Annotated in this window: 51 protein-coding genes and 2 pseudogenes (2 of these 53 only partly in view); 32 read left to right on the top strand and 21 right to left on the bottom strand. The window is 67.5% G+C overall.

Features of this window, described 5'->3' with window-relative positions; all coding sequences use genetic code 11:
* The 5 genes from ACQZ13_RS17625 to ACQZ13_RS17605 form a co-directional block, all read right to left on the bottom strand.
* A protein-coding gene (locus ACQZ13_RS17625) for a hypothetical protein (protein ID WP_431046664.1) crosses the window boundary here: on the bottom strand, positions 1–1,178 show its 5' portion. Its footprint begins 1,642 nt before the window's first position; 1,178 of the gene's 2,820 nt are visible here — the first part of the coding sequence; the start codon lies at positions 1,176–1,178; its stop codon lies beyond the left edge, outside the window.
* 128 nt (positions 1,179–1,306) lie between these two features.
* Positions 1,307–2,062 (bottom strand): hypothetical protein, encoded by a 756-nt coding sequence (locus ACQZ13_RS17620; RefSeq protein WP_431046663.1) that lies wholly within the window; start codon positions 2,060–2,062, stop codon positions 1,307–1,309.
* An 82-nt stretch (positions 2,063–2,144) separates the two neighbouring features.
* Positions 2,145–5,231, bottom strand: a complete 3,087-nt coding sequence (locus tag ACQZ13_RS17615) for a protein kinase domain-containing protein (protein ID WP_431046661.1) — start codon at positions 5,229–5,231, stop codon at positions 2,145–2,147.
* Positions 5,232–5,307: 76 nt separating this feature from the next.
* The gene (locus tag ACQZ13_RS17610) at positions 5,308–5,862 is read right to left on the bottom strand and encodes an ECF-type sigma factor (RefSeq protein WP_088407414.1); all 555 of its coding nucleotides are present in this window, start codon (positions 5,860–5,862) and stop codon (positions 5,308–5,310) included.
* A 109-nt stretch (positions 5,863–5,971) separates the two neighbouring features.
* On the bottom strand, positions 5,972–6,919 hold the full coding sequence (locus tag ACQZ13_RS17605) for a hypothetical protein (RefSeq protein WP_431046658.1): 948 nt from the start codon (positions 6,917–6,919) through the stop codon (positions 5,972–5,974).
* Positions 6,920–7,134: 215 nt separating this feature from the next.
* Between ACQZ13_RS17605 and ACQZ13_RS17600 the strand changes: the two genes are divergently transcribed.
* Positions 7,135–9,618 carry a hypothetical protein gene (locus tag ACQZ13_RS17600; RefSeq protein ID WP_431046657.1) on the top strand — a complete coding sequence of 828 codons (2,484 nt, stop codon included), beginning with the start codon at positions 7,135–7,137 and terminating at the stop codon, positions 9,616–9,618.
* A 33-nt stretch (positions 9,619–9,651) separates the two neighbouring features.
* On the opposite strand, the gene trhA is transcribed toward ACQZ13_RS17600, so the two are convergent.
* Together trhA and ACQZ13_RS17590 are read right to left on the bottom strand one after the other, a co-directional pair.
* Positions 9,652–10,323, bottom strand: a complete 672-nt coding sequence (trhA, locus tag ACQZ13_RS17595; RefSeq protein WP_431046655.1) for a PAQR family membrane homeostasis protein TrhA — start codon at positions 10,321–10,323, stop codon at positions 9,652–9,654.
* On the bottom strand, positions 10,320–10,655 hold the full coding sequence (locus tag ACQZ13_RS17590; protein WP_431046653.1) for a hypothetical protein: 336 nt from the start codon (positions 10,653–10,655) through the stop codon (positions 10,320–10,322). The genes trhA and ACQZ13_RS17590 overlap by 4 nt, the downstream gene beginning before the upstream one ends.
* Before the next feature lie 139 nt (positions 10,656–10,794).
* Here ACQZ13_RS17590 and ACQZ13_RS17585 point away from each other — a divergent pair, with 139 nt between their 5' ends.
* A complete protein-coding gene (locus ACQZ13_RS17585; protein WP_431046651.1) occupies positions 10,795–11,157 on the top strand; it encodes a 5-carboxymethyl-2-hydroxymuconate Delta-isomerase in 363 nt (120 codons plus the stop codon).
* Positions 11,158–11,172: 15 nt separating this feature from the next.
* Here the strand turns inward: ACQZ13_RS17585 and ACQZ13_RS17580 are convergent, their stop codons facing one another.
* The 5 genes from ACQZ13_RS17580 to ACQZ13_RS17560 form a co-directional block, all read right to left on the bottom strand.
* Positions 11,173–12,354: a serine hydrolase domain-containing protein gene (locus tag ACQZ13_RS17580; protein ID WP_431046649.1), complete on the bottom strand. Its 1,182-nt coding sequence runs from the start codon at positions 12,352–12,354 to the stop codon at positions 11,173–11,175.
* A gap of 75 nt (positions 12,355–12,429) precedes the next feature.
* A complete protein-coding gene (locus tag ACQZ13_RS17575) occupies positions 12,430–12,822 on the bottom strand; it encodes a BLUF domain-containing protein (protein ID WP_431046647.1) in 393 nt (130 codons plus the stop codon).
* 142 nt (positions 12,823–12,964) lie between these two features.
* Complete coding sequence (locus ACQZ13_RS17570; RefSeq protein ID WP_431046645.1) at positions 12,965–13,459, bottom strand: GNAT family N-acetyltransferase; 495 nt, start codon at positions 13,457–13,459, stop codon at positions 12,965–12,967.
* Between the two features lie 66 nt (positions 13,460–13,525).
* On the bottom strand, positions 13,526–13,924 hold the full coding sequence (locus tag ACQZ13_RS17565; RefSeq protein WP_431046643.1) for a RidA family protein: 399 nt from the start codon (positions 13,922–13,924) through the stop codon (positions 13,526–13,528).
* A gap of 139 nt (positions 13,925–14,063) precedes the next feature.
* The gene (locus tag ACQZ13_RS17560; RefSeq protein ID WP_431046641.1) at positions 14,064–15,107 is read right to left on the bottom strand and encodes a S41 family peptidase; all 1,044 of its coding nucleotides are present in this window, start codon (positions 15,105–15,107) and stop codon (positions 14,064–14,066) included.
* Positions 15,108–15,482: 375 nt separating this feature from the next.
* Between ACQZ13_RS17560 and ACQZ13_RS17555 the strand changes: the two genes are divergently transcribed.
* From ACQZ13_RS17555 to ACQZ13_RS17545, 3 genes are read left to right on the top strand one after another with little or no spacing between them, the layout of a single operon-like run.
* Positions 15,483–18,095 (top strand): RHS repeat domain-containing protein, encoded by a 2,613-nt coding sequence (locus ACQZ13_RS17555; RefSeq protein WP_431046639.1) that lies wholly within the window; start codon positions 15,483–15,485, stop codon positions 18,093–18,095.
* Between the two features lie 3 nt (positions 18,096–18,098).
* On the top strand, positions 18,099–20,519 hold the full coding sequence (locus ACQZ13_RS17550; RefSeq protein ID WP_431046637.1) for an RHS repeat domain-containing protein: 2,421 nt from the start codon (positions 18,099–18,101) through the stop codon (positions 20,517–20,519).
* Between the two features lie 19 nt (positions 20,520–20,538).
* Positions 20,539–21,126: a hypothetical protein gene (locus ACQZ13_RS17545; protein ID WP_431046635.1), complete on the top strand. Its 588-nt coding sequence runs from the start codon at positions 20,539–20,541 to the stop codon at positions 21,124–21,126.
* Positions 21,127–21,144: 18 nt separating this feature from the next.
* Here the strand turns inward: ACQZ13_RS17545 and ACQZ13_RS17540 are convergent.
* Positions 21,145–21,402, bottom strand: a pseudogene (locus ACQZ13_RS17540) (hypothetical protein); the annotation flags it as partial.
* 489 nt (positions 21,403–21,891) lie between these two features.
* Between ACQZ13_RS17540 and ACQZ13_RS17535 the strand changes: the two are divergent.
* The 11 genes and pseudogenes from ACQZ13_RS17535 to ACQZ13_RS17485 form a co-directional block, all read left to right on the top strand.
* Positions 21,892–22,212 (top strand): annotated as a pseudogene (locus tag ACQZ13_RS17535) (hypothetical protein); the annotation flags it as partial.
* Positions 22,213–22,245: 33 nt separating this feature from the next.
* A complete protein-coding gene (locus ACQZ13_RS17530; protein ID WP_431053442.1) occupies positions 22,246–22,686 on the top strand; it encodes a hypothetical protein in 441 nt (146 codons plus the stop codon).
* The gene (locus ACQZ13_RS17525) at positions 22,683–23,051 is read left to right on the top strand and encodes a hypothetical protein (protein ID WP_431046633.1); all 369 of its coding nucleotides are present in this window, start codon (positions 22,683–22,685) and stop codon (positions 23,049–23,051) included. Before ACQZ13_RS17530 ends, ACQZ13_RS17525 begins: the two co-directional genes overlap by 4 nt.
* A 460-nt stretch (positions 23,052–23,511) precedes the next feature.
* On the top strand, positions 23,512–24,681 hold the full coding sequence (locus tag ACQZ13_RS17520; protein ID WP_431046631.1) for an RHS repeat domain-containing protein: 1,170 nt from the start codon (positions 23,512–23,514) through the stop codon (positions 24,679–24,681).
* Positions 24,666–25,127: a hypothetical protein gene (locus tag ACQZ13_RS17515; RefSeq protein WP_431046629.1), complete on the top strand. Its 462-nt coding sequence runs from the start codon at positions 24,666–24,668 to the stop codon at positions 25,125–25,127. The genes ACQZ13_RS17520 and ACQZ13_RS17515 overlap by 16 nt, the downstream gene beginning before the upstream one ends.
* 612 nt (positions 25,128–25,739) lie before the next feature.
* Positions 25,740–25,937, top strand: a complete 198-nt coding sequence (locus ACQZ13_RS17510; RefSeq protein WP_431046627.1) for a hypothetical protein — start codon at positions 25,740–25,742, stop codon at positions 25,935–25,937.
* Between the two features lie 92 nt (positions 25,938–26,029).
* Complete coding sequence (locus tag ACQZ13_RS17505) at positions 26,030–26,614, top strand: hypothetical protein (RefSeq protein WP_431046625.1); 585 nt, start codon at positions 26,030–26,032, stop codon at positions 26,612–26,614.
* Between the two features lie 92 nt (positions 26,615–26,706).
* Positions 26,707–27,768 (top strand): class I SAM-dependent methyltransferase, encoded by a 1,062-nt coding sequence (locus ACQZ13_RS17500; protein ID WP_431046623.1) that lies wholly within the window; start codon positions 26,707–26,709, stop codon positions 27,766–27,768.
* A 10-nt stretch (positions 27,769–27,778) separates the two neighbouring features.
* On the top strand, positions 27,779–28,594 hold the full coding sequence (locus tag ACQZ13_RS17495; protein WP_431046621.1) for a DUF1295 domain-containing protein: 816 nt from the start codon (positions 27,779–27,781) through the stop codon (positions 28,592–28,594).
* Positions 28,595–28,665: 71 nt separating this feature from the next.
* Complete coding sequence (locus ACQZ13_RS17490) at positions 28,666–29,304, top strand: DUF6134 family protein (RefSeq protein WP_431046619.1); 639 nt, start codon at positions 28,666–28,668, stop codon at positions 29,302–29,304.
* 94 nt (positions 29,305–29,398) lie between these two features.
* Positions 29,399–29,866, top strand: coding sequence for a DUF2177 family protein (locus ACQZ13_RS17485; RefSeq protein WP_431046617.1), 468 nt, complete (start codon positions 29,399–29,401; stop codon positions 29,864–29,866).
* Here ACQZ13_RS17485 and ACQZ13_RS17480 read toward each other — a convergent pair.
* On the bottom strand, positions 29,829–30,575 hold the full coding sequence (locus tag ACQZ13_RS17480; RefSeq protein WP_431046615.1) for a ChrR family anti-sigma-E factor: 747 nt from the start codon (positions 30,573–30,575) through the stop codon (positions 29,829–29,831). The genes ACQZ13_RS17485 and ACQZ13_RS17480 overlap by 38 nt on opposite strands.
* Positions 30,575–31,168 (bottom strand): sigma-70 family RNA polymerase sigma factor, encoded by a 594-nt coding sequence (locus tag ACQZ13_RS17475; protein WP_431046613.1) that lies wholly within the window; start codon positions 31,166–31,168, stop codon positions 30,575–30,577. The genes ACQZ13_RS17480 and ACQZ13_RS17475 overlap by 1 nt, the downstream gene beginning before the upstream one ends.
* Positions 31,169–31,520: 352 nt before the next feature.
* Between ACQZ13_RS17475 and ACQZ13_RS17470 the strand changes: the two genes are divergently transcribed.
* The 4 genes from ACQZ13_RS17470 (at position 31,521) to ACQZ13_RS17455 (ending at position 35,817) form a co-directional block, all read left to right on the top strand.
* Positions 31,521–32,891, top strand: a complete 1,371-nt coding sequence (locus ACQZ13_RS17470) for an NAD(P)/FAD-dependent oxidoreductase (RefSeq protein WP_431053267.1) — start codon at positions 31,521–31,523, stop codon at positions 32,889–32,891.
* The gene (locus tag ACQZ13_RS17465) at positions 32,888–33,850 is read left to right on the top strand and encodes a DUF1365 domain-containing protein (protein ID WP_431046611.1); all 963 of its coding nucleotides are present in this window, start codon (positions 32,888–32,890) and stop codon (positions 33,848–33,850) included. Before ACQZ13_RS17470 ends, ACQZ13_RS17465 begins: the two co-directional genes overlap by 4 nt.
* 13 nt (positions 33,851–33,863) lie before the next feature.
* Entirely contained in the window at positions 33,864–35,150 is a 1,287-nt protein-coding gene (locus ACQZ13_RS17460; RefSeq protein ID WP_431046609.1) for a class I SAM-dependent methyltransferase, read from the top strand.
* A gap of 124 nt (positions 35,151–35,274) precedes the next feature.
* Positions 35,275–35,817 (top strand): GAF domain-containing protein, encoded by a 543-nt coding sequence (locus ACQZ13_RS17455; protein ID WP_431046607.1) that lies wholly within the window; start codon positions 35,275–35,277, stop codon positions 35,815–35,817.
* 70 nt (positions 35,818–35,887) lie between these two features.
* Here ACQZ13_RS17455 and ACQZ13_RS17450 read toward each other — a convergent pair whose 3' ends face one another.
* The 4 genes from ACQZ13_RS17450 to ACQZ13_RS17435 all read right to left on the bottom strand — a co-directional run bounded on the left by ACQZ13_RS17450 (position 35,888) and on the right by ACQZ13_RS17435 (position 39,064).
* Positions 35,888–36,130, bottom strand: coding sequence for a hypothetical protein (locus ACQZ13_RS17450; RefSeq protein WP_431046606.1), 243 nt, complete (start codon positions 36,128–36,130; stop codon positions 35,888–35,890).
* Between the two features lie 448 nt (positions 36,131–36,578).
* Positions 36,579–37,322 (bottom strand): hypothetical protein, encoded by a 744-nt coding sequence (locus tag ACQZ13_RS17445; RefSeq protein WP_431046604.1) that lies wholly within the window; start codon positions 37,320–37,322, stop codon positions 36,579–36,581.
* Positions 37,323–37,336: 14 nt separating this feature from the next.
* Complete coding sequence (locus ACQZ13_RS17440) at positions 37,337–38,512, bottom strand: hypothetical protein (RefSeq protein WP_431046602.1); 1,176 nt, start codon at positions 38,510–38,512, stop codon at positions 37,337–37,339.
* A 111-nt stretch (positions 38,513–38,623) separates the two neighbouring features.
* Complete coding sequence (locus ACQZ13_RS17435) at positions 38,624–39,064, bottom strand: hypothetical protein (RefSeq protein WP_431053265.1); 441 nt, start codon at positions 39,062–39,064, stop codon at positions 38,624–38,626.
* A gap of 380 nt (positions 39,065–39,444) precedes the next feature.
* Between ACQZ13_RS17435 and ACQZ13_RS17430 the strand changes: the two genes are divergently transcribed.
* Positions 39,445–39,663 carry a hypothetical protein gene (locus tag ACQZ13_RS17430; RefSeq protein WP_331616236.1) on the top strand — a complete coding sequence of 73 codons (219 nt, stop codon included), beginning with the start codon at positions 39,445–39,447 and terminating at the stop codon, positions 39,661–39,663.
* Between the two features lie 3 nt (positions 39,664–39,666).
* Here the strand turns inward: ACQZ13_RS17430 and ACQZ13_RS17425 are convergent, their stop codons facing one another.
* A complete protein-coding gene (locus ACQZ13_RS17425; RefSeq protein WP_431046600.1) occupies positions 39,667–41,361 on the bottom strand; it encodes a vWA domain-containing protein in 1,695 nt (564 codons plus the stop codon).
* 288 nt (positions 41,362–41,649) lie between these two features.
* Between ACQZ13_RS17425 and ACQZ13_RS17420 the strand changes: the two genes are divergently transcribed.
* Positions 41,650–41,814 (top strand): hypothetical protein, encoded by a 165-nt coding sequence (locus ACQZ13_RS17420; protein ID WP_297530647.1) that lies wholly within the window; start codon positions 41,650–41,652, stop codon positions 41,812–41,814.
* A 131-nt stretch (positions 41,815–41,945) separates the two neighbouring features.
* Positions 41,946–43,652 carry an NAD(P)/FAD-dependent oxidoreductase gene (locus tag ACQZ13_RS17415; RefSeq protein WP_431046598.1) on the top strand — a complete coding sequence of 569 codons (1,707 nt, stop codon included), beginning with the start codon at positions 41,946–41,948 and terminating at the stop codon, positions 43,650–43,652.
* A 195-nt stretch (positions 43,653–43,847) separates the two neighbouring features.
* Here the strand turns inward: ACQZ13_RS17415 and ACQZ13_RS17410 are convergent, their stop codons facing one another.
* A complete protein-coding gene (locus ACQZ13_RS17410) occupies positions 43,848–45,023 on the bottom strand; it encodes a lytic polysaccharide monooxygenase (protein WP_431046596.1) in 1,176 nt (391 codons plus the stop codon).
* Positions 45,024–45,250: 227 nt separating this feature from the next.
* Here ACQZ13_RS17410 and ACQZ13_RS17405 point away from each other — a divergent pair, with 227 nt between their 5' ends.
* The 9 genes from ACQZ13_RS17405 to trpB form a co-directional block, all read left to right on the top strand.
* Positions 45,251–46,207, top strand: a complete 957-nt coding sequence (locus ACQZ13_RS17405) for a LysR family transcriptional regulator (protein ID WP_431046594.1) — start codon at positions 45,251–45,253, stop codon at positions 46,205–46,207.
* A 48-nt stretch (positions 46,208–46,255) separates the two neighbouring features.
* A complete protein-coding gene (gene leuC, locus ACQZ13_RS17400; protein ID WP_431046592.1) occupies positions 46,256–47,698 on the top strand; it encodes a 3-isopropylmalate dehydratase large subunit in 1,443 nt (480 codons plus the stop codon).
* A gap of 17 nt (positions 47,699–47,715) precedes the next feature.
* Positions 47,716–48,366, top strand: a complete 651-nt coding sequence (gene leuD, locus ACQZ13_RS17395) for a 3-isopropylmalate dehydratase small subunit (RefSeq protein ID WP_431046590.1) — start codon at positions 47,716–47,718, stop codon at positions 48,364–48,366.
* A gap of 7 nt (positions 48,367–48,373) precedes the next feature.
* The gene (gene leuB, locus ACQZ13_RS17390; protein WP_431046588.1) at positions 48,374–49,507 is read left to right on the top strand and encodes a 3-isopropylmalate dehydrogenase; all 1,134 of its coding nucleotides are present in this window, start codon (positions 48,374–48,376) and stop codon (positions 49,505–49,507) included.
* Positions 49,508–49,639: 132 nt separating this feature from the next.
* Positions 49,640–50,770 carry an aspartate-semialdehyde dehydrogenase gene (gene asd, locus ACQZ13_RS17385; RefSeq protein WP_431046586.1) on the top strand — a complete coding sequence of 377 codons (1,131 nt, stop codon included), beginning with the start codon at positions 49,640–49,642 and terminating at the stop codon, positions 50,768–50,770.
* 392 nt (positions 50,771–51,162) lie between these two features.
* Complete coding sequence (locus ACQZ13_RS17380; RefSeq protein WP_431046584.1) at positions 51,163–53,838, top strand: FimV/HubP family polar landmark protein; 2,676 nt, start codon at positions 51,163–51,165, stop codon at positions 53,836–53,838.
* A 129-nt stretch (positions 53,839–53,967) separates the two neighbouring features.
* A complete protein-coding gene (gene truA / locus ACQZ13_RS17375) occupies positions 53,968–54,750 on the top strand; it encodes a tRNA pseudouridine(38-40) synthase TruA (RefSeq protein ID WP_431046582.1) in 783 nt (260 codons plus the stop codon).
* A 55-nt stretch (positions 54,751–54,805) separates the two neighbouring features.
* Positions 54,806–55,441, top strand: coding sequence for a phosphoribosylanthranilate isomerase (locus tag ACQZ13_RS17370; protein WP_431046580.1), 636 nt, complete (start codon positions 54,806–54,808; stop codon positions 55,439–55,441).
* 88 nt (positions 55,442–55,529) lie between these two features.
* Positions 55,530–56,660 carry the 5' portion of a tryptophan synthase subunit beta gene (gene trpB / locus ACQZ13_RS17365; protein ID WP_431046578.1) on the top strand. 189 nt of this gene lie beyond the right edge of the window, so the window shows 1,131 of its 1,320 coding nt (coding positions 1–1,131); its start codon is at positions 55,530–55,532; its stop codon lies beyond the right edge, outside the window.

Genomic DNA, 56,660 nt, shown 5'->3' with positions numbered 1-56,660 from the left:
GGCGTGGCCTGCGGCACGTGCGGCACGTTGGCCAGCGCCGCGCGCAGGTAGGCCGCGATCTGCTTGCCTTGGGTTTCGCTCAGGCCGTGGAAGCGCGAGCGCTGGACGATCGAGTTGTTGGAGTAGTTGAAGTACTGCAGGTCGCGACCCGTGGCCGCATGGCAGGACGCGCAGGCGGCGCGCATCTTGGTGTTGACCACCGGAGACTTCAGCAGCAGGCCGGAGGCGTTCCAGAGGGCCTTGCCCGCGTCGGCGTCGGCGGTCCAGGTCTTGCCGGCAGTCTTCTCAGCGGAGATGTCGGCCCAGCGGCGCGGGTTGGTCGCGACGTTGCGACCGCTCGCGTCCTGCAGCTGCAGGTCGAGGATGCGGAAGCCGTTGGAGTTGCCGTCGGTGCCGTTGAAGCGGAACTCGATGCGGTTGGTGGCGGGGCTCGCGACCAGGCGCGCCCGCGCGGTGCTGTCGAGCGGCACGCGGAAGCGGATGGTCAGCAGTCCGCCGTTGACGCCGCCGTGCGAGCGCTCGATCTCGTCGAGCTGCACGCCGGTGTCGCTGATGGGGATCCAGGCCGCCGCGCTGCTGTTGTTGGCGTTGGCGGCACCGACCACGCGCAGGCTGCCGGCGATGGCCGTCAGCGGCTTGCTGAGCGCTTCGAACTCGGGCGAGTTGTAGAAGCCGCAGCGGTGGCAACGGATCACCAGTTGCGTCGCGGTCGACAGCGATGCGGCGTCGATCGACAGCTCGGCGCCAACCACCGTCGGCGCATCGGGCGCGCCGGCGCCAAGCACTTCGATGGGCAGCGTGAGCGTCGGAGCCGGATCGGGAGACGGTGCGGGCGCAGGAGACGGCGCGGGGCTAGGCGCGGGAGCAGGGCCCGGTGCTGGCGAAGGTGCCGGGGAGGGCGCGGGCTCCGGTGCGGGGCTGGGAGCCGGCGCTGGTCCAGGAGCAGGCGCCGGTTCGGGAGCGGGTGCGGGAGCCGGCGAAGGCGCGGGCGCTGGAGAAGGCGCAGGCGCGGGTGCAGGCGAGGGCGCCGGCGCAGAACCCAGCGTATCGGTCGGATCCTTCTGCGACCCCGTCGCATCCCCACCGCCGCAGGCGCTCAGCAGCACGCTGAAGGCCAGCGCGATCGTCGTCGACGCGGCCTGGAGCTTGCCGAAGCTCGGGCTGATGGGATCGTGCATGCTCTTCTCTCGCGGATGTCTGTCTGGATTGATTCCATTTTTTTCCGCGCGATGAAGGCGCCTCCGACCGGTAGACGCAAGAGCTGCAAACAACGGTAAGCGTCAAGCGACGCGCTACCTCTCAGGAGTTAGGCGCGAGCGGTCTCGCCTCTGGTGTGGCTGCCTGGTCGGCCTTCTGTGCGGCCTTCTGTGCGGCCTCCTATGCGGCCCTCTGTGCGGCCCGCCGTGACCGATCCGCGCGGCGCATGACCCGCATGCATCGCCCGGCGCGACGGCATCGTGAGCAGGATCGCCGCAATGCCGAGTGCCGCCCCCGCCGGCACGTCCAGCACATGGTGCTGGTACGTCGTCAGCACCGAGACCCCGATCAGCGCGAACCACGCGTGCAGCGCCAGGGCCCACCCGCCGCGTGCCACCGGCGAAAAGCGCGCCCACATCAGCACCAGCACGCCGATGTGCAGCGACGGCGCGCGGTTGTAAGGCATGTCGCAATGGCCGAGCAGGTCGAACATCAGACCGATGACGCCGTCGGTCGGCGGTCGCTCGAAGGTGAAGCGCAGCGGGAAGGCTGCGTAGCAGAGGACCGACACGATCAGCACGAGGAGCAGTCGCAGCACGTGGCGCCGCAGGCGCCCGGCGTCCGCGTCGATGAAGAACGACAGCGCGAAGAAGACGCAGATCGAGAGGTAGGGCACCACCGTCCAGTCCACGAAGGGAATGCCGCGTTCCCACGCGAACACGCCGGCGCCGACATCGGTCCGCAGGCTCGTCATGTGGTTGGAGGCCGTGTAGAGCGCGGCATAGGCCGTCGAGGTCGCCACGGCGCAGGGCAGGGGCCGCCACGCTTCGGGCCACGGGATCGGGAATGGGATCGGGAGGCGCATCGGGATCTCCGCCGCAGGCAACCTCGCCCGCCTATCCCTGATTACGAGATCCCGTCCCCGAAACGGACATCGCCGCGCGAGATCACGGCGCTTGAACTTGTTGGCGTTGCGCGGCGCGAATCGCGCGAACCTGTTCGAGCGAGCGGTCGGCGTCGGCATCGCGGCGCAGCGCGCGCTGCGCCTGCGCCAATGCGTCGAGCGCATCCGCCACGGCGGGGCTCAGCGCAGGGTCGTAGATCGCGCGATGCAATTGCACGGCCTCCTGCAGCACCGGCTCCGCTGTCTCTGCCTTCTGCTGTTGAAGCAAGGCCTGGCCCAGCACCAGCGTGGCGCTGGCCTCATGGTCGCGTTGGTAGTCGGCATTGCGGCCGCTCCGGATCGTCGCAAGCGCTTGCCGGGCCTGCGACTCCGCCACAGCCGCATGGCCGGCGTTGAGTTCGAGCCAGGCGGATTCCGCCTGCTCCGCCACGGGCTCGCTCGCCGCGGGAGCGGGCGGAAGCTTCCTCGTCGCGCGCTGTGTCTGGAAGCCTGCGAGCGCCTCCTTCGCCTGACCGCTCTGCACCTGCCAGCGCCGCAGCGCGAGGCTGTAGAGCCGCCCCGGCGGCTTGCCGGCGGGTGTCGCCTGCCGCTGGCGCTCCAGCAGCGTGTGCGCGTCGGCCAGTCGACCGAGGCTGGTCAGCGCCATCGCGCGGTCCGTGAGGATCTGCTCGTCCATGCCGTCGGGCGGATGGGGCGTCCCCAGCACCGAGACGTCGTCGCCGCTGACGGCCAGCGCGGCCTGCGTCTGGCCGTAGCTGGCGAGCGAGCGCGCCTGCCACATCCGCACCCAGCGGCGCTGCGGAAGGTCGGCCGCGGCGGTCCCGCTCCATCGCCATGCGGGCGCAAGCGCCGCCAGGCCGTCGCGGAAGCGCCCCGCCTGGTTGAGGAAGATCGCGTAGTGCGTCTGCGTCTCCGCCACGCGGACCGCGTTGGCGTTGCGCGCGACCTCCGCCTCCATGCCTTTGCGCAGGCTGGTTTCGGCCTCGGCGTATCGACCCTGCGCGCGTTGCGCATGACCGAGGAATCCGTAGATCAGCGACAGATCGCCCGCGCCCAGCGGCGGGTTCGCTTCGCAGAGCTGCACGGCCTCGGCATACGCGCGCTCTGCGCGCTCGAACGACTTGCTGAACAACGCCGCGTCGCCGAGGATGCGCAGCACCATCAGCAGATCGGCGTTGGCACGAGAGCCTCCATTGACGACGGCGGTGGGGTCGTCGCTGCTGCTGCTGCTGCTGGCGTTGGCGCCGGACTTGCCTTGTCGCGCGATCGCCAGCGCGCGTTTGGCGAAGGCCATCGCCGCTTCCGGCTTGGCGCGCCGGTTCAGCGAGGCCTGTCCGATCTCGACCTGCAGCCGGGTCGGCGAGTCGACGTCCTGCCGCGCGTCGAGGATGGCCGTGGCGTCCTTCAACAGCGTGGCGGCTTCGTCGCGTTTGGTGTCGAGCGCGAGCGCATTGGCCAGCGCGGCCATCGCGAGCACGGTCTCGTCGCTGGTCGGTCCGTGCAGTTCACGTGCCAGGGTCAGGCGCTCGCGCTGCAGGTCGACCTCGCGCGCGTTCAAGCCCAGGTCCTGGTACATCGACGCCAGCACGGTGAGCAGTCTCAGCCGCGCTGCCGGCGCGTCCTTGAGCTCGGCGTTGATGCGCTCGGCGCCGCGATCCAGCAGCTCGCGCGCGGTCGTGTCGCGGGCCTTCGCCGGGTCGGCCTGGTCGGCCGTGTTCGCGCGGAACACGCCTTCGAGGAAACCTTGCACCGCGCGCGCGGTGGCGGCCTCGGCCTGCGCGCGCTGCGTCTGCAACCCCGCTTGATGCGCCTGCCACAACGCCACCGAAGCGCCGACTAGCAGCGCCAGCGCGGCGACGGCGCCCGCCGCCACCGGCAGGCGGTGCCGCCGCACGAGCTTGGCCATGCGATACGCCCATCCATCGGGCCTCGCCTGGACCGGCTCGCCGTCCAGCCAGCGGCGCAGGTCCTGCGCGAAGGCGTCCATCGTCGGATACCGATCGGAGGGCGACTTCTTCAGCGCGTGGTTCAGGATCGCATCCAGGTCGCCGCGCAGTTGCCGGCGCAGCGCGCGGTCCGCGCTGGCACTCGCGACGCCCGCGTTGCCAGCGGCATCCGAGCCTGCCGTTCCTGCCGTGCCCGCGATGCTCCCGATGCTGCTCGCCAACGGAATCTCCGCCGCGGCGATCACCTCTTCGAGCTCGGCCGCGCTGCCCCGCTTGAGGCGGTACGGACGCACGCCGGCGAGCAGCTCGTAAGCCACGACGCCCATGCTGTACACATCGCTGGCCGTGCCCAGCGGATCGCCGCGGATCTGTTCGGGGCTCGCGTAGTCCAGCGTCAGCGCGCGGCCGGAGAACTCGGTCAATGCCGTGCGCATCGTGCTGTCGCCTTCGAGCAGCTTGGCGATGCCGAAGTCCAGCAGCTTCACCTGCGCGTCGCGAGTGACGAGGATGTTGCTCGGCTTGAGGTCGCGATGGACGACCAGCCGGCCGTGCGCATGCCCGACCGCCGCCATCACCTGCAGCAGCAGCGCAACGCGCTCGCGCAGCGGCAACGCGTGGGCGCGGCAGTACGCGTCGATGGTCACGCCGTCGACGTGCTCCATCGCGAGGAAGGGCCGACCCTGCGTGTCGACGCCGGCGTCGTACAGGCGGGCGATGTGCTCGTGCTCGAGCGTGCCGAGGATCTCCCGTTCCCGATCCAGCCGCTCCGCGAGGCTGTCGCCCCACACGATGCGCGGCAGCTTCAGCGCGATGCGCCGGTTCATCAGGCCGTCCGCGCGCTCGGCGAGCCACACCGTGCCCATGCCGCCACGGCCGATCTCGGTGATCAGCCGGTACGCGCCGACGCGGCTGCCCGGGCCCACGCCGTCGAAGGGCCCGGGCTTGCCGCCCAGATCGTCGGAACCGTCCGCCGCGAAGAGCCGCGGCAGCGTGTCGAGGAAGTCGTCGGTCTCCACCTCGGCTTGATGCGCGAGCAGGGTGCGCAGCGTCTCGCGATGCGCGGCGTTCTCGCCGATCAGACCTTCGAGCCAGGCTTCGCGCGCCGGCTTCGACAGATAGAGCGCCTCGTCCAGCAGCGCGCTGATCGCGGGCCAGTCGCCTTCGAATCGGGAGAGGATCGTCATGCCGCCATCCCGTCCGTCGTTCCGCTCGTCATCGCGTCCGTCATCGCACCCGCCATGACGAACCGCGGCGTCATCGTCAGTCGCGCAGCGCGTGCGCGAGCAGCAGCCGGGCCTTGTCCCAGTCCCGGCGCACCGTGCGCGCGGACAGGCCGAGCGCCTCGGCGATCTCCTCGTCTTCGAGGCCGCCGAAGTAGCGCATCTCGACCACGCGGCCCAGCCGCTCGTCGACGCGGCCGAGGTCCTCCAGGGCCGCATGCACCGCCAGGATCTCGTCCGACGCGGCGGGCAGGCCGCCGATCAGCTCGGAGTTCAAGGTGACCTGCTCGGCGTCGCCGCCGCGGCGGTCGGTCTTCGCCTGCCGCGCGGCGTCGACGATGATCGATCGCATCACCGTCGCGGCGTAGGCCAGGAAGTGCGCGCGGTCCGAGGGCGTCAGCGTCTCGCGCTGGAGGAACTTGAGGTAGCACTCGTTGACCAGGGCGGTCGTCGCCATCAGGTCGTTGCCGGATCCGCGCGACAGGCGCCGGTGGGCCACCTGCCGGAGTTCGGGGTAGAGCAGCTCGAAGATCCTGTCGAAGGCCTCGCGGTCGCCGTCGCGCGCCCGTCCGATCAACTGCGTCACTTCCCCCATGCCGTGCTTCCGTCCAAAACGAGGTAGGTGACGGCGATGGTAGCGCGCGCTCCGGGCGGTCCGTGCCGCCGGGCGTCCCCAAGTCCTGATGGGCTTGTGTCATCTCGTGTCACTCCGCCCGGCGCGAGGCGCGGGTGATCGGTGTCATCGAACGCATGGCTCTCAACGAGGGCAAGGAGGGCGAGGAGGGCGAGGAGGGCAAGGAGGGGCCGGGTGACGGCAGCCGCAACCGTACGGTGGACAGCAGGCACGCACAGGCGCAGGCGAGCGACAGCGCGGTGAGGGCGCCCGTGTGGGGCGCGAGCAGGACGAACAGGGTGCCGAAGGCCGCCTTGCCGAAGAGCCCGCCGACGTACCCGCGCAGGAAGTGCGCGGCGGCGTGGTGGCCGCCGTTGGCGTGCTCGGCCATCGCGACCGGGCCGGTGATCAGAGGCAGCGAGGAGAGCAGTCCGGCGGCGAACCCGCCCAGGGCCGGGCCGACCAGCGTGGCGATCATCGTGAGCGCGCCCGCCGTTGCGGCGACGAACCACATCGAGCGCCACATCGCGCAGAGGGGGCGTGATTCGACGCGGGCGACGAGCGGGGCCCCGTCCCTCGCGGCGACCCGTCCACGCGACACGATTTCCGCACCGAGTCGGGGCATCGCCGCGAAGGTGAGGGCGCAACTGCCGAGCGCCAGCATCAGCGCGGCGCTCAGGTCGGCGCTGGCCGCCTTCGCGGGCAGCGCCATGGTCAGCGCGCCGACGAGCCCGCAGGCCAGCGCGACGGCGCCGCCGCCGTATCGGGCGGCGCGCGCGTAGCCCAGCGCGAAGACCGCGAGCATCGCGCAGGCGGCGACGCTGCCGATGGCGGCGCTGATCGCGAAGCTCATGCCTTCGTCGTGCGCCAGCCAGGCCAGCGTCGGCGCCGTGATCGTCGGCAACGCGGCGACAAGACCTGCCACCCGGCGGCCGCCGTGCCGGGCCGCCGCCATCACCAGCAACACGGTGCCTGCGGTCAGCAGGCCCTTGAACAACTCGTCCATCGCGCTCCCCTTGGCGACGGCGGGAGAAATCACGCCGTCCTGCCCAGGTGAACGAGGTGGGCGGCCGGGGACGGACAGCGGGCTCGACCCCCAAGCAAGGGACAAGGAATCAGAGCGCCACGCCTGCCGCGTGTCCGGCGCCCGTCCGGGACTTCGTTCAGTGAGGTAGCAGGCGCTGCGAACGCGTGACGGTGTGAGGTCGCGGCGCTCCTTGTCGCCTTCAGCCCTTTCTTGATTGCGGAGTTGCCATGTTCAGTGTTGACTGGTTCCTGGTGGAACGACGGCTGCATGCCGTCCTCGTCGCCGTGCTGTGCGTCGTCCTGGTCGCGTGCGGGGGCGGCAACGATCCCGTGTCTCCTGACGGCGCAGCGCCGACGGCGCCGCCCGTGGTGACGCCGCCCGTCACACCGCCTGTCGTGACCCCGCCGGTCGTCACGCCGCCCGTGCTCACCGTCACCCAGCAGCCCGCCGACGCCGCGGTGGTCGCGGGCGCGCAGGCGACCTTCGTCGTCGCGGCGACCTGCAGCAGCGGCACGCTCAACATCCAGTGGCAGCGCAACTCGGGCGCCGACGGCGCGTTCGTCGCGATCCCTTCGGCGACGACGCCGAGCCACGTGATCACCAGCGCGATCGGCGACAACGGCGCGAAGTTCCGCGCCGCGCTCGACTGCGGCGGCGAGAGCGCCACCACCAGCACGGCGGCGACGCTGGTCGTGACCAACCCTGCGGCCGGCATCCTGTCGCCGGTGCCGTTGACCGGCCTGCGGCATCAGGCGCCGCTGTCCTTCTCGCGCGGCATCGTCCGGGAGGCCTCGGGGAGCTATGCCTTCGTCACGGGCAATTCGGTGGCGCGCATGTCGGCAGACCTCCTGTCGATCACGCCGATCGCCGGCGACGTCGCCGACTTCACCGGCGCCACGGTCGACGGCGTGGGCGCGGCGGCGCGCTTCAACCTGCCGTACGGCATCACGGCCGCCGCCGACGGCACGCTCTACGTCACCGAGCGCTACGGCTACGTGATCCGCCGCATCGGCACCGACGGCGCCGTGACGACGATCGCGGGTTCGCCGGGCCAGTTCGGCAACGCCGACGGCACGGGCAGCGCGGCGCGCTTCTATCTGCCGAGCGCCATCGCGCTGGGCCCCGACGGCGACCTGTATGTCGCGGACCGGAGCAACCAGGTGATCCGCCGCGTGACGACGGCCGGGGTCGTGACCACCTACGCCGGCACGCCGGGTTCGCCGGGCTACGTCGACGGCGCGGCCGGCTCGGCGAAGTTCAACCATCCTTCGGGGCTCGCGGTCGCCGGCGACGGCACCGTCTACGTGGCCGACTTCGACGGACTCATCCGCCGCATCTCCCGCAACGGCAACGCGGCCGGCAGCGTCGGCACGGTGGCGGGCAGCGGCTCCAGCACGATCACCGCGTCCATGGACGGCTCGGGCCTGGCGGCGACCATCGTCCTGCCGGAGCACATCGCGTTGTCCGGGAGCACGCTCTACATCCGCGACGGCGCGGGTCTGGTGCGCAAGCTCGACACCGCGACCGGGGTTGTCACGACCATGGCGGGCACCGTCGGCATGACGGTCCCCAGGGACGGCCCGCGCGGCGTGGGCTCGATGGAGACGGGCTTCCACAGCGGCGGCCTGGTCCCCATGCCGGACGGCGGGCTGCTGATCACGGAGACCACCTTCTATCTGGGGGCGGTGCGCCGCGTCGATCCGGACGGCCTGATCACCTCGCTGGCCATTGCCAACGTCTTCGGCTTCGACAACAAGTCGCCCGGCACGGGCGTGCTCGCGCAAGTGCCTTTCTCCTCGTTCGCGGATGACGCCACCGACGCCGGGCCCGCCCAATTCACCGGCAACATCTCGGTGGCGGCGTCGCCGGACGGCGGACTGGTCGTGGGGACGCGCAGGGCGGTGCGCCGCATCGCGACCAGCGGCGCCGTGAGCCCCGTCATCGGGCTGATCGGCGCCGGCACCATCGACGGCAAGGGCAGCGCCGCCGACGTGGTCACGGCGGATCAGACGATGGTGGTCGGTCCCGACGGGACGATCTACTTCTCCGACCTCTCGACCGTCCGCACGATCGACTCGACGAACACGGCACGCACGATCGCCGGGACGCCGTCGTTCTACGGCGACCCGTCAGGACAGGGGCAGGGCGCGGTCGACGGTCCCGGCGCCACCGCGAAGTTCACCAACATCACGGGTCTTGCCCGCGCGGCCAACGGCGACCTGTACGCGTCCGATTCGCAGAACTACGCCATCCGCCGGATCGATCCGGCCGGCAACGTCAGCACGTATGCCGGCGTGATGAAGGAGCGGGGGACGGACGACGGCACGCGGGCGACCGCGCGCTTCACGATGCCGCTGGACCTGGCGCTGGCGCCCGACGGCACGATGTGGCTGCTCGACGGCGGCCGCGGCGACACGCCCACGGTGCGCCGAATCGCGCCTGACGGCACCGTCAGCTCGCTGCCGGCGAAAGCGCGGCGGCTGGCGGTCGATCCCGCGGGCAACATCTACGTCATCACGCTGGCCGGCGACCTGGCGAGCCTGGATCCGGCGACCGGCGCGATGACGGTGCTGGTGCAGGCGGGACAGCGGCTCGTCTTCGGCAGCGATCCGCGCATCGGCATCGACGCGAGCTGGGCCTTCGCTGCGGTGGGCGTCAAGCAGCTGGTGTTGATGTCGGATCAGCAACTGATCCGGGCGACGTTGCCGTGAGGGCCGCCGTCGAGGACGCGCGGCACGTTGGCATCAGGAGTACGCGTAGAACAACGCGGCGAAGAAGTGGCAGACGCTGCCGCCCAGCACGAACAGGTGCCAGACGAAGTGGGCGTAGCGCACCTTGTTGTCGAGCAGGAAGACGATGGCGCCCAGCGTGTAGCTGAGGCCGCCGGCGACCAGCAGCGCAAGACCCGGCCCCGGGGTGCGCTCGATCAGCGGTCCGATGGCGAAGACGACGACCCAGCCCATGGCGAGGTAGAGCGCCGTCGACACCAGCGGATGGCGCAGCCGGTTCAGCAGCTTGATCGTGACGCCGAAGGCGGCCGCGGCCCAGACGGCGATGAGCAGCGTCACGCCCGGCCCGGAGTGCAGCACGCCCAGGGTGAAGGGCGTGTAGCTGCCGGCGATGAAGACGTAGATGGCGGCGTGGTCCAGGCGCATCAGCCAGGCCTTCAGGCGGCCGTTGGCCAGCTTGGCGGGCAGGGCGTGGTACAGCGTGGAGATGCCGTACAGCAGGATGCCGGTGGACGCGAAGATGGCGGCGGCCGCGACGTCCGCGGCCTCGCCGTGGTTCATCGCCCGGATCACGAGGATGGGCAGCGCAGCGATGGCCAGCAAGGCGCCCAGCCCGTGGCTGATGGCGTTGGCGATCTCTTCGCCCAGGGTCTGGGGGCGGTCGACGAGGAGGGAACGAGCGGTCATGAGGCAGGTCGTTTGAACGGGCGGACAGTCCAATGATCGCTCATCGGCGCCTGGTCGATGCGGCCGGGTGCATCGGGGCTCCCGCGCGGGCGCGGCGTCACCTGCTCGATCCAGACCGTCTCGGAGGGATGGTGCTCCTCGATCGTGTTGAGCGCATCGTCAAGGCGCCCAGGTTCCGCGATCGAGTAGACAAATCGGGTGACGTTGCGCGGCGCATTAGCCGCGAACTCGGCATGCGTGATGGCGTCGCTGCCGCACCAGATGAAGTCGTCGTCTTTGGCCTGCTCCAGAGCCCGGCTCAGGCCAGCCGCAGTGACCGCGAGGTAGATCATGGGTCGTGATGCTACTGCGCACGGCCATGCACGAACGGATGCTGTGCGCGGATGCTTGATCCAAGGACAGGTCTTGTGAGTGCGGAACGGCGGTTCCTCTCAGGTCGGCCTACCATGGCGAAAATTCTGGAGTTCCGCCTTGCCTCACTTCACCCTGCACCACAGCGCCAACCTGTCCGACCTCGACGTGAATCGCTGCCTCGCCGCGGTGAACGCTGCCCTCGCGGCGTCGGGCCACTTCGAGGAAATCGACATCAAGAGCCGGGCGTTCCAGGCGGAGCAGTTCCTCGTCGGCGTGGAAGCGCGCGGACGCGCGTTCGTGGCCGGCACCTTGTCCGTGCTGACCGGGCGCAGCGATGAAACGCGGCGCGAGATGGGCGCGATCGCCTTGAAGGCGCTGGTGTCCAACATCCCCGCCACGTCGGAACTCCACATCCAGGTGTCCGTCGAGATCGTGGAGATCCAGCGGGAAACCTATGCGAAGGCGGTCATCGCCGGGTGAGCCGGCCGAGCCGCCCTAGGCTCCCGTCAACGCCTGATACGCCTTCCGCTTGAACCTCAAGCCATAAGGGTGCGCGTATCCGAAGTAGCGCTGGGTCAGCAGCACCGCCGCGACGTTCAGGCGCGGATTGATCCACCACAGCGTGCCCGCGAGGCCGCCCCAGCCGACTTCTCCGGCGGCCTCGGGCGGCTCGCCCCGATCGGCGAAGGCGCGCACCGCCGAGCCCAGACCGAACAGCCGCCCCGGCGTCGGGGGCGCGTCATCGAAGCGCACATGCAGCCCCGGTGCGAGCTGGTTGCTGAACATCATCTCGATCGTGGCGGGCTTGAGCAGCGTCGGACCGCCGGGGATCAGGCTCTGGATCAGGCGGATGGAATCGTCGAGCGTGCTCACCAGTCCGCCGCCGCCGGACTCCAGCGGTGCGCGCTGGACATAGGCGCCGGGGTAGGGCTTCTCGTCGACGCGCGGCAGGCCGGGCTTGTCGGGGTCGTTGAAGTCCGTGCCCTCGTAAAGCACCGTCAGCCGGTCGCGCTTCGATGGCGGCACCCAGAAGTCCGTGTCCACCATGCCGAGCGGCTCGAAGATGTGCCGCGCCAGGAACTCGCCGAAGTGCTCGCCGCTCACCACCTCCACCAGTCGTCCCAGCACGTCCATGGACACCGAGTACTCCCACTGCGTTCCGGGATGGAAGATCAGCGGCAGGTCCGCCAACGCCTTCATCATCCCCGCCAGATCGCGACGGTGATCGAGGACGCGGGCTTGGTTGTAGGCGTCGTACATCGGAGAGCCGGGATCGAAGACGCCGTAGGTGAGGCCCGAGGTGTGCGTCAGCAGATGGCGCGCGGTGATCGGCGTCCGTGCGGGCTCGGTGTCCGACAGGTCGCGCGCGCCAGGGCGCAGGACGCGACGGTTGGCGAGCTCGGGAAGATGGCGGTCGACGGGATCGTCCAGACCGAGCCGACCCTGCTCCACGAGCAGCAGGACGGCGCAGGCCGTGATCAGCTTGGTGCTGGAGAACATCCGGAAGATGTGGTCCTCGCGCAGCGCGATGCCGGCCTCGCGGTCGGCGGCGCCGTAGCAGAAACGATCCACGACCGTGCGTCCACGCAGCAGCGCGGTCGCCACGTTGGGCAGGAACTGCTGGTCGACCTCGGCTCGCAAGGAGGCGTGCAGGGCGTCGAAGGGGCTATCCGTCATCTGGTCTTCCCGGCGTTGAAGCGGGGACTGTAAATCCCTGCGGGAAGACGTGTTCTCCGGGCGATTTCAAGTCATTCAGCGAGGATCTTCGGCATGCTGCCGCCGCAGCCGCTCCAGCAGGGCGCTCGCATCGGAGCCGCCCTGCCGGGCTTCGACGGTGAGGCGCGCAGACTCGTCGTCGACGAGGAGCTCCATGCTCCAGCGGTCGAAATGGCGCAGCAGGGTCCGCTCGTCGAGGATGAGCCGGACATCGGCGTGGCGACTGTCGGCTTGAATGCGCTGCAGGGTCGCTTCGACGGCCTCGGAGGTGCCTTCGAGCACTTGCGCGAAGAGCCCAGGCGCGAGGGCCAGGACGCCGGTGACGTCGAGCCGGCGGTTGTTCATCCGCGCCTTGGCGACGATCTGCTTCAGTATCTCGTCGGTCACGCCAGGAGCGATGGTGCTGATGTAGAGGATTCGACGAAGCATGGGACCTGCTGAGACTTGCCTGGGTGATGACCCGTCAGCTTAGAGCCACCAGGCCGCTCACCTCGACCGCGTTTCCGGAACTCGCGGTAAACGGCACGAAGTGTCCAAGGAACCGCCGACTTGAGGGTGGCGCGAGGTCCTCTCAAACCAGCAGCAACCCCAGCACATGCTCGTCGACATAGTGCGCCTGTTCGGCGCGCTTGTAGAAGTCGCGGAGCGTCCCTTCGACGACGAACCCGAGCCGCTTGTAGAACGCCAGCGCCTGGGCGTTGTCGGTCTCGGCGTAGAGCTCGACGCGACGGATGCCGGCGTCGCGGAAGTGGCGCAGGGCGTCGTCGATCATGGCGCGGCCGACGCCCTGGCCGTGGCGGCAGGGATCGACCGCCAGCGTGCCCAGCAGGAGCACGTGGCTCACGCGGCCCGGATACCGCGTCGCACGGTAGAAGCCGGCGATCTCGCCGTCCACTTCCCAGATCCAGAAGGCGCCGCTGCGCACGAGTTCCTCGAAGATCGGCACGAAGGCCGCGAGGTCCATCGGCTCGTAGGTCAGATAGGGATCGACCTTGGGATGCGAGTAGATCGCGAAGACCGGTTCGAGGTCTTCAGCGCGGGCGAGGCGTCTTGCGGGGCTGGTCATCGGGAGATCCACTGGGGGCAGTCGTTGCCCCCCAGTGTCCCTCAGGTCCCTTCAGACAGCCTGAGGTCACCCAGCTTCCGGCAGCTTTGCGATGACCTTGATCTCGAACTGGAAGCCGGAGAGCCACGTGACGCCGATGGCTGTCGCAGTCGGGTAGGGCGCCTCGCCCCAGAACTCGGCGGCGACTTCCCAGGCGCGCTCGAAATGGGTGTGCGGGTCCACCATGAAGACCGTCACGTCGATGACGTCGACGAAGCTGCAGCCGGCCTCGGCGAGGATCGCATTCAGGTTCTTGAAGGCCAGGCGCACCTGGGCGTCGAGCTCCGGCTCGGGCGAGCCGTCGGAGCGGCTGCCGACCTGACCCGACACGAACAGCAGGCCGTTGGAACGAATGGCGGGGGAGTAGCGGTGCAGCGCGTACAGGGCGTGGCGGTCGGGCGGGGAGACGACGTCGCGAGCGGTCATGGGGGACAGTCCTTCCAAGTGATTGCGGATGCAGTCACTGTAGGAATTCGACCGTCGCCGATAAACAGGCGGTTCGCACAATCACTGTTTGGCGAGGCCAAACAGTGGGAGTCCTTCCCGAGGGCCGCCCCGCAGCCGGTCAGGGCTTGGCCGGGGCGTCCAGCGCCGTCAGCGCCCGCTCCAGCCCGCCGCGCTTCTCGGGGTGCTTCTCGGTGAGCAGCAGTTGCTGGAGGATCATCCGCTGCGCAAGCGTCAGCGCCTCGGCCGCGGGCACCGCGTGGTCGGGCGACACGCCCGTGCCTTCCCAGTTGCCGCCGATGACCGGATCCACCGAACGGCCCGTCGGGATGAAGACGCCGAGTTCCGGGCTCAGCCGGAAGAAGTCGCCCGGATGGGCACCGCCGCCGGTGGTCTCGCCGATCAGCGTGGCGCGATGGCGGTTCTTCATGCCCCAGGCGAAGTCCTCGGCGGCGGAGAAGGTCCGGCGCTCGGTCAGTAGGTAGACCGGACGGCGCTGACCGTAGCGCTGGCCCGCCACCTTGGCGGTCGTCCGGTGCGTCTCGATCCGGTTGCCGGCGCGCCAGTGGATGTCGACCAGCGGCGTGGGCTTGTCGAAGAAGTAGCTGGCCAGCAGTTGCACGGTCTCGGGATCGCCGCCGCCGTTGCGGCGCAGGTCGATGATGAGCGCGTCGGTACGAGCCAGCATGGCCATCGCCGCGGCGAGCACCGGGCCGGCCTCGCGCGGCGGCGCGAACTGGCGCAGGTCCAGGTAGCCGATGTTGCCGCGCAGCCGCTCCACGCGCGTGACGCCGTAGTTGGTGTAGCGGAAGCTCTCGGCCATGTCGGCGGCCTCGGCCTTCGCGCCGCCGGGCATCTCGGGCATGGCGTCCACGCGCAGGTGCTTGTCCTGCGTGGCCTCGGCGAGCACGACGGAGAGCTTCTCGGCGAGCTGGCGTGCGTCGGCGTCGTCGGCCGCGGCGGCCTGCAGCTTGGGCTCGATGTCCTTGACGCGGTCGGGGAAGACGTAGCGTTCGCGCAGCTGCCTGGCGAGCTCGCGGGCGACCTGGGTGCGGGCGGCGGGCGCGAGCGGCTCGCCAGCGGGCTCGGCAGGCGCAGGCTGGCACCAGACGGGCACGGTGGCCAGCAGCAGGGTGATCAAGGCGATGGGGGCGAGAGGCTTCATGTCTTGTCGCTTTCGGAGGAGAGATCGGTCGCGGTCCAGGTGGCCGGCTTGCATGGCAATTTATAACCGCTTATGTAGTTCACCGAAAGTCACGGACGGACGCCGCCGGCATGACGCCGTGATGACGTCGCCCCAGCCGCAAGTCCTGACCCCGGGATCGGCGTGCTCAGATCGCACATACCTCTTTGGAGGGGATTGGCCCGGTCGGCCTGGTCCCGACAGAATCCGCAGCGTTCATTCACGGGGAGGACGTCGTCCACGCACAAAGAGGCGGGGCGACGGCGAGGTCGGCGCGATGCGTTCATCGTGCCGGTCGCTGCTGCATGTCGTTTCCTCCCGCTGATGCCATTGCCGGTCCTGACCGGGGAGAAAACCATGAGTCTTTTGCACGTTGCGCGTCATGCGCTGCTCGGCCTGCTGTTGCTGGGCGTGGCTGTCCTCGGCCACGCTTCCGAGAGGCGCGCGCCGGTGAAGTGGAATGACGGCACGGGCGCCAGTTTCAGGGGCGGCAGCACCGTCGGTGATGGTCCGTCAAACCCGTCCAATGGTGACTTCACTGCGTCCATCGACGGGTACTACACGATCCGGGTGACGGGCAAGTCCTACAGCACCCCTGAGCAATTGCTGGCGCGTGTGGTGGCGTTCGGTGCGTCCACATTCCCGGCTGGGGGCACTTGCCAGTCAGAGCCCAGCTGGAACGCGCTGGGATGCACCGTGACGGGGAGCGCCAGTACCGGGCTGGCCACGTGCAGATACCAGGCGACGGCGACGACGGTGAACAACCACTCGATCTGCTCCGGCCAGGAAGGTCAGCCGCTGGTGTTCGACCAAGTCGTGTACACCTCGAAGAACTGCCTGGGCAACACATATTTCAACGTCGGCACCCGCGAATGCGAATGCAACATCGGGGTCTGGGATGAGGAGACGTCGTGGTGCATACCGGTCGTCGATCGGATGCACCTTGTCCCGTGCGACGTCTGCTACGGCAATCCGATCATGCCGACGGTGGGCGCCAAGACGCAGTCCGTCGACGCAGGGTGGCAGCCGTGGGTGCCGCTGCGGCTGACCTACAACTCCGGCCGCAAGGTGCCATATCAGGCAGGCAGCGGGAAGCCCTTCGTGCGTTCCGAGAGTCGCAATGTGGGCTCGATCTGGACCTTGAGCACCGACCGGCAGTTGCTGATCGATTCGCCGGACTACGTGCGCGTGGTCAACGTCTCGCGCGGCGACGGCATGTGGACGAGCTTCACGCGGACCGCGTCGGCGGAATTCGCGCCGGCGTCTGGTCTGCTGAACGATCGCATCCGCGCCGTGGCCGGTCCGGGCTTCCAGTACTTCGACCAGTCCGCGATGACGATCGAGTCCTACAGCTACACGGGCCAGTTGCTGGGCATCGCCCACATCGGCGGCCGCGCCATGAGCTTCACCTACAGCGACGCGACCACGGTGCCGAGCCTGGTGCGGGACATCGGCCTGCCGCTGGCGATGAAGGACCAGACCGGTCGGGAATGGAAGCTGGGTTACGAGTACCTGGGCGAGGATGTGCCGCCGCGCATCACCTCGATCACTGATCCCGGCAACGGGCGGGTGGACCTGGAGTTCGGCATCGAGGATCAGCTCCGCAAGGTCACCTGGCCGGATGGACGGTTCCGGCAATTCCTCTACGAAAACGCGACGTACAGCTGGGCGCTGACGGGCTATCTCGATGAAAACAACGTCAGGGCGGGGCGCTACAGCTATGACGCGCAGGGGCGCGCCATTTCCACGGAGCGCGCATTGGGCCTGGATCGCTACGCGGTGACATGGACGCGGCCGAGCGAGTGGCGCGTCGTGGAGAGCTGGGACGAGGGCACCGGTCGGCTCTTGCGCAACCACACGCTCGCGCCTCCGGAAGGCATGACGGTGACGCTGCCTTCGGGAGAGTCCCAGGCGGTCTCGGCGAGCAGCTTGCTCGGCTCGGTGAAGTGGACCTCCAAGACGCAGGCGGCAGGGGCGGGCAGCGCCGCGGCGACCACGAGCCGCGTGCTCGACGCCAATCAGAACGTCGTCCAGCTGGACGACTACAACGGCAGCCGTAGCTGCATGGCGTACGACATGACGCGCAACCTGGAGACCTCACGCGTGGAGGGGCTGACGGCGGCGACGGCGTGCGCGTCCGTGACGGGCGGGACGCTGCCGACGGGGTCGCGCAAGGTGAGTTCGCAGTGGCATCCCGATTGGCGCCTGACCACGGCGACCGCGGAGCCGCGTCGCCTCACGACGCTGGTCTACAACGGCCAGCCGGATCCGTTCAACGGCGGCACGGTGGCGAGCTGCGCGCCGACCGACGCGTTGCTGCCCGATGGCAAACCGATCGTCGTGCTGTGCAAGCGCGTGGAGCAGGCGACGACCGATGAGACCGGCGCGCTGGGATTCGCGGCGACGCTGCAGTCCGGGGTGGCGGCACGCACGGCGAGCTGGACCTACAACGCGGTGGGTCAGGTGTTGACGGCAAAGGATTCGACAGGCCGGACGACAGTGACCAACGAGTACTACGCTGACGCGACCACGGAACATGCCAAGGGAGATCTCAAGTCCTCCAGGAACGCCGTGGGACACATCACCAGCTATTCGAAGTACGACGCCTACGGCAACGTGCTGGAGATGACGGACGCGAACAACGTCCTGACCACCTTCGTCTACGACCTACGTCAGCGTCTCAAGTCCGTGACCACGGCGGGTGTGACGATGAGTTATTCGTACTTGCCCACCGGCCCGCTCCAGCGCGTCGATCAACCGGACGGCAGCTTCGTGAGCTACGAGTACGACGACGCACGTCGACTTGTTGCCGTGTCGGACAACCTGAACAACCGCGTGGACTACACGCTGGACGCTTCGGGGAACCGCACCCAGGAGCGCACGAAGGATCCGCAGGGCCTTCTGAAGCGGACTATGAGCCGCACGTACGACGCGCTCAATCGCGCGCAGCAGACGACGGGGAGGGAGTAAGCCATGAACCGCATCAAGACGGATTCGAAGCGCCGTAGCGGACTCGCGCCGTTCGCGGCTGCGTTCATCGCAGTGAGCGGGATGACCGGCGTGGCCGCGTCGATCGCGCATGCGGCCACGTTGCCACCGCCGCCGGTCTCTCCGGCGCCAGTGACCGACTACGAGTACGACGCCAAGGGCAATCCGACCAAGGTCATCAAGGCCAAGGGGGTGACGGGCTTCGGCTTCGCGACGACCAACGCGTACGACGCGCTGGACCGGGTCAAGACCAGCACGGACGCGCGCAACGGCGTGACCAAGCTGGGCTACGACGGCATCGATCAGCTCAAGCAGGTCATCGATCCTCGCAACCTGGTGACGAACTATCAGCGCAACGGCCTGGGTGACCTCACGCAGCTGGCAAGTCCTGACACCGGCACGGCCAACAGCACCTTCGACACCAACGGCAATTTGCTCACGCGCACGGACAGCCGCAACGTGCTGGGCACGTACGCCTACGACGATCTCAACCGCCTGACCTCGCTGATCTACACGCAGAGCGGCCAGACGGCGCTGAACTACGGCTGGACCTACGACCAGACGGGTGGTGAGTTCACCAACGGCGTTGGCCGCCTCACGACGGCCACGAGTCCGGCGGGCAACACCAAGTACGGCTACGACGCCTTCGGACGCGTGACCGCGGTGATCCAGACGGTGGGCACGGCGGTGCACACGACGCGCTACACCTACGACGGCGTCGGCCACATCACCAGCGTCACCTACCCGTCCAAGCGGGTGGTGAGCTACCAGTGGAGCAACGGGCAGCTCGTGGGCATCGGCGTCGCCAAGGACGCGCTGACCGCCGCGCAGCCGCTCATCAGCAACATTCAATGGGAGCCCTTCGGGGGCGTGCGCAGCTGGCAGATGCACCTGACCAGCGGGACGAAGCTGCAGGAGCGCGTCTTCGACCAGTACGGTCGCTTGGTCCGTTATCCACTCGGCGCGGTGGTGCGCGACATCACCTACGACGCAGCCGACCGCATCGTCAGCTACACGCACCTGGACGCGACGACGGGCCAGGCCACTGCGGCGACGCAGGCGATGAACCAGAGCTTCGGCTACGACGAGCTGGGCCGTCTGACGAGCATCGTCACGCCGGCCAACTCGTGGTCGATCGGCTACGACGCCAACGGCAACCGGACGAGCTATTCGCAGAACGGCGCGGCGCGCACGTACACGACGCCGGCCACGAGCAACCGGCTGACTAGCGTGAGCAACCCGTCGCGCAACCTGGGCTACGACGCGGCGGGCAACACGCTGACCGACACGGGCCAGGCCTACACGACGACCTACCGGTTGGACAACCGGATGGGGACGCTGACCAAGAACGGCGTGACGCTGACCTACCGCTACGACGCGGGCGGGCAGCGGGTGCACAAGGAGCACAGCCAGGGGATGCGGTACTTCGCGTACGACCTCGACGGCAAGATGCTGGGCGAGTACAACGCGACGTCGCCGGTGCACGAGTTCGTGTGGCTGGGGGGCATGCCGGTGGCGGTGATGACCGGGTCGGGCCCGGAGCCGAGCATCCTGTATGTCTACGCGGACCACCTGAATGCGCCGCGGGTGCTGATCGACAAGGCGGATGCGCTGCGGTGGCGGTGGATGAGCGAGCCGTTCGGGACAGCGACGCCGGAGCAGGCGCCGGCGGGCTTGGCGCAGGTCGTCTTCAACCTGCGCTTCCCCGGCCAGTTCTTCGACAGCGAGTCAGGGCTGTATTACAACTACTTCCGGGACTATGACCCGACGTTGGGGAGGTATGTCCAAAGCGACGCTATCGGCCTAGATGGCGGTATGAATACATACGCATATGCTGGGAACAAGCCAGCTGAACTCTTTGATCCGAATGGGATGGCCCCAGAGGCTCCCCGGACATCAGCGGGCGGGGGCAGAAGAGACGCTTGTATCGCAGCATGCACCGTTGCTGGAGGCGTTGTCGGGGGTTACGGCGGAACGGTTGTGGGCGGAATTGGCGGAGGTGTGGCGGGGGCCGCTGCGGGAACAGTTGTGGCCCCTGGCGTGGGAACGGTCGCTGGCGGTGGCGCAGGCGCGGCGGTCGGTGGAACCTGGCTTGGCGCTGCGGGCGCCACCGCCGGTGCAACTGCTGGATACGTCATTGGCCAAGCCGCCTGTCCATCTGACGCTCTGGTTGCCCAACAAAGTTGCGCTCCTTGCGCTCCCCCAAAGGGTACGCAGTGTTCAGAGATTAATACCGGACATACCCATAATGGATGGGATCCGCATTTCCATATTTGGACCCGTGGTCAGAATCCGAAGACATGTCAATGCTTTTGGAATCGCGGTAGCGGAACTATTGGCACGACGCAGTTCTCTCCGGCTGGCATGCAAAGTTGCAGTTCCATCCCTTCTTGGCCGAGTAATTGAGGTAATGATGGATATGTCAATGCTGATTGTTGGATTCGATGCTCGTAATGGCTTGGCGCCCCAAGATGCATCGGCGCAAGGAGGCCTCCATGCGATCCGATTAAGTGCAGATCCGGCAGTTTGGCCAAGGCCCAGTAATATCGACGAGTTTCTGAATAGGCAAGTGGATGAGGTCGTTAATCCGTTGACGCTATCAGTGCGACCAGAGATTCTCGTGGACCGGCTTCGGCGATTGAATTCGGAAGCTTTTGTCTCCGTTGCGCTCTCCCTCTCCGAACTTTGTTGTGAAGCGCTAATCGATAGGTTCGGGCCCGGCTGGTTTGAGAATCTTGAAGCCGAAAAGGAAGCCATGTCTGCCGGCTGGAAACATTGTGGATTTGATGTGGTTGATCTCCGGGGACTGATCAGCGGCATATTCGGGGTCGGATCGGCGTTTGGCAGGTCTGTTGGGGGTGCGTGGCTGACTCAGCAACTTAATGATTCGGGTCTCATTTCGACTCGTGCTGCGGCTATGGAGTTCTCTCAAGTGATGGGTTTGCATTTGCAATCTCATGCTCCATTCGTCCCGGTGGGCGTGCTGACGCGTAGCGGTGATTCCTTTGTCTGAGCTATCTGTGCGAATGGCTTAGCGGTCGCCAGCGTGAGCGGCAAGACCGACATATTGAATTGACGTCGAAGGCTGATACGCATTCGCCAACGTGAGCGCGAGAGGCTGGAGCGGACTGCTCCAGTCGAGCATTCGACGCGGACGCGCATGCAAGCTTTCGGCGATGGCATCGAGCTCTTCCTGGCGGTAAACAGGTAGGTCTGTGCCCTTGGGCAAGTACTGGCGTAACAGCCCGCTGGTCTTCTCGCACGACCCGCTTTGCCATAGGCCGTGGGGGAGCGCAGAAGTACACGATCTCGCAGGCCGCACGGGCCATCTGTTCGCCTTAGTCATGGGTCATCTCTGTGGCATTGGTGCCGATCGAGTTGAGCATCGCCATGAACGCGGCCAGAGCCGATCCTGGTCGATCGGCTACGACGCCAACGGCAACCGGACGAGCTTCTCGCAGAACGGCGCAGCGCGCACGTACACGACGCCGGCCACGAGCAACCGGCTCACGAGCGTGAGCTACCCGTCGCGCAACCTGGGCTACGACGCGGCGGGCAACACGCTGAGCGACACGGGCCAGGCCTACACGACGACGTACCGGTTGGACAACCGGATGGGGACGCTGACAAAAAGCAGCCTGACCACGACCTACCAGTACGACGCAGGCGGGCAGCGGGTCCGTAAGGAACATAGCGCTGGGCTGCGCAATTTCGCCTATGACCTGGACGGGCAGCTGCTGGGCGAGTACAGCGCGACGGGTGCGGTGCAGGAGTTCGTGTGGGTTGGCGGCATGCCGGTCGCCGTGTTGATCGGTGCGGTGCCGGAACCGACCATCCTCTTCGTCTACGCGGACCACCTGAACGCCCCGCGTATGCTGATCGACAAGGCGGAGGCGCTGCGGTGGCGGTGGATGAGCGAGCCGTTCGGGACGGCCACGCCGGACCAGGCGCCGGCGGGGCTGGCACAAGTCGTCTTCAACCTGCGCTTCCCCGGCCAGTTCTTCGACAGCGAGTCAGGGCTGTATTACAACTCTTCCGGGACTATGACTCGACGTTGGGGAGGTATGTTCAGAGTGATCCGATTGGGGTGGATGGAGGGCTGAATACCTTCTCTTATGTCACGGCAAGTCCCGTGTCGCTCGTCGACCCGTATGGTCTTGTGTTTTTCACTCTGACAACGACCGAATCCGCAAAGCGAGATACGTCGATCGACGAGGCCGTTAGAAGAGGCGCATGGACTAGAGCAGTGACGCTACCGGCTGTCGGAGTTGCCCTGACGCCAAATGCGATTGGCTTGCTCAGTTCACCAGCGATGTGTTTCGCTGAGGGTGTAGTACTTTCGCAACTCACGCTTGAAGAGCTAAAGCAAATCATTGGAAAGCGAGGTGTTGAGCTGTTCCGGGAACTGTTCAAAGATCCTTCGAGCAATCCAGGGCTGACGCAGCGACAACTTGAGGCCTATAAAGAGATTGCCCGACGCATAGTCGAACGCTACAAGGCAGAAGGAAAGAGTCCTCTGGGAATTGAAACCCAAACGGAACGTATAGACATCATCAACAAGTTTTTAAAATGAGCTACGAAATCTTTCCAAGCGCATTTGACGCCGTTCCTTCAAAAGAAAAAACTGATTGCAATGTCAGCCTCGGCGGATTCTTCTATGACTATCTTCGAGCTGAAGATGGAAGATTTGTTGGGGTGCGGTATTGGCTTATGGAGACTGTGGCGGTTGACAGTCATCCAGTGTATTCATTGTTCCTTGCAGACAAGCGCTTCATATTTGCAAGGCACGAGGGATTCATCGACATAGTTTTTGATGAAGATGATTCGGGGCCCCTTCAGCGTGGAGAACTATCGGTGGATACCGTGCAAGATTTTGGTGGCGAGTGCATCATCCAGCGAGGAGGTGTATTGGGGATTGGTTTCTCGTTTCCTGAATGATTGCTGAATCTCAGAAGCTCTGCAGCAATGCATTCACTCTTGCTATGGCCGCGAGAGTGACGCCGAGCAGACTTGGGAAAACATCTGCCTTTGCCCGGATGCCCGCATCGAAGACCGGCTCATGCGTGTGACCACGCGAATGAGCCTTGGCCCTGTGGTGTGATGGCCGAATTTGAATTGCTGTCCAAGCTCGCCTGACTATCTGAGTCGGCAAGCGGAAGAGGGCTTGCCGACGTCTGACAAGTGGAAGAACCCGGCCCCGATGAGGTGCGCGTCGCCCCTCGCTGCCTCCACTTTTGCGTGCCCGCCGCGCTCGTTCCTCCTCGTCTGCTGACGGCTTTTTCAAGCCGTTGCAATGATCCTTCGGAACGCCTTCCATACGCCGTCTTTGCAGCGCGCATCCCCCTGGATCATGGAGTCCCCGGCCGCCCGGAGCCTTGGGCCAGGACCCCATACCTGGATGCGCGACGATTGGCGGAGCGACTGCCGCGTCGCAGGCGATGAACCAGAACTTCGGCTACGACGCCAACGGCACCGGACGAGCTTCACGCAGAACGGCGCGGCGCGCACGTACACGACGCCGGCCACGAGCAACCGGCTCACGAGCGTGAGCAACCCGTCGCGCAACCTGGGCTACGACGCGGCGGGCAACACGCTGACCGACACGGGCCAGGCCTACACGACGACCTACCGGTTGGACAACCGGATGGGGACGCTGACCAAGAACGGCGTGACGCTGACCTATCGCTACGACGCGGGCGGGCAGCGCGTGCACAAGGAGCACAGCCAGGGGATGCGGTACTTCGCGTACGACCTCGACGGCAAGATGCTCGGGGAGTACAACGCGACGTCGCCGGTGCACGAGTTCGTGTGGCTGGGGGGCATGCCGGTGGCGGTGATGACCGGGTCGGGCCCGGAGCCGAGCATCCTGTATGTCTACGCGGACCACCTGAATGCGCCGCGGATGCTGATCGACAAGGCGGAGGCGCTGCGGTGGCGGTGGATGAGTGAGCCGTTCGGGACGGCGACGCCGGAGCAGGCGCCGGCGGGGCTGGCTCAAGTCGTCTTCAACCTGCGCTTCCCCGGCCAGTTCTTCGACAGCGAGTCAGGGCTGTATTACAACTACTTCCGGGACTATGACCCGACGTTGGGGAGGTATGTTCAGAGTGATCCTGTCGGGATTTATGCAGGGATCAATACCTTTGTGTACGTTAACGGTGCTCCTCTGCATTTTTCCGACGCCTCGGGACTCGATCCGTGGTATCGGGGACCATGGGAAAAGCCATGGGAGAAGTTCATGCCCGAGTCCAGGGAAGAAACCATGCGTCGTATCTGCGCCTACGCGGCCTCACCTTGGGAGGGGCATGTGCCACGCGATGTCGACAATTGGTTCGATCTGAATCAGCGCAACGCAGAGCACTATTATTTCGGTGCCGAATTGGGGCGCAAGATGGGGCCAGGCGCGCCAGTAGCCATCATGGCCTGGGAGGCTTCAAAATGGGCACGTGCTCCCTTTGGTGCCTCCACTCCACCCACAAAGCTCGGGTCCGAGATCGGTCAATTGGGTGCCTATGACGGTTGGGTGCGGGGGCTCACACATCCAGAAAGCTGTGAATGTCAAAAGCGATGATCAAAGCGTGGCTCCCACCAACCATCTTGGCCTTGGTGGCGAGTCTGATTGATGTCGTATTAATTGGCGGCTGGGCTGCGGCAATTCTTGTCGCGTGCTGGTCTGCGACGACGTTGTTGCTCCCTCGACGTCATCGGCATCAAAGGGCACTTGCCGGTTTCACGGGGCTGTTTGCGTTGTTGCTGACGACCGTGCTTGGGTACGGCTCAGCTTCGTTTGTTCGGAGCGATTTTAGATCTGCAGCACGTTCATTCCAGTCAACTCCTCCGGCGACAAAAAGCGATTTGCTGGCGAAGGACGCGCGAATGCATTGGTTTACCAAGTATTCGTTGCTCTCATACACTGCGGCTACTGCGCCGCCGACGGCTCGATTCAAGATATTCCCATTCTCGATCGAAGAATATGACTTGGCGGGGAATCGCTTGCGTGCGGGCGGCTATGACTAACGCTGTTCGTGTTCATCATTCAGGCCAGCGAATTGACGAGAGCCTGCCGGTGACAACGCGAAACGAGATTCTTCACGCGTTTACGAACGTCCGCTCTCGCATTCCCTTCGTCGCCACCCGCTGGTGGTGCCCAAGAGAGCTGCCTCGCATAGAGATTTATAACGACTTATGAAATCACCTGGGGATGAAGGACGAAAGGCGTCGAGATGACGCCGCGATGACGTCGTCCCGGGAGGAAATCCTGACCCTCGGAGCGGCGAACTTGCGCCGAGTAATCAAATGCGGTTTGATGGCGTCGGGGCCGCGTGGGGACTCTTTTATACCTGAGGCTCAGAATGTCGAGAATTCCTTTAACGGAAGGTCGCCGTTTCCTTGTTTATCTTGTGGTCGTCTTTATCCTGGGATTGATGGAGCGCGCAGTCCGCGTAGTCGTCGGTGATGTTGTCGCTTTTGTGCTCCTGATCGCATATTTAATATCTCTCAGATTCTTTGCGGAATGGGCTGATCGTAGGTGATGAAATAAAGAATCACTGTTTTATTCCCTCTGTTAATTGTCGTTCTTCCTTCTGCGATCTTTGCCATTCGCGATCGACGTCAGCGCTGAAAGAATTTATGGGGCCGTGGCTTCCTCCTATTGAGCGAATTCCCCTTTCGATCTGGCTGATCGTCGTGATGGTGGCCTTTGGTTTTCTTGGTTTTGTCGCCGAGCGGTGGTCGCTTGAGCAGTTTTCCTACTTCGGTATCGGTGGACTCGCGTTGGGCCTGCTGATTTTTCGTGCCGCAGCGAGGAAGCAGAAGGCCAATGAGTGAGCGTTTGACGCAGCCATGGTCGGTTTTGGCACCGTGCCGCCGTGGACCTGGACGGACGGGCTGCCAAGTCCGCCGTTGATACGATTCGACGAATGACGCGTTCCCAACTTCTCGCTCTAGTTGTCGGCGCCCTGATGTCAGCCGGCGCAGTCACAGCCGCTGACATGCCCACGCCACCCCGCGCCGTTTTCACGAGCTGGGACCCTGCGCTGCGTCTGGTGGAGCAGTCCGATTCATACGTCACCGGGTCGCAGGCGCGGTGGCAAGGACGCATCTCGCTCACCGGTGTTCTCGTGGTCGAGTTCGACCGCGATCCGGAGGGTGAGGAGCGAGCCCCGGAACTCGTCGACGTCAACGGCGTGGCGCACTTCGAGCCCGATGCGCGTTCCCTGGCCAGACTTCCGGCAGCGAAGAACTACTATCCTCTCGTACCGAAGATCCTCTGGATCGGCGCGACCGGGCGCGAGGCGCTTGTTCCGCTCATCGGTCGAGCCGCCTTCGATCGGTTGCAGGCGGATCGCGCGAGCCGCTTCGACTTCCCCGTGAAGCTGACGTTGACCGAGCTGGCGACGTCGGTCGAGTGCGACCACCGCGATTTCACGGCAACCGTCCATGCGATCCAGCTGCTCAAAGCGCCCATGGTCGCCCGGAACGAGCCCTGGAGCGTCGCCTGCTGAGCACGCGGCGATCGCGAAACCGCATCGACGCCCTGAGATCCAGATCGCTCCTCCCTGCGTATAGAGCGCGTCCACCGCTTCCGGCCGCTCCCATGGATCTCGACATTTCTTCGATCGCCGTCCGGCTCGCCGAGCGCGGCCTGTTGCCGGAGGCCGCCGTGCGGCTGGGCATCCGCCGTCTGCTGCGCCAGCGCCTCGACGAATCGCATCACCACGATTACGAGACGGCGGCCGCGCTCACGCAGTCCTTCCTGACCTCGCTGCGCGCCGCGCCGCTGGCCGTGCAGACCGAGAAGGCCAACGAGCAGCACTACGAACTGCCTCCCGCGCTGTTCGAGGCCATGCTCGGTCCTCATCGGAAGTACAGCTGCTGCTGGTGGCCGGAGGGCGTCGATACGCTCGAGGCCGCCGAGGAGGCGGCCCTCGAAGCCACCGTTGCGCGCGCCGGGCTCGCCGACGGGCAGCGGATCCTTGAGTTGGGATGCGGCTGGGGTTCGCTGAGCCTGTGGATGGCCGCCAGGTTCCCCGCGGCGGAGATCCTTGCCGTGTCCAACTCGGCCTCGCAGCGCGCCTTCATCGAGGGCCAGGCCGAGGCGCGCGGACTCCGCAATCTGCGCGTGATGACTTGCGATTTCAACGCGTTCGGCGAGGACGGCAGCCTGGACCGCGGCTTCGACCGCGTCGTGTCCGTCGAGATGTTCGAACACCTGCGCAACTGGCCCCGCGCCTTCCGCAAGGTCGCCGGCTGGCTGCGCGACGACGGCCGCTTCTTCATGCATGTCTTCGCGCACCGCGAGGCGCCTTACGCCTTCGAGGTCCGCGACGCCACCGACTGGATGAGTCAGTACTTCTTCTCCGGCGGGATGATGCCCAGCGACGACCTCGCGCTGATGTGCCAGGACGATCTCGCGCTGCAGGAACGCTGGCGATGGGATGGGCGCCATTACGCGCGCACCGCCGCTGCCTGGCTGGAGCGTTTCGACGCGCATCGCACCGCCCTGTGGCCGGTCTTCGAATCGGTCTACGGCGCCAAGGACGCGCCGATGTGGTGGCAGCGCTGGCGGCTCTTCCTGCTGTCCGTCGAGGAACTGTTCGGCTACGACCACGGGCAGCAGTGGTGGGTCAGCCACTACCTCTTCGCGCCGCGGCGCTGAGGCTGTCGACATGGCATTCCTCGAATCGCTGCCGGCCATGCCCGCGCTGGCCCTGACCGGCCTGCTGATCACCGTCGCCATCGCCGTGCCGACCTGGCTCGCGAGCATCCCGCTGCGCGATGCGAGCCTCGCCGATCGCGTCTGGTCGGCATTCATCGCCGTGCCCGTCGTGTTCTACGCCTGGCACGCCGGCGGCGACGCGCGCTTGAACGTCATGGTCGCGATCACGGTCGCCTGGGCGTTGCGGCTCGGCATCTACGTCACCGTCCGCAATTGGGGTCACGGCGAGGACCGTCGTTATCAAGCCATCCGCGAACGGAATCAGCCGAATTTCGCGCTCAAGAGCCTGTGGCTCGTGTTCCTGCTGCAGGCGGTGCTCGGGTGGATCGTGGGTTGGCCCATGCTCGTGGCCAGCGCGCCGGGCTCGGCGCCTTTGGGATTGTGGGACGGCGTCGGTGCGGCGCTGGCGATCGGCGGGCTGCTGGTCGAGACCATCTCCGATGCGCAGTTGGCGCGCTTCCGCCGCGATCCGGCCAACCGCGGCCAGGTGATGGACGGCGGGCTGTGGCGCTATTCGCGCCATCCCAACTACTTCGGCGAAACCTGCGTCTGGTGGGGGCTCGGCGTGATGGGCCTGGCCGCCGGCGGATGGACGGGCGCCTGGGCGCTGGTCTCGCCGCTGCTGATGACGATCCTGCTGCTGAAGGTCTCCGGGGTCACGCTGCTGGAACAGGACATCGGCGAGCGTCGACCCGCCTATCGCGACTACATCGCGCGCACCAGCGCCTTCATCCCCTGGTCGCCCAAGCGCGAGGCCGCGCGATGACCGCGTTTTCGTTGCCGCGAACACGTCAGACGGCTACCCGCGTTGCGGCCCTTGTCGCATTCATGCGCTGCATGGTGCGGCTGGTCGCGATGATGGCGGCGACGTTCGGAGCCGTCGGGTTTACAGGCTCCGCTCGCGCCGATACCTGGAACTTCGACGTGCGCCTGGACGGGAAACCGATCGGCACCCACCGCTTCACCGTCGAGGGGCCCGACGAGGCGCGCGAGGTCACCAGCATCGCCGCCTTCGACGTCAAGTTGCTCGGCATCACCGTCTTCCGCTACCGCCATGAGGCGCGTGAGCGCTGGCGCGGCGACTGCCTGCAGCAGATCCGCAGCAGCACCGACGACGATGGGAAACCGGTCAAGGTGGATCGACGGCTGGAGTCCGCGACGCCCGGCGAGCCCGACTGCCTCATGAGCTACGCGTACTGGCATCCGGCGCTGGTGCGCCAGCAGCGTCTGCTGAACCCGCAGACCGGCGAGGTGGACGAGGTCCGCATCGAGCGCCTGCCCGATGCGGCCATCCCCGTGGGCGGCCGCGACGTCGACGCCTCGCGGTGGCGGATCACGTCGACGGCGCCTTCGTCTGGCAAGTCGGCGCCGGCACGTCAAGTGCTCACGCTATGGCGTGACCGGGCGGACGGTCGATGGATCGGCCTTGATGCGCAGGTCAAGGGCGACCGCGTACTGACCTACCGATTGCCCTGAAGCAGGGCCACCCGACGCTTCCCGCGTTCCGGCCCCAAAGTCGACGCCTGATTTCAAAGGCCCTGAAGTCAGAGCGCACAAGTCGGAGACCATGATGAGACTTCACGACGATCTGATCCCCACCCGCGCGCCGGCCTGGCGCTGGCCGCTCGCCTATGTGCTGACGCTCGTCGTGTTCCTGGCGATGGATGCGGTCTGGCTGAGTCTCAGTTCCGCCGCGCTGTATCAGCCGGCCATCGGTCATCTGATGGCGCCCGCCATCGACTGGCGCGCCGTGGCGGTGTTCTATCCGCTCTACGTCGGCGGTCTGGTGTTCTTCGCGATCGCGCCGTCCTTGTTGGGGCGGCCCTTCGCGGGGGCGCTTGGCCGCGGCGCGCTGTTCGGCTTCCTCGCCTATGCGACCTACGACTTCACCAATCAGGCCACGCTGCGCGACTGGCCGTGGCATGTGACGCTCATCGACCTCGTCTGGGGATCCATCGTCAGCGGAGTTTCCGCCTCGGTGGCCTCGGCGCTCACCGCGCTCACATGCCGACGAGCGATCCGAACCAGCGGGCGATGACCCCGTCGAAGTGCAGGCGGCCCTCGACGGCTGCCACGCAGATGCACTCGCTGCCGTCCTGCACCACCGGTTGGTGATGGACCTCGTCGTCGGCGAGGTCGAAGTCTCCCGGCCCGAACAGCGCCCGGCCGTCGTGGAAGCGACCGTAGATGATCTGCGTCAGTTCGGTGCCGCGATGCGTGTGCTGCGGCAGGTACTTGCCGGCGCCGATGCGCAGCAGGAAGACGTTGGCCTCCGGCGCATCCGGCACGGTCACGCGGCTCCAGCGCATGCCGGGGCCCAGCCAGCGCCAGCGCGTCGCGTTGCAGCCCGCCAGTGCCTTCGGCCAGACCGCGCCGGTTGGCAGCGGTGGTGGGGCCGGCACCTTGCGCGGTGTCGGCATCCGATCGGCACCAGCGGTACCGCCAATGCCGGCGCCAGCGTTCCGTCTGGTCTGTTCGAACTCATCGATGCGGGAGAAGACCCGCGCCAGTGCGTCCTCGGCCATCGGGGCCGCCGGCTGCTCATCGAGCACCACGCCGCCAAGCGCACGCAGCATCGCCACACGTTCCCGGCAGGCCGGGCACAGCTCCAGGTGGGTCTCCGTCACCAGCCGCAGGCCGATAGGCAGCGCGCCGCTGACGAGCGACAGCAGCAGCTCGTCGGCGGGATGGTGGCGGATCTCAAGGGGCGGCAGCATGGTCGGGGAGGGCAACAGGAGTCGGGACATCACAGATCGATCAGCCGGCGCAGGTGCGCCACGGCCAGCCGGATCCGCGACTTGACGGTGCCCAGCGGCAGGCCGAGCTCGGCCGCGATGCGGGCGTGCGGTTCGTCGTCGTAGAAGGACAGGCGCAGCACCTGCGCCTGCTCGGGCGGGAGCCGGTGCAACGCGTCGCGCACGCGGCGCGACAGCCGTGTCACGTCGGCGTGGTCGGCGACGTCGGGCTGGTCGGCCTCCAGGCGGTCGAATTCGAAACACTCGTCGCCCGCGCCGTCCAGCAGGTGGCGCCGCGCGGCGTCGATGCGCAGCCTGCGCGCGATCGTGAAGATCCAGGTCGAGACGGCCGCCTGCTTCGGGTCGAACAGCGCGGCCTTGCGCCAGACCATCACCAGCGCGTCCTGGGCCAGGTCCTCGGCGGCGCCGTCGGTGCTGCCGGTGCGGATCAGGTAGCTCTTCACCCGAGGGGCAAAGTACGAGAACAGCCGACCGAAGGCGTCGCGGTCCTGCAGCTCCGCGACGCGGTGCATCAGCGCCGGCCAGTCGTCCCCGGGCGGGGAGGGCGGCGCGCTGCGGTCGGGATCGATCGGGACGATCTTCAAGTGGCGGGCTTTCAGCGAGGACGGGCGCGGGGGCGCTGGCGTCGACGCGGCGTTCGATGAGGCGACGGAAAGGGTGACGGGAAGGGACACGGACCCGGTACCCGTCGGGGTGGCCGGGGCCGAGGTCGGTTCGTCGCGTCTCAAGGGGCCCATGGACGCTCTTACGCGGCGAACGACGTTCCGGATCATCGCTCGACTCGGGCATCGTCACCATGCGGGCGACCCTCGCCCGCGCGATAGAGGGAAGCTTCACGGGGGAGGAATCCAAAACGCGGTCGCCCGCGTAGAAGCGCAAACAGCCAAGAACCAGGACGCGCCCATGGACCGCCCCGCCGACCGAACCAGCCTGCCGATGCCGTTCCTTCAGGAAGGACGTGATGGACGTGAAGGCCGTCGGCTGCGGGTGGCCGTCGTCGGCGCCGGCATTTCCGGCTTGTCCTGCGCCTGGCTGCTGTCGCAACGGCACGACGTCCAGGTCTTCGAGTCCGACGGCCGCATCGGGGGCCACAGCCACACGGTCGACGTCCCCTGCGGCCTGCTGCAGGTACCGGTCGACACCGGCTTCATCGTCTACAACGAGCCGGCGTATCCCAATTTGAGCGCGCTGTTCCGCCACCTGGACGTGCCGACCCAGGCCTCGGACATGTCGTTCGCGGTCAGCCTGGACGATGGCGGGCTCGAATATGCCGGCACCGACCTGAACGGCCTCTTCGCCCAGCGCGGCAACCTGATCCGTCCGCGCTTCTGGGGGATGCTGCGCGACCTGCTGCGCTTCTACCGCGAGGCGCCCCGCGACGCTGCCGCGTGCGGCGATCTGGCGCTCGACGACTACCTCGACGCGCGCGGCTATGGCCGCGCCTTCCGCGACGACCACCTGTACCCGATGGGCGCGGCGATCTGGTCTTCGGCGGCGAAGGATATCGGGCGCTATCCAGTGGCCGCCTTCGTGCGCTTCTGCGAGAACCACGGCCTGTTGAAACTGACCGACCGCCCGGTCTGGCGCACCGTCGACGGCGGCAGCCGCGAGTACGTGCGCCGCCTGACGCGCGGTTTCGAGGATCGCCTGCACCGCGACGAGCCGGTCATCGCGGTGGCGCGGGAGGCCGACGGCGTGCGGTTGCGCACCCGGCGCGGCGCATGGACGCCGACCTTCGATCACGTGGTGCTGGCCACGCATGCGGACCAGTCGCTGCGCATGCTGACGACGCCGACGGCGGCGGAGCAGCGCCTGCTGGGCGCCTTCCCCTACACGCGCAACCTCGCGGTGCTGCACCGCGATCCCGCGCTGATGCCACGTCGCCGGTCCGTGTGGTCCAGCTGGAACTACCTGGCGGGGAAGGGCGACGACACCTTCCAGCTGCCGCCGACGGTTACCTACTGGATGAACCGGCTTCAGCCGCACCTGCCGCAGGGCCGAAGCGCATCGCCGCTGTTCGTGTCGCTGAACCCCTCGGTGGCGCCGCGCCCCGAGCACCTGATCCGCACCGATGTCTACGAGCATCCCCGCTTCGACGCCGGCGCCATCGCCGCGCAGCGCGAGCTGTGGTCGCTGCAGGGCCAGCAGCGCACCTGGTTCTGCGGCGCGTACTTCGGATCCGGATTCCATGAGGACGGGCTGCAAGCCGGACTTGCGGTCGCCGAGGCGCTAGGCGGCGTGCGCCGGCCGTGGACCGTCGCCGGCGAGTCCGATCGCATCCATCTGCCGCAGGCGGTGGCCGCATGAGCCGGCGGCCGGACGAGGATCTGCACTCCGCGATTTATCGCGGGCAGGTGATGCACCAGCGGCTGCGGCCGCTGCGGCACCGGTTGCAGTACCGGATGTTCACGCTGCTGCTCGATCTTGACGAGCTTCCGGCACTGGACGCCCGGCTGCGTTGGTTCTCGGTCGGGCGTTTCAATCTCTTCAGCTTCCGGCCGTCCGATCACGGCGACGGGACGGCCAGGGACGTGCCGGCCTTGCGCGCCCATGTGGATGCGCGACTCGCGCTCGCGGGGCTGCCGATCGGCGGCGCGATCCGGCTGCTCGCGATGCCGCGCCTCTTCGGCTACGCGTTCAATCCGCTGAGCGTCTGGTTCTGCCACGCGCCGGACGGCCCGCTGCGCGCGATCGTCTACGAGGTCAACAACACCTTCGGCGAACGGCATAGCTACCTGATCGAGGTCGACGAGGCGCAGCGCGAGGCGGCTGTCGTCCAGCAGCGCAGCGGCAAGCAGCTGTACGTGTCGCCGTTCCTCGGCATGGCGCTGGAGTACCGCTTCAGGATTGAGCCGCCGCGCGAGCGGCTGTCGATCGGCGTGAGCGTGCATGACGGCGGCGCTGGTGCGACCGGGGTCGGGTCCGACGCCGTTGGCGTCGAGGGTTCGACCGTTCTGAACGCACGGCTCGACGCCACCCATGCGCCGCTGACCGATGGCGCCTTGCTGCGCCTGCTCGTGACACACCCTTTGCTCACGCTGAAGGTCGTCGTCGGCATCCATTGGGAGGCGCTGCGGCTCTGGCTGAAGGGCGCTCGATTGCACGAGCGGCCTGCGGCGCCGGACCGGCCGATGACCATCATCCGAGCCGACGGCGCCATTCGAACTGAATCGAATCGAGTTGAACCGGCCCTGGCGGCCGAGGCTGCTGAATCGGCCCTCGCGGTGGATACGGCCGCACCTTCCAAGGCGACCTTGCATGCATGACGAGAGCTCGTTCATGACCGCGCCCGCGGTCCTCGAGATCACCCCCGCGACCCTGGGCGGTGATCGCCTCGGCGCTCGACACGAGTCGCTGCGACGCGTGTTGTCGCGCATCCAGCTGGGCCGCCTGGCACTGACGCTGCCCGACGGACGTTGTGTGGAGGTCGTCGGCCCGTATCCCGGTCCGTCCGCGGCCCTGCACCTGCATCGCTGGAGACCGGCGATCAGGCTGCTGCTGCAGGGGGACCTGGGGCTGGCGTTCTCGTACCGGGACGGCGACTGGAGCACGCCCGACCTGACGGCGCTGCTGTCGTTCGGCATCGCCAACGAGACGGCGCTGGGCGCCGTCGCCGAGACGCGTGGTCCGGCGCGCTGGATCTCCCGCCTGCTGCATCGCGCCAACGCCAACACGCGCAGCGGCAGCCGGCACAACATCTCCGCGCATTACGACCTCGGCAACCGCTTCTACGAGCGCTGGCTTGACGACAGCATGCTGTATTCGAGCGCGATGTACGACGAGCCGAGAGAGGGGACGGACGCGGTCGCGGAAGATGCGGGCGAAGCGGACATCGCCGTCGACGTCGGCTCCCTGGAGCAGGCGCAGGCGAGACGGCTCGACCGCATCGTCGAGCTGCTGGACCTGCGCGCCGGTCAGCGCGTGCTGGAGATCGGATGCGGCTGGGGCACCTTGGCGGCGACGCTCGCCAAACGCTGCGGCGTGGAGGTGGTGGGTCTCACGCTGTCGACCGAGCAACTGCGATTCGCGCAGGCACGCGCGGAGCAGTGGGGCGTGGCCGACCAGGTCGACCTGCGGCTTCAGGACTACCGCGACGTCGAAGGGCGCTTCGACCGCATCGTCTCCATCGAGATGATCGAGGCGGTCGGCGAGGCCTACTGGCCGGTCTATTTCTCGACCTTGCGGGACCGGCTCAAGCCCGACGGCGTGGCCGTGCTGCAGGCCATCACGATCGACGAGCAGCACTTCGAGCGGTATCGCGCCAATCCGGACTTCATCCAGCGCTGCATCTTCCCCGGCGGCATGCTGCCGACGCCGGAGCGCATGGCCGAGGAGGCGCGCAAGGCCGACCTGCGCCTGACGACCCAGGCGCGTTTCGGGCTCGGCTACGCCGCCACGCTGGTCGAATGGCGCCGACGTTTCCTGGCCGAGTGGCCCGCCATCGAGGCCCAGGGATTCGACCTGCCGTTCAAGCGGCTGTGGGAGTACTACCTCTGCTACTGCGAGGCTGGCTTCCGCTCCGGCCGGGTGGATGTCGGGCTCTACCGCTTGGCGCATGCGCGCTGAGCGAGTTCCTACAAGCTGTAACTTTCAAGACCGTTCGCAGCGCCGTCGACGCCCGCTTGGGTAGCATGGTGGCACCGCTCCGGCATCTTCCACCCCAGCCTTCAGCCGCTCAGGCTTGCGCCCGATGTACGACCGCCCGTTCACCGCCCATTCCCTCGACGTCGCCATTTCTGAACTCCTGGCCGCCACGGCGGATGGCTTCGATCCCGACCTCGACGCCCGGATCACCGGCGTGCTGAAGGGGTTGCGCGAGCAGCTCGACATGGACGTCGTGTTCGTCTCGGAATTCCAGGACGGCGAGCGCGTCTTCCGCTTCGTCGACGGCCAGTCGGACATCGATGTGCAGGTCGGCGATTCGGCGCCGCTGGAGCAGAGCTACTGCCAGCGCATCGTCGAGGGCCGCGCGCCGGAACTCATGACGAACGCCGCCGCCGTCGCCGCGGAGCTGAAGCTCCCGCCGACGCCGGTGCCCATCGGCGCGCATCTGAGTGCGCCGGTGGTGCTGTCGGATGGCCGTGTCTTCGGCACGGTGTGCTGCTTCAGCCTCCAGCCGAATCCGGGTCTTCGCTCCGAGGACCTCTCGCGCCTGAAGGGCTGCGCACGCCTGGTCGCGCGCAAGGTCGAGGCGCAGGATTTCCTGGACACGCTGCCGTTCGACAACGATTGAGTGGTCATGGCGGTTTCTCGTGTGCGCTCGATGCGCCAGCGGCTGCTGATCGCTGTCGCATCGGCGGGGGTCAGGACTTGAGGTCCGGCCGCGGTACGGCCCAGCGGTAGAGCTGCTCTTCGAACGCCGCGAGCGCGACCACGCGCAGCAGGACGTCGAGTTCCTCGAGCACCTGGCCCAGCACGGCGCGGTCATGCGCCAGCCGGGCGGTGGAGTCGTCGGACCGCATCACCTCCAGGTGGTGCTGCAGCAGTTGGACGCGGTCGCAGATGCCGTCGAAGGCGGCGCGGGTCGTGATCTTGCGGTTCAGCACGAAGCACCTCGGTTCGGCATGGGGGTGGGCGAAGGCAGCGGTGTCGCGTAGCGGACGATCGTTGGCGTCTTAGGTCGGAGGGAGTTCAGCATCGGTCAGGCAGGTCATGGCGTCTTTCCCAAGGGTTGGAGCAATGAGCCCACGGGAAGGACGGGTTGATCCGCGCGATCGGGTGGGCGAGATGTCGAAACACGTAAGGAAGCACCGTGTGGCCGTCCTCGCGGAGTAGCCCATCTCGCCCCTTGAACGCGCAGAGTTCGGGGGGCGACAGTGGCCGCCCTATCGAGGCGGCCTACCGCTTCCTTTCAGGTGCTTCGAACACCTGGGACTTATCGTCGCGAATCACGACCATCCGCGCTATGACCGACTTCAGTGCAAGTCGAAGGTCGTATGCCTGGGATCAGTAGGGAGGGGGACTTGGATCGGGAGTGCCAGGTCGTGCCGCCTCTCAAGCGTGGTCGGATCTGGCCAGCCAACGCGACAGCCAGAACGTGCGACGCAAGGTCTGGAGCTCTTCCAGGCGTGACGTGCAGAACGGCTGACCGATACGTTTCTCAATGTCGCGCACGGCGATCGCGCGGGCCAAGGCAGGCCCGAATCCGGTCGCGAGGAGGTAGGTCACCGCGCCGCCAAGCAGCGGCATGGCGAGCCACACGACATCGTTAGCCTGCCATCCGCCCATCTGCAACAGCAGCGGGGCGTTGAGCGCCAGGGCTGCCAGGAATGCGATCCTGCCGATGGTGGGTTGGCGCGGCGACGGCATCGGGCGGACGCGATGCCGCGGGAGATCGAGCAAGGGCTCCAACGGCTTGGGGATCTGACCGGGCGATGCGGCGAGGTGCCGGCGTTCCGACCAATAGCCAGAAGCCAGCCCGCCGATCGTCAAGAGCCATGCGATACCGACGGCGAGCGCCTGGAGATCCGGTCGCTGCGCGCGCCATGCCAACGCGGTGGTCGAGACCACCAGCAGGCTGCCGAAAAAGATCAAGGTCAACGGCAGCGACCACAGGGCCTCTTGCGGCGAGTAGCGGCTGCGATATTTGATGTGGAGCCCGGCGATCAGGAAGACCAGCCCCGTCACCGGGGCCACCGCGAACAGGACTGCCTTCGGCAGCGCGAACGCCCACAGCGCCGGCACCACGAAGAGGCCGGCGCCGAGCATGGCGAAAGGAACGTTCTTCAGCGTCTTCAAATCGTCCGGTGGTCTCACCGTGGAACTCCCAGCGCGTTGCGCGCCTGCTGCTCGGCGAAGTCCGCCCCGCCGTAATTGTTCCAGACGACTTGCATCGCCACGCCGGCCAGCAACCCGATGATGACGAGTGGCGCCCCGGCGATGGTCAGGCCGGCAACGCCCGCGATGGCAACCGCCGTCGGAACGCTGATGATGCTGGCCGCCAGGCCGACGGCGTTGCCGCTCTGGTTGCGAGCGGACGTGACGAGGAACTTGTTGGTATCGAAGGATCGCAGCTGGCGCCTGCCGGAGGCGTCGACGTCGAATTCGATGCTGCTCCACGCGTCGAGCGCCGCCGTCGGAGCGAACGTGATCAGGCCGGTCCCGACCTTGCCGCTCGACCATCCCATGCTGCGTGCCCACTTGGTTTCTGCGGCGGCAACACCGGCACCTTTCACCTGAGCGGCGCTCGGCGACGCCCAGCGAGTGGAGTGCGCCGTGCCCCTTGCATTGGTGCGCCAGGAAGCGCCCGCGATGGGGGCTGCGACGGTCACCGGCAGGTTGCGGATCCGCAGGCGCAGCCGAGGGCGACCCTTGCCCTGATTGGCGTTGTACAGATCCATGAAATCATTGATCCGGACACTCTTCGTAGCGCCTGACGCGATCTGCGAAGCGGCAGCGTTCAGTCGAGCCGCAGTCTGACCCTGAACGCCGCCATACGCCACCGCCTGCGTGGCGGCGAGTGTGTTCCCGATGATGTTGGCGGGGCTCACTGAACCTGAGCGGATCTCGGACGCGAGCCCGTTGCCGCCCCATTGACCGAACAGGTACTCACGCAGCCACGGCGGCAGGTCGTCCTCGGGCCGGGGTCCCGGACCCGGGCGTGGCGCAGCGGTCCGCATCGGGATCCGCGCCGCGGGCGTCGCCGGCTCCCAGCTCCGGAGCGTATCCAGCACTGACGGTTGTTGCGCGATGAGACGACGCAGCAGTTCTTGTCCGGTCGGCGTGTCGAGGTCGAAGTCGCCGTTCAAACGTTCGTCGCAAAGATTCCAGCCGTCGGCGGCACACTGGCCCGAAGCAGGGGATTGCCGTGCGAAGTTCTGCCGATGCGCCATCACATCGAACTTGCACTGTGCCGCGGCCATCTGTGCGGCTTGTTGAGCTGGCGTCGTCATCGTTGTCCCTGAATCGAAGAGTTCTGATCGATTCATTTTGGGCAAGCCAACGACGTCGGACAGTTGCCGAAGGTCATCTCGGAAATGCCGACGCGGCGTGTCGAAAATCCCGCTATTCCGGATGTCGGGGCAGATGGGCAAGTGTTCTCACTTCAGCTTGTGATCCTCGCGCTTGGCCTCCTGCATGGCCTCGGGTTCGAGTTCCTCGGCGGAGCGGTTCAGGTGGATGAACAGGCCCCAGCCGGTGAGCAGCGCGCCGACCGCGAAGACCATGGCCGCGGCGTGCAGCAGCAGCGTCGAATCCGAATGCGCCGCGCGGAAGGTCGCCACCAGCGCTTCGATCGCGAGCGCGACCACGATGACGACCATGAACCGCGACAGGAAACGGCGCACGCGTGTCGGGGCGCTGATGTGGGCGGTCCGGATGACTTCCTCTTCGGTGATCGTCTGCGCGATCTGCAGCGCCACCACCGCGGCGGCGAGCACGCCCATCGCCTCGATGACCAGTTGCGCCGCCTCGTCGTTCCAGTCGAGGTGGAGCGCCATCCAGGCCTCCTTCGCCGCGATCGCCAGGAGCAGCAGCGCCATCGCCGTGAACAGCAGCGCCAGTGCGCCATGCACCACCGAGAAGCCTCGCAGGAGCAACGGGACGGTGTCCTCGTCGGAAGGTGTCGGCTCGCGATCGGGGGAGGGGGCTGCTGGCTTCATCCAGTCACAGTAGGCGACGTGGGCGGCGAAGTCTGTAGGAAGGGCCGCCGTGCCGTTGACGGACGGGCGGCGAAGCGAACAGCGATCGGAGCAGCCCCGAGAGGGGGAAGTGACAAGGGAAGGAGGATTCGAAGGTGAATCCTCCCGCATACTATTCATCGGTCGGCGTGGCGAAACGGTAGACGCACTGCCACAGCAGTCCCCGTCAGGGGTGCAGGTTTCGACACCTGCTGCCGACCCTCACAAGAAGGAATTGCGCAGTGAAGACGATCGACGAGATGTTGAACCTGGACCTGATCACGGTGGCGCAGCACCAGGAGATCGATGCGTGGATCGCGAGAGCCAGCTCGCCCGAGGAGATCCTGCAGATGCCGGCCGAGCTCTGGCAGGCCGTCGAGCGCGCCAGCGAAGCGATGGGCGTCGATGTCGACCTGATGCGCCCGCCGGCGTTGGACGCCGGCGGCCACGCGGTCGAATAAGCCTCAACGCTTCAGGCTGGCCGACAGCTCGGCCAGTCTGGCGAACTCCGCGCGATGGCCGTACCGGTCCTCGCCGCGCGCACCGCGGGCGAGCGGCACGAACTGCTCCGGACCGTAGTCCCCGATCAGCGTGCTGCCCCGCAACCACTGACCCCAGGCAGCCACCGCCACCGCGAACCGCGTGTCGGCATCCTGTGCGGCCAGTGCGGGCATCGTCGCCGGTTTCATGACCGGCAACTCCACCAACTGGCTCGTCTCCTGGCCCGGCGGCTTGTAGCGCAGCTTGATCCACGCCAGCTCACCGCTCTTGCCGACGCGCGGGGACTCCTTCGCCGCCTTGTCCTCGCTGCCGTAGCGCAACGGATCGACGCTGCCCTTCGCGCCTGTCGGCACGAACTCGTACAGCGCGGTGACCTGGTGGCCGGCGCCGATGTCGCCCGCGTCCACCTTGTCGTTGTTGAAGTCCTCGCGCTTGAGCGCATGCAACTCGTAGCCGATGAGTCGGTACTCCTGCACCGTCGCCGGGTTGAACTCGACCTGCAGCTTCAGGTCCTGCGCGATCGTCGCCAGCGTCGAGGTCATCTCGTTGACCAGCACCTTGTGCGCTTCCTGCAGCGAGTCCAGGTAGTGGTAGCTGCCGTTGCCGGTGTCGGCCAGCTTCTTCATCAGCGCTTCGTTGAAGTTGGACTGGCCCACGCCCAGGGCGGTCAAGGTGACGCCGCTCTTACGTTCGCCCTCGATCATCTTCTTGAGCGACTCCTGGTTCGTCTCGCCGACGTTGAGGTCACCGTCGGTGGCCAGCAGCACGCGGTTGATGCCTTCCGGGATGAAGGACTCGCGCGCCTGCGCATAGGCGAGCTTCAGGCCGCCTTCGCCGTAGGTGCCGCCGCCGGCGCGCAACTGGTCGATCGCGTCGTTGATGGCCGTCTTCCGATCGCCGGGCGTCGGCGGGAGCGCGACGCGCGTGCCGCTGGCGTAGGTCACCACGCTCACCCGGTCCACCGGGCGCAGCTGTCCGGTCAGCAGCTTCAGCGCCGACTTCACCAGCGGCAGCCGGTCCTCGGGGCCCATGGAGCCCGAGATGTCGACCAGTAACACCAGGTTCGCCGGCGGCAGGCTCGCCTTCGCGATGTCCTGGCCCTTGATGGCGATCCGGATCAGGCCGCGCTCGGCGTTCCAGGGCGAGGCCAGCACCTGCGCGCGGACCTTGAACGGATCGCGCTCGCCGGCCTCGGGGCCGGGGGCGTCGAAGCCGAAGTAGTTGACCAGCTCCTCGACGCGCACGGCATCCTGCGGCGGCAGCTGGCCGCGGTTGATGAAGCGTCGGACGTTGGCGTAGCTGCCGGTGTCGACGCTGGCGCTGAAGGTGGAGACCGGCTGTTCGGTGGCGCGCTGCCAGGGGTTGTCGGAAAAGGCGGTGTACTTGGCCGTCGATGCCGGCGGCGGCACCGGCATCGCCCGTGGCGCGTAGGACGAGGTGTTGATCGCCACGCGCTGTTCCTTCGCCATGGCGGCCGCGGCTGGGGCCTGGCCGGAGACGACCGGCGCCGGCGCGGGGGCGGGCAGGGTGGGGGCGGACGCCGGTTCCGGCAGTCGGGTGCCTTGGTGCTGGGCCAGTGTGGAGCAGCCGACGAGCGTGGCCACCGCGGCCGTCAGCAGGACGGCCTGCGCGATCGCGGATCGGGACGGAAATGACATGGTTTCTCCCTCTGTGGTGCGGCCGGCGGGCGCTTCGGACGCCGTCCTGGCCGAATGCGGATCATCGTCGCAACGACCCGCTCGACGGTCAACGGACCCGATGGGGGATGGTTGACAGCCCACGTCCCCGCGGAGGGGGAACGCGGGAACCCCTCCGGCGCGTGTAAACTCCCGCCCTTCACCGTATTTCCGACGCTGCTCCAGGCAACCGGTCGCTCCTTCGGGGTCCGAGGCCGGCGAGTCTGTGACTTCGGGCAGGTGTTTTTCAGTTCATTTACCGGAGCCAACATGGGCAACAAGATCATCACGGAAGCCGACCGCAAGGCCGCCCCCCGTCCCGTCGCGCCGAAGGGCGTGACCGTGACCTCGCATCGTGGTCAGAAGAGCAGCCTCGAGCGCGGTTCGCACACCCGCTCGAAGAAGAACCCGGGCAAGCGTCCGCACTCGGGTTGAGGTCGCGGGGAGTTCCTCCCCATCGATCCGACAACAGGCCCATGCCCTCCGGCGGGGCCTGTTTTGTTTTCAGCGAGGCTCATGGCCTGAACCCATGACCTGATCCTCGCGCCGCTGCCCGATCAATCGCCATGATCCGCATCAACGAACTCCGCCTGCCCCTCAACCACCCTGAGGAGGCGCTGCGCCCCGCCGTCGTCGAACGGCTCGGCATCGCCGACGCGCAGCTCACCGCCTTCACCGTCTTCAAGCGCAGCTACGACGCCCGCAAGAAGACCGCGATGGTGCTGATCTACGCCATCGACTGCGAAATCGATGGAGGCGACGCCGCCGCCGAAGCCGCGCTGCTCCAGCGCCACGCCGGCGACTCGCACATCAAGCCTTCGCCCGACACCGACTACCAGTTCGCCGGTCATGCGCCGGCCGACTTCTATGCCGCCAGCGGCACCGACGCCGGCGAGCGCCCGCGTCCCATCGTCATCGGCTTCGGTCCCTGCGGCCTCTTCGCCGCGCTGATCCTGGCGCAGATGGGCCTGCGGCCCATCGTGCTCGAACGCGGCAAGCAGGTCCGCGAACGCACCAAGGACACCTGGGGCCTGTGGCGCGAAAGCGTGCTCGACCCCGAATCGAACGTGCAGTTCGGCGAAGGCGGCGCCGGCACCTTCTCCGACGGCAAGCTCTACAGCCAGATCTCCGATCCGCGCTTTCTCACGCGCAAGGTCCTGACCGAGTTCGTCAAGGCCGGCGCGCCCGAGGAGATCCTCTTCGTCAGCAAGCCGCACATCGGCACCTTCCGCCTGGTGAGCATGATCATCAAGATGCGGGCGGACATCGAGAGCCTGGGCGGCGAGATCCGCTTCCAGCAGAAGGTCACCGACCTGCTCATCGAGCCCGGCGCCGACGGCCAGCAGCATGTGCGCGGCGTGACGCTCGCCTCGGGCGAGCAGCTGCGCGCGGATCACGTCGTCATCGCGCTGGGCCACAGCGCGCGCGACACCTTCACGATGCTCCATGAACGCGGCGTCCACATGGAGGCCAAGCCGTTCTCCATCGGCTACCGCATCGAGCATCCGCAGTCGATCATCGACAAGGCCCGCTTCGGCCCGAACGCCGGTCATCCCATCCTCGGCGCGGCGGACTACAAGCTGGTCCACCACGCGGGCAACGGCCGCTCGGTCTACAGCTTCTGCATGTGCCCCGGCGGCACCGTGGTCGCGGCGACCTCCGAGCCGAACCGCGTCGTCACCAACGGCATGAGCCAATACTCCCGTGCCGAGCGCAACGCGAATGCGGGCATCGTCGTCGGCATCACGCCTGAGGACTATCGCCAGGACGGCAAGAAGGACGGCAGCACCGTCAATCCGCTGGACGGCTTCGCCTTCCAGCGCTTCTGGGAGTCGCGTGCCTACGAGCTCGGCGAAGGCGACTACCTGGCGCCGGCCGCGCTGGTGGGGGACTTCATCAAGCGCCAGCGCAGCACGGCGCTGGGCAGCGTCGAGCCGAGCTACAAGCCCGGCGTCACGATGACCGACCTGCAGCAGAAGGGCAACGGCAGCCTGCCGAAGTACGCGCTTGAAGCGATCCGCGAGGCGCTGCCCGCCTTCGAGCGCCAGATCCGCGGTTTCGCGATGAACGATGCGGTGCTGACGGGCGTCGAGACGCGCACGTCCTCGCCGCTGCGCATCACGCGCGGCAAGGACTACCAGAGCCTCAACGTCCGCGGCCTGTACCCGGCCGGCGAGGGCGCCGGCTACGCCGGCGGGATCATGTCCGCCGGCGTCGACGGCATCGAGGTGGCGGAGGCGGTGGGCAAGTCGCTGCTGGGGCTCAAGGACTGACCCCGACTTCCTGACGCGCCATCCGTCGCGCCGCAGTCCACGACCTCACCCGCACGCCCACCCGCACGCCCACCCGTGCACCATGCCGCATCGCGGCAGAGGGTGCCGGGGGCACCGGGGAGGAATGCGGAGCATGCGACGCGATTGACGACACGGTGCCCCCGGCACCCTCTGCCGGTGCTCGGTGGTGGCAGTTCAGATTGCCTGCCAGAGCGTTGCGGACACCGCCGGATTCCAGCCTGCGCCGGCCCAGGCCGTGTGCGCTTGCAGGCAGCGGTACTGCTTGCCCTGGTAGCTGACGATCTGTCCTGCCGTGTAGCTTGCGCCTTCACTCCACGTGGTCGCACCCGGCGGCGTGGTCGGAGGTGTCGTCGGCGGCGTCGGCAGGATCACATCCAGCGCGTAGCTTGCGCCCGAGTTGGCGTTCTGCAGATAGACGTCCATCACCGTCGCGCCGCCCGGCACGACGACGCTGCCGCCTTGCAGGGTGCCGACCTTCACGTAGCCCGAGGTCTGGTTGACCTTGGTCGCGAGCTGCCCCAGCCACGCGGCCTTGGTGGTCGCGGCGGTCAGCGACACGGGGATCGTCTCCAGGTCGTTGCCCGCGCTGTTGAACACGCGCAGCTTCACCTGGCTGCCCGAGGGCAGGTCCTGCGCCGCCGAGACCTGGCCGATCTGCTTCAGCCCCGAAGGCGTGCCCGGAGGCGTCGTGCCGCCGCCGAAGTCCACGTCCGAGCAGGCGTAGAACGCCTCGGTGCTGTCCGCCCGCTGCCAGGCCGAGAACAGCACGTGCTTGCCGGTGCGACGCGGCAGGCTCAGCTTCATCGTGTAGGTCTTGCCCGATGCCGCGGTGACGATCTGGTCCGGGCCGAGCTGCTGGACCTGCTCCAGGTCCGACCAGCGCAGCGGCGAGGTCGTGGGGTTCCAACCGTCACGCGTCAGGAAGAAGGTCCAGTTCAGCGAGCGGTGCGGCGCGGTTGCGTTGTAGCGGTACTCGTACTTGCCGTCCGCGCCCGGCGAGTAGGCCGTGCTCGGCCAGTCCCCGCGCGCCAGGTCGAAGCCCTTGAATTTTTCCTGCCCGCCGGCGCAGATCTTCAGGTCGGGCACCACCGCCTTGTGGTTGCCGTTGGCGGCGGCCTGATTGACGCCGTTCCAGTCGTAGATCGCCTGCTCCCCGCCGAACGCGATCGCGGCCTGACAGGCCGGCAGCGACGGGTTCTTGTAGCAGTTGTACTGGCGCGAGATCGGGAACTCCGGCGCGCCGTGCGCGAACGCGGCGCTGGGCGTCAGCGCGGTACCGAGGGTGGCGAGGACGGCGGTCGAGAGCGTGGCCAGCGCGGCAGCGCCAGCGGATCGGGCTCGGACATTCATGCAGGTCTCCTGAAAGTGGTGTTGAGGTGCTTCAGATGGGATGGGCCCGACATCGCACCAAAGCAGTACCACCATAGGACCTGCGAAATACCAAAACAAGCCGAACAACGGTAACGACGGTCGCTGAAGATTTTCCAGCTTTCGTTTCAGGCGAAGGGATTATCATGAACGACCGCAGTCTTGCTCTCTGAGCGAAGGCTACAGTTCAACCCAGCTGCCGCCACACCATGCGCCTCGACCTCACCACCTTGAATCTCGTGCTGGCGATCGAACAGACTCGATCCATCACCCGCGGGGCCGAGCGCGAGCATCTGGCACTGGCCGCCGCCAGCAAGCGGATCTCGGATCTGGAGACGCGACTCGGCGTGCAGCTGTTCGAGCGCCGCGCCCGCGGCGTCGAGCCCACCGAGGCCTGTCGCGCGCTGGTCCGCCACATCCGTTCGCTGCATGCCTCGCTGCATGCGCTGGAGAGCGAGGTCGTCGAGTTCGCCCGTGGCATCAAGGGCCACCTGCGCATCGCCGCCAACGCCGGCGCGATCGCCGAAGCGCTGCCGCCCGACCTGGCCGCGTTCTCGCAGGCCCATCCGCAGATCCGCATCAGCCTCGAAGACCAGACCAGCGCCGAGGTGCAGGCCGCCGTCGCCGAAGGCCGCGCCGATGTGGGCGTCTTCACCACTCCGCTGCTGGACAACCGGCTTCAGACCTGGTCCTACCGCACCGGCCGACTCGCCGTGCTGGTGCCGGCGGCGCATGAGCTCGCCGGGCGCGAGTCGGTCAGCTTCGACGACCTGCTCGATCACGACCTCGTCGGCCTGCACGGCGGCGCCGCGGCGCAGGAACTCATGATGCAGGAAGCCATGACCCGCGGCCGCACGCTCAAGGCGCGGCTGCAGGTGCGCGGCTTCGACGCGATCGCGCAGCTGGTCGAGGCCGGCCTGGGCGTGGCCGTGCTGCCCGACGCGCCGTCGCGCCGCTTCGCCCAGGTCTTCGACGTCAAGCGCCTGACCCTGGATGAAGCCTGGGCCCAGCGCGACTATGTTCTGGGTGTGGCCCGCCAGGAGCGCCTGCCGACCGTCGTCCAGCGTTTCGTCGACGCGCTGTGCCCGGCCGCGAAGGAGGCGGGCGCCACGTCCCCGAATCCCTCGAATTCATCGAATCCCGTTTCCAAGGCCGGCTCGAAGTGAGCCGCACCAAGACAGCCATCTTTCCCTGAAGTGATGGAGAGCCATCCCATGACCGCCAACATCTCCAACGCCCACGCCGGTTCGCCGCGCACGCTCTACGACAAGCTCTGGGACGAGCACGTGGTGCACACCGAGGAAGACGGCACGTCCGTCCTCTACATCGACCGCCACCTCGTCCACGAGGTCACCAGCCCGCAGGCCTTCGAAGGTCTGGACCTGGCCGGCCGCAAGGTCTGGCGCCTGTCGGCCAACCTGGCCGTCAGCGACCACAACGTGCCCACCACCGACCGCAGCCAGGGCATCGCCGATCCGGTCTCGCGCCTGCAGGTCGACACGCTGGACAAGAACTGCGACCGCTTCGGCATCACGCAGTTCAAGATGAACGACAAGCGCCAGGGCATCGTCCACGTGATCGGGCCGGAGCAGGGCGCCACGCTGCCCGGCATGACCGTCGTCTGCGGCGACAGCCACACCTCCACGCACGGCGCCTTCGGCGCGCTGGCGCACGGCATCGGCACTTCCGAGGTCGAGCACGTGCTGGCCACGCAGACGCTGCTCGCGAAGAAGGCCAAGAACCTGCTGATCAAGGTCGAGGGTCAGGTCATGCCTGGCGTCGGCGCCAAGGACATCGTGCTGGCGATCATCGGCCGCATCGGCACCGCCGGCGGCACCGGCTACACGATCGAGTTCGCCGGCAGCGCCATCCGCGCGCTGTCGATGGAAGGCCGCATGACCGTCTGCAACATGGCGATCGAGGCGGGTGCGCGCGCCGGTCTGATCGCCGTCGACGAGACGACGCTTCAGTACGTCAAGGGCCGTCCGTTCACGCCGTCCGGCGTCGAATGGGACCAGGCCGTCCAGTACTGGCGCACGCTGCACACCGACGCCGGCGCGAAGTTCGACGCGGTCGTCGAGCTCGATGCCGCGCAGATCCGCCCGCAGGTCACCTGGGGCACCTCGCCCGAGATGGTCCTGTCCATCGACGATCGCGTGCCCGATCCCGACAAGGAGAAGGACGCCGTCAAGCGCGGCGCCATCGAGCGCGCGCTGCAGTACATGGCGCTGGAGCCCAACAAGGCGATCAACGACATCCGCATCGACAAGGTGTTCATCGGCAGCTGCACCAACAGCCGCATCGAGGACATGCGCGAGGCCGCGGCCGTCGTGAAGCGCCTGGGCGGCCGCGTCGCCGGCAACGTCAAGCTGGCGATGGTAGTGCCGGGCTCCGGCCTGGTGAAGGCGCAGGCCGAGGCTGAGGGCCTGGACCAGATCTTCAAGGCTGCGGGCTTCGAATGGCGCGAGCCCGGCTGCTCGATGTGCCTGGCGATGAACGCCGACCGGCTGGAGCCGGGCGAGCGCTGCGCCTCCACCAGCAACCGCAATTTCGAGGGCCGGCAGGGCGCCGGCGGTCGCACCCACCTGGTGAGCCCCGCGATGGCCGCCGCCGCCGCGATGGAAGGCCACTTCGTCGACGTGCGTCGCATCGCCTGAAGATCGAGGAACGAGACATGGACAAGTTCACCGTGCACAAGGGCCTCGTGGCCCCGATGGATCGCGAGAACGTCGATACCGACGCGATCATCCCCAAGCAATTCCTGAAGTCGATCAAGCGCAGCGGCTTCGGCCCGAATCTCTTCGACGAGTGGCGCTACCTCGATCACGGCGAGCCGGGTCAGGATCCGGCCAGCCGCAAGCCGAATCCGGATTTCGTGCTGAACCAGCCGCGGTACCAGGGCGCTTCGATCCTGATCGCGCGCAGCAACTTCGGCTGCGGCTCCAGCCGTGAGCACGCGCCCTGGGCGCTGCAGCAGTACGGCTTCCGCGCGCTGATCGCGCCGAGCTTCGCCGACATCTTCTTCAACAACACCTTCAAGAACGGCGTGCTGCCGATCGTGTTGCCGGAGAGCCAGGTCGCGCGCCTGTTCGACGAGGTCTTCGCCTTCCCCGGCTACCAGCTGACGGTGGACCTGGAGCGCCAGGTCGTCGTCAAGGCCGACGGCGAGGAGCTGCCTTTCGACGTGCAGCCGTTCCGCAAGTACTGCCTGCTCAACGGCTTCGACGACATCGCGCTGACGCTGCGTCACGCCGACAAGATCAAGGCCTTCGAAGCCGAACGCATCGCCACCAAGCCGTGGCTCAACAACCGAATTACTCGCTGAGGACCTTATGAAGATCGCAGTCCTGCCCGGTGACGGCATCGGCACCGAAATCGTCGCGGAGGCCGTCAAGGTCCTGAACGTGCTCGAACTCCCGTTCGAGCTCGAGACCGCGCCCGTCGGCGGCGCCGCCTACGAGGCCTCCGGCCATCCGCTGCCCGAGGCCACGCTCAAGCTCGCGCAGGACGCGGACGCGGTGCTGTTCGGCGCCGTCGGCGACTGGAAGTACGACAAGCTCGAACGCGCGCTGCGCCCCGAGCAGGCCATCCTCGGCCTGCGCAAGGCGCTCGGCCTGTTCGCCAACTTCCGCCCCGCGATCTGCTACGAGCAGCTCACCCACGCGTCGAGCCTCAAGCCCGAGCTGGTCGCCGGTCTGGACATCCTGATCATCCGCGAGCTCACCGGCGACATCTACTTCGGCCAGCCGCGCGGCCGTCGCACCGCCGTCGACGGCCACTTCCCCGGCAGCGAGGAAGCCTTCGACACGATGCGCTACTCGCGCCCCGAGATCGAGCGCATCGCTCACGTCGCCTTCCAGGCCGCGCGCAAGCGCAACAAGAAGGTGACCTCGGTCGACAAGGCCAACGTGCTGGAGACCTTCCAGTTCTGGAAGGACGTCGTCACCGAGGTCCACAAGGACTACCCGGACGTCGAGCTCGACCACATGTACGTCGACAACGCCGCCATGCAGCTGGTCAAGGCGCCCAAGAAGTTCGACGTCGTCGTCACCGGCAACATGTTCGGCGACATCCTGTCGGACGAGGCGGCGATGCTGACCGGCTCCATCGGCATGCTGCCCAGCGCCTCGTTGGACAAGAACAACAAGGGCCTCTACGAACCCAGCCACGGCAGCGCGCCGGACATCGCCGGCAAGGGAATCGCCAATCCGCTGGCTACAATCCTTTCCGCTGCCATGATGCTCAAGTTCTCCCTCAACCAGCCCGAAGCCGCCGCTCGCATCGAGTCGGCGGTTCAAGCCGTGCTGGCCCAGGGTCTGCGTACCGCGGACATCTGGAGCGAGGGCACCCAGAAGGTGAGCACCCGCGAGATGGGTGATGCCGTCGTCGCCGCCATTTCTGCCGTTGCTTCGGGCAAAGGCATGGGCGCGACCACCATGACCACGACCAAAACCATCAAGAGCTAGTCCGCTCCGGTTCGTCTCGCCCCACCTCACACACCCGGCGAAGCGAGCCGGGCAGGCTCCCAGGGTGTGTGACGGTGTTTGGGCGATGCCCGGCCAGCAGTGCCGGGCCTTTCAATGAACGAAGGTACGCAAATGACGACATTGGTTGGTTTGGTGGGATGGCGCGGCATGGTCGGCTCGGTGCTGATGGACCGCATGGCGCAGGAGCGCGATTTCGATCTGATCGAGCCGCTGTTCTTCAGCACCTCGAACGCCGGCGGCACGGCCCCGTCGTTCGCGAAGAACGAGACGGCGCTGCAGAACGCGTTCGACCTCGAGCAGCTCAAGCGCTGCGAGATCATCATCACCTGCCAGGGCGGCGACTACACCGCCGAGGTCTATCCCAAGCTGCGCGCCGCGGGCTGGAACGGCCACTGGATCGACGCCGCCTCCACGCTGCGCATGGCCGACAACGCCGTGATCGTGCTGGACCCGGTCAACATGCCGGTGATCAAGAACGCGCTGGCCAAGGGCGGCCGCGACTGGGTCGGCGGCAACTGCACCGTCAGCTGCATGCTGATGGGCGTGGGCGCGCTGTACAAGGCCGGCCTGGTCGAGTGGATGTCCACGCAGACTTACCAGGCCGCGTCGGGCGGCGGCGCGCAGCACATGCGCGAACTGCTGACCCAGTACGGCACGTTGAACGCGGAAGTGAAGGCGCTGCTGGACGACCCCAAGAGCGCCATCCTGGAGATCGACCGCAAGGTCATCGCCAAGCAGCGTTCGCTGTCGGCCGACGAGATCGCCAACTTCGGCGTGCCGCTGGGCGGCTCGCTGATCCCCTGGATCGACAAGGACCTGGGCAACGGCACCTCCAAGGAAGAGTGGAAGGGCATGGCCGAGACCAACAAGATCCTCGGCCAGGGCGAGGGCTTCGGCACCGCCGCCGTTCCCGTCGACGGCTTCTGCGTGCGTGTGGGCGCGATGCGCTGCCACTCGCAGGCCCTGACCCTGAAGCTGCGCAAGGACGTGCCGCTGGACGAGATCGAAGCCATGATCGCCGCGGACAACGAGTGGGTGAAGGTCGTGCCCAACATCCGCGAGGCCACGATCAAGGACCTGACCCCGGTCGCCGTCACCGGCACCATGACCATCCCGGTCGGTCGCATCCGCAAGCTGGCCATGGGGCCGGAATATGTGGGCGCGTTCACCGTCGGTGACCAGTTGCTGTGGGGCGCGGCGGAACCGCTGCGCCGGATGCTGCGCATCCTGCTGGATCGCTGATCAGCCCGAGGCCGGTCTTCGCCGGTCGTCGTCGGCGGGATGCCGGCTGGCGTCCGGCACAACGAAAGCGGTGGCGCTGCCACCGCTTTTTTTCATCCTGATTAGGGATTGCCAGGAGGGCGTCGCGTTGCCTTCAAGCGACAAGCCCGTAACGACCTGTGAATCAACGCTAGCTCATCGATGTTATTCATGAGCTACCTCAGCAACGATGCGTATATGCTTGCCACCGTTGTGATTTTCTACCGCGGGAATGGCTGGGAGCCTGCCCGGGCGCATCAGTCGCACAACAACAATACGTCAGACAGGCGGTCCTTTGGATGGGCCGCCTTGTTGCTTTGGGGGACGCCTTGAAAAAACATGCGAGCGCATATGCGCGATTTGCGCTGAGCCAGGTGGCCGCGGTCACCGTGTTGGGACTGGCGGCGGGTTCCGCCTACGGCCTGGGGCTTGGGAAACTGACGGTGCAATCCGCGCTCGGCGAAACGCTGCGCGCGGAAATCGACGTCAGCAGTCTCACGCCGGAGGAGGCCAGCTCGCTCAAGCTGCGCGTCGCGCCGCCTGAGTCCTACCGGGCTTCCGGTCTGGACTACAACGCGGTGCTGGCCAGCACGCAGGTGCAACTGGCCCGTCGCGCCGACGGCCGGCCGTATCTGCGCCTGACCAGCGACCGCTCGGTCCAGGAGCCGTTCGTCGACGTCATCCTCGAGGTGAACTGGTCGACCGGCCGCCTGACCCGCGAGTTCACGCTGCTGTTCGATCCGCCGAGCAACAACGTCGCCCGTTCGAGCGAACCGACCACCTCGCCGGTGATCTCGGCGCCCGCGTCGACCGCGCCGGTCGTCGCGCCGACGCCGCCGGTGGCCCGCACGCAGGCGCCGGTCTCCTCCGCGCCCGCCACGCCGGTGAGCCAGCCTCCCGCGCCGGCCACGGCCCGCGCCCCACGTCCGGCCCCGTCGCCCTCGGCGGCCCCGGCCACGCCCGGCTCCGAATACACCGTCCAACCCGGCGACACGCTGTCGCGCATCGCGGGTCGCACCCAGCCGTCCGGCGTCTCGCTGGACCAGATGCTGGTCGGCCTGTACCGCAGCAACCCCGACGCGTTCATCAGCCAGAACATGAACCGGCTGAAGTCGGGCGCCGTCCTGTCGGTGCCGGGCAGCGAGTCGGTCCAGTCGATCACGCCGCAGGAAGCGCGCCGCGTCATCCAGGCGCAGAGCAGCGATTTCGGCGGCTACCGCCAGCGCCTGGCCGAAGGCGCGCCGGCCCTGAAGGCCGACGAGAACAGCCGCCAGGCCAAGGGCTCCGTGCAGGCGGCCGTCGAGGACCGCAAGCCCGCCGTCTCGACCGCGCCGGACAAGCTGACGCTGAGCAAGCCCAGCGGCGTCGCCGGCGCCGAGTCCAAGGTGTCCAAGGACACCGAGAAGAAGGATTCCGCCGCCAGAGTCGCCGAGCTGACGCGCAACGTCGAAGAGCTGAAGAAGCTGTCGAGCGCCGCCTCGAAGCCGGCCGCGCCGACGACCGCGGCTGCACCGACCCCCGCGCCGACGCCTGCTCCCGCCCCGACGCCTGCTCCGGCGCCCGCACCCGCTCCGGCAGTGGTGCCGCCGGTGACCGTGGCCGCGAACGTGCCGTCGGCGTCTGAAGCGCCTGCCGCTTCCGCGCCGGCCTCGGCCGCCGTGGCCGAAGCGCCGGCCTCGGTGCCGGTCGCCGCTTCGGCGCCGCGCGCCGTGCCCGCGCCGAAGCCCGCGCCCGAAGAGCCGGGCTTCCTCGACTCGCTGAGCGACTACCTGCCCGCGCTGGTGGCCGCCCTGGCCGTGATCGCCGGCGGTATCGGCTACAACCGCTGGCGCGCGCGCCGCGATGCGGCCTCGCGCTCGGAAACGGCCTTCGCTGAAAGCCGCCTGGCGCCGGACTCGTTCTTCGGTCACAGCGGCGGCCAACGCGTCGACACGCGCGACGCGTCGACGACCGGCCAGTCGTCGATGAGCTACTCGCTGAGCCAGCTGGACGCGATCGGTGACGTCGATCCGGTCGCCGAAGCCGACGTCTACCTGGCCTACGGCCGCGACCTGCAGGCCGAGGAAATCCTGAAGGAAGCGCTGCGCGCCAATCCGGAACGCCTGGCCATCCGCCTGAAGCTGCTCGAGGTCTACGGCAAGCGCCGCGACATCAAGGGCTTCGAGCAACTGGCCGTGCAGCTGTACGCCGAGACGAAGGGGCAGGGCGAGGACTGGGCCAAGGTCCAGGAACTCGGTCGCCAGGCCGATCCGGAGAATCCGCTGTACCAGCCCGGCGGCGCGCCGGTCATGTTCGAGAACGACGACGAGCGCCCCGAGCCGATGAACGCGAGCACGCTGCCCGCGACCGGTCTGGCCCATCCGGGCAGCGGCGCGCTGGCCCGCGCCGCGGCGACGGCGGCGGCCGGTGCCGCGATCGCCGCCGCCCCGCGCGACAGCGGTCCGTCCAGCCTGATGGATCTGGACCTCGACCTGGACCTGGGCTCCGTCCCGGCACCGGCGCCGGCGATGGCCGCCACGCAGGCGCTGCCGTCGGCCGCCAGCCAGGCACCGATGAACATGGACCTGGACCTGAGCGCACCGACCGCCGCCAGTGCTCGTGAACTCGAGTTCGACCTCGGCGATCTGGACGACCTGGGCGGCAGCACGCCGGCCTCGGCCCCTGCGCAGGATTCGTCCTCGCTGGACTTCGACCTGTCGAGCATCGACCTGGATCTGCCGACCGATGCCCCGGCCGGCCGCGACGAGCGCACCATCGGCAAGGTGAACGAGATCGACGACGTCACCTCGGTCGACCTGCCGGATCTGGACGCGCTGCCCGACGCCAAGCCGACGACGCGCGACACGATGAGCCTGGACGACCTGGGCGTCGACCTCGACAGCATCGACCCGAACGACGACGAAGCGCTGCAGCGTCAGCTGGAGCTGGCCGAAGAGTTCCGCCAGATCGGCGACACCGAAGGCGCCCGCGACGTGCTGCAGGAACTGGTCGGCAAGGCCGACGGCCCGATGCGCGCCCGCGCGCAGCAGATGCTGGACCAGCTTCGCTGACCGGTCCCGTGAGCCAGCTTCGTTAAACTGCGAGGCGGTTCATGACAAGGCGCTCGGCCTGGCCGGGCGCCTTTTCTTTTTGGCCTTCACTTCGAGGCCTTCACCTTCCCCTGAGATCCGGAGACCGGCATGCGCGTGGCGCTGGGCGTGAGTTACCGCGGCGAGGCCTACAAGGGCTGGCAGAGCCAGCCTGGCGGCGGCACCGTCCAGGACGCGCTCGAATCGGCGCTGGCGCAGTTCATCGCGCAGCCGGTCCGCACGATCTGCGCCGGCCGCACCGACACCGGCGTCCACGGTCTGAACCAGGTCGTCCACTTCGACTCGCCGGTGGAGCGCGAGGTGTTCTCGTGGGTCCGCGGCGTCAACCGCTACCTGCCGCGCGACATCGCGGTCCAGTGGGCGGCGTTCCCCGGCGAGGACTTCCACGCCCGCAACCTGGCGCGCGGCCGGCGCTACTGGTACCTGCTGCTGGAGTCCAACGTGCGGCCCTCCATCCAGGCCGGCGGCGTGGGCTGGACCTTCCGGCCGCTGGACGGCGACGCGATGCGTGACGCGGCCTCGCGGCTGGTCGGCGAGCACGACTTCAGCTCCTTCCGTTCGGCCGAATGCCAGGCGGCTTCGCCGGTGAAGATCCTGCGCGGCATCGAGATCCACAAGCGCGGGCCGTACTGGCGCTTCGAGTTCGACGGCGTCGCCTTCCTGCACCACATGATCCGCAACATCATGGGTTGCCTGATCGCCGTGGGTGCCGGGCAAAGACCGCCGTCGTGGATGGACGAGGTGCTCGCGGCCCGCTCGCGCGACGCTGCGGCGCCGACCTTCCCGCCGGACGGGCTGTACTTCGTCGGCCCGAGCTACGACGATCACCTGAACCTGCCGCGCCACACGGCGCCGATGGATTGGCTGCCCTGAGCGGCCGATCCGGACATCGATGAGCCCTGTGACCCCCATGAGCCCCCTCAGCCCCATGAGCCGAACCCGCATCAAGATCTGCGGCCTGACCCGCGAAGCCGATGTCGACGTCGCCGTCGAGGCCGGCGCCGACGCGATCGGGCTGGTCTTCTACGAGAAGAGCCCGCGCGCCGTCACCGTCGAACGCGCCGCCGAACTGGCGCGGCGTCTGCCGCCGTTCGTGACGCCGGTGGGGCTGTTCGTCAACGCGTCGCCCGAGGCGATCCAGGCCGCGCTGACTGCGATCCCGAACCTCACGTTCCAGTTTCACGGGGACGAAACGCCCGAGGACTGCGATCGCTGGGCGCGCCCCTATCTGCGCGCGGCTCGGATCGCCCCGGCCTTCGATTTGCTAGACTTCGCGTCTCGGTTCTCCCACGCCCAGGCCGTGCTGCTCGATGCTTTCGTCGACGGCTACGGTGGCGGCGGAAAGGTCTTCGATTGGTCACTGCTGCCTCCAAGCGTTCCCTCTCCGGTCGTTTTGTCTGGTGGGTTGAGTGCAGCCAACGTGATCGATGGCGTGCTGAAGGTGCGGCCCTGGGCCGTTGACGTCAGCTCCGGCGTGGAGGCCTCGAAGGGCCTCAAGGACGCCGGCAAGATCCGCCAGTTCTGCGATGCCGTGCGCGAGGCCGACCGCCTGAAGTCGGCTTGAATCCCTGCTTGCGGTCGCTGCCAGCGATGGCTGCGATCCCTGCAAGCGCTGCGGATTCACGCACGGGCATCCTCATTGAGGACCCCTCATGTCCAAGACCATTTCTTCTGCGATTCCCTTCGTCACGGGCCCGCTCGCGGGTTACGCGCAGCCCGATGCGAGAGGCCGTTTCGGCCCTGTCTCCACGGACAACGCCCACGGCTACTACGGCGGCCGCTTCGTCGCCGAGACGCTGATCCACGCGCTCGACGAACTCGACGAGGCCTACGCCCGCTATAGCCAGGACCCGGAGTTCATCCGCGAGTTCCAGTACGAGCTGGCGCACTTCGTCGGCCGTCCGAGCCCGATCTATCACGCCAGGAGATTGAGCAGCGAGCTCGGCGGCGCGCAGATCTTCCTCAAGCGCGAGGACCTGAACCACACCGGCGCGCACAAGGTCAACAACACCATCGGCCAGGCGCTGCTGGCCCGCCGCATGGGCAAGAAGCGCGTCATCGCCGAGACCGGCGCCGGCCAGCACGGCGTCGCCACCGCGACGATCTGCGCCCGCTACGGCATGGAATGCGTGGTGTACATGGGCTCCGAGGACGTGAAGCGCCAGTCGCCCAACGTCTACCGGATGAACCTGCTCGGTGCGCGCGTCGTGCCCGTGGAGTCCGGCTCGAAGACGCTGAAGGACGCGCTCAACGAAGCGATGCGCGACTGGGTCACCAACATCGAGTCGACCTTCTACATCATCGGCACCGTGGCCGGCCCGCACCCGTATCCGATGATGGTCCGCGACTTCCAGCGCGTCATCGGCGACGAGTGCCTCGTGCAGATGCCCGAGATGACCGGCAGACAGCCCGACGCCGTCATCGCCTGCGTCGGTGGGGGCAGCAACGCGATCGGGATCTTTTACCCGTACATCCCGCATGCTGACGTGCGCCTGATCGGCGTCGAAGCCGCGGGGCAGGGCGTCGACACGCCCAAGCACGCGGCCACGCTGACCGCCGGTTCGCCCGGCGTGCTGCACGGCAACCGCACCTACCTGCTGCAGGACGACGCGGGTCAGATCATCGAGACCCATTCGATCTCCGCCGGCCTGGACTACCCCGGCGTCGGCCCGGAGCACGCCTACCTGAAGGACATCGGTCGCGCCGAATACGTCGGTGCCACCGACGCCGAAGCGCTCGCCGCCTTCCACCGGCTGTGCCGCACCGAGGGCATCATCCCCGCG

The sequence above is a fragment of the Roseateles sp. L2-2 genome (assembly GCF_050613215.1).
GTDB lineage: Bacteria > Pseudomonadota > Gammaproteobacteria > Burkholderiales > Burkholderiaceae_C > Roseateles > Roseateles noduli.
Note: the sequence above shows the minus strand (reverse complement) of the source record. Positions and strands in the feature narration are given on the sequence as shown.

Coding starts and splice junctions, on each gene's coding strand:
- ACQZ13_RS17620 (WP_431046663.1), bottom strand. CDS start 2,062: ATGCGCCTCCCGATCCCATTCCCGATCCCGTGGCCCGAAGCGTGGCGG.
- ACQZ13_RS17615 (WP_431046661.1), bottom strand. CDS start 5,231: ATGACGATCCTCTCCCGATTCGAAGGCGACTGGCCCGCGATCAGCGCG.
- ACQZ13_RS17610 (WP_088407414.1), bottom strand. CDS start 5,862: ATGGGGGAAGTGACGCAGTTGATCGGACGGGCGCGCGACGGCGACCGC.
- ACQZ13_RS17600 (WP_431046657.1), top strand. CDS start 7,135: ATGTTCAGTGTTGACTGGTTCCTGGTGGAACGACGGCTGCATGCCGTC.
- trhA (WP_431046655.1), bottom strand. CDS start 10,323: ATGACCGCTCGTTCCCTCCTCGTCGACCGCCCCCAGACCCTGGGCGAA.
- ACQZ13_RS17590 (WP_431046653.1), bottom strand. CDS start 10,655: ATGATCTACCTCGCGGTCACTGCGGCTGGCCTGAGCCGGGCTCTGGAG.
- ACQZ13_RS17580 (WP_431046649.1), bottom strand. CDS start 12,354: ATGACGGATAGCCCCTTCGACGCCCTGCACGCCTCCTTGCGAGCCGAG.
- ACQZ13_RS17575 (WP_431046647.1), bottom strand. CDS start 12,822: ATGCTTCGTCGAATCCTCTACATCAGCACCATCGCTCCTGGCGTGACC.
- ACQZ13_RS17570 (WP_431046645.1), bottom strand. CDS start 13,459: ATGACCAGCCCCGCAAGACGCCTCGCCCGCGCTGAAGACCTCGAACCG.
- ACQZ13_RS17565 (WP_431046643.1), bottom strand. CDS start 13,924: ATGACCGCTCGCGACGTCGTCTCCCCGCCCGACCGCCACGCCCTGTAC.
- ACQZ13_RS17560 (WP_431046641.1), bottom strand. CDS start 15,107: ATGAAGCCTCTCGCCCCCATCGCCTTGATCACCCTGCTGCTGGCCACC.
- ACQZ13_RS17555 (WP_431046639.1), top strand. CDS start 15,483: ATGAGTCTTTTGCACGTTGCGCGTCATGCGCTGCTCGGCCTGCTGTTG.
- ACQZ13_RS17550 (WP_431046637.1), top strand. CDS start 18,099: ATGAACCGCATCAAGACGGATTCGAAGCGCCGTAGCGGACTCGCGCCG.
- ACQZ13_RS17545 (WP_431046635.1), top strand. CDS start 20,539: ATGCTGATTGTTGGATTCGATGCTCGTAATGGCTTGGCGCCCCAAGAT.
- ACQZ13_RS17525 (WP_431046633.1), top strand. CDS start 22,683: ATGAGCTACGAAATCTTTCCAAGCGCATTTGACGCCGTTCCTTCAAAA.
- ACQZ13_RS17520 (WP_431046631.1), top strand. CDS start 23,512: ATGCGCGACGATTGGCGGAGCGACTGCCGCGTCGCAGGCGATGAACCA.
- ACQZ13_RS17515 (WP_431046629.1), top strand. CDS start 24,666: ATGTCAAAAGCGATGATCAAAGCGTGGCTCCCACCAACCATCTTGGCC.
- ACQZ13_RS17510 (WP_431046627.1), top strand. CDS start 25,740: ATGGGGCCGTGGCTTCCTCCTATTGAGCGAATTCCCCTTTCGATCTGG.
- ACQZ13_RS17505 (WP_431046625.1), top strand. CDS start 26,030: ATGACGCGTTCCCAACTTCTCGCTCTAGTTGTCGGCGCCCTGATGTCA.
- ACQZ13_RS17500 (WP_431046623.1), top strand. CDS start 26,707: ATGGATCTCGACATTTCTTCGATCGCCGTCCGGCTCGCCGAGCGCGGC.
- ACQZ13_RS17495 (WP_431046621.1), top strand. CDS start 27,779: ATGGCATTCCTCGAATCGCTGCCGGCCATGCCCGCGCTGGCCCTGACC.
- ACQZ13_RS17490 (WP_431046619.1), top strand. CDS start 28,666: ATGGTGCGGCTGGTCGCGATGATGGCGGCGACGTTCGGAGCCGTCGGG.
- ACQZ13_RS17485 (WP_431046617.1), top strand. CDS start 29,399: ATGAGACTTCACGACGATCTGATCCCCACCCGCGCGCCGGCCTGGCGC.
- ACQZ13_RS17480 (WP_431046615.1), bottom strand. CDS start 30,575: ATGTCCCGACTCCTGTTGCCCTCCCCGACCATGCTGCCGCCCCTTGAG.
- ACQZ13_RS17470 (WP_431053267.1), top strand. CDS start 31,521: ATGCCGTTCCTTCAGGAAGGACGTGATGGACGTGAAGGCCGTCGGCTG.
- ACQZ13_RS17465 (WP_431046611.1), top strand. CDS start 32,888: ATGAGCCGGCGGCCGGACGAGGATCTGCACTCCGCGATTTATCGCGGG.
- ACQZ13_RS17460 (WP_431046609.1), top strand. CDS start 33,864: ATGACCGCGCCCGCGGTCCTCGAGATCACCCCCGCGACCCTGGGCGGT.
- ACQZ13_RS17455 (WP_431046607.1), top strand. CDS start 35,275: ATGTACGACCGCCCGTTCACCGCCCATTCCCTCGACGTCGCCATTTCT.
- ACQZ13_RS17440 (WP_431046602.1), bottom strand. CDS start 38,512: ATGAATCGATCAGAACTCTTCGATTCAGGGACAACGATGACGACGCCA.
- ACQZ13_RS17435 (WP_431053265.1), bottom strand. CDS start 39,064: ATGGCGCTGCTGCTCCTGGCGATCGCGGCGAAGGAGGCCTGGATGGCG.
- ACQZ13_RS17425 (WP_431046600.1), bottom strand. CDS start 41,361: ATGTCATTTCCGTCCCGATCCGCGATCGCGCAGGCCGTCCTGCTGACG.
- ACQZ13_RS17420 (WP_297530647.1), top strand. CDS start 41,650: ATGGGCAACAAGATCATCACGGAAGCCGACCGCAAGGCCGCCCCCCGT.
- ACQZ13_RS17415 (WP_431046598.1), top strand. CDS start 41,946: ATGATCCGCATCAACGAACTCCGCCTGCCCCTCAACCACCCTGAGGAG.
- ACQZ13_RS17410 (WP_431046596.1), bottom strand. CDS start 45,023: ATGAATGTCCGAGCCCGATCCGCTGGCGCTGCCGCGCTGGCCACGCTC.
- ACQZ13_RS17405 (WP_431046594.1), top strand. CDS start 45,251: ATGCGCCTCGACCTCACCACCTTGAATCTCGTGCTGGCGATCGAACAG.
- leuC (WP_431046592.1), top strand. CDS start 46,256: ATGACCGCCAACATCTCCAACGCCCACGCCGGTTCGCCGCGCACGCTC.
- leuD (WP_431046590.1), top strand. CDS start 47,716: ATGGACAAGTTCACCGTGCACAAGGGCCTCGTGGCCCCGATGGATCGC.
- leuB (WP_431046588.1), top strand. CDS start 48,374: ATGAAGATCGCAGTCCTGCCCGGTGACGGCATCGGCACCGAAATCGTC.
- asd (WP_431046586.1), top strand. CDS start 49,640: ATGACGACATTGGTTGGTTTGGTGGGATGGCGCGGCATGGTCGGCTCG.
- truA (WP_431046582.1), top strand. CDS start 53,968: ATGCGCGTGGCGCTGGGCGTGAGTTACCGCGGCGAGGCCTACAAGGGC.
- ACQZ13_RS17370 (WP_431046580.1), top strand. CDS start 54,806: ATGAGCCGAACCCGCATCAAGATCTGCGGCCTGACCCGCGAAGCCGAT.